The following is a 57,671-nucleotide window of genomic DNA, read 5'->3' on the forward strand; positions in this document are numbered from 1 at the left end:
CGTTTCCGCGGGACAACGTGAGCTGGACGCCATCGTCGTCGTTCTCCGTGGCGAGTACGTACGAGAGCGTGTTTTTCTTCGAGCCGAGCAGGTGGACACCGTCCCACCCGTTCATCCGGGCCTCGAGGCGCGAGATCTCGTTGCCCTTCGACAGAACGAGGGCCAACCCGATGTAGTCGTTGTCGTTCATCTCGTTCTTCTTGATGGTGTTCTCGTCGGACTTCCAGAGGAGGGTACCGATGGCGTTTCGCCAGGACCGGTTCTTGACGAGCGCGTTTCCATCCGCCTTCACGAACAGGAACCCGATGCCGTAATTGTCGGCCGGGTTGTTCCACTTGAGCGTGTTCCGGCTCGATTTGTGGAGGACGAAGCCGAGCCAGTTGTAACACGCGACGTTCGATTTCAGGTTACTCTTGTCGGACCGGTAGAGGTAGTACCCGGCGATCGCGTCGTCGACCCGGTTGTCGTAGATCGTCCCGCCTTTCGTGTGCATGAAGGCGATCCCGACGGTGCATCCCTCCACGTTGAGGTTCTTGACCGTCACGTTGGAGAGACGGTCCTTGGACTTGCCCTTCTTGCCGTCTTTCTTGCTATCGTCTTTCCCGTCCTTCTTGCCGTCTTTGTGGTGCTTTCCGTGGTGGTGTGGTCGAGCGAGGACGCCGATTCGACCCCACCTCCCTGGGCGCGGTCGCTCGCCGTTCACGCCGAGTGTGCCGTCAGTGAACGACTCGAGGTCGACCGCGTCCTCGAGTGAGCCATCGTCGAGCGACTCCAGATCGAACGAATCGTCGTCGAACGCGTCGACGTCGATCGAGGACGGGCCCATAGGCCCGTTCACACCTTCGTCGCAGTATATCGTGTGGCCCTGGCCGTCGAGTGTGACGTCACTCGCACGGATCTCGATGCAGGCGTGCGTGTGGTCGTGATGACCGCCGTGGTGACCGTGGTGACCACCGCAGCCGCAGTTGCCGTTGTTGTTATCGTCGTTATCGTTATTGCCGTTGTCGTCGTCCCAATCCAGATCGTCTTTCAGGACGTAGTGACCGGGCTCGTCGATGACGTAGCCGCAGTGGTCGATCACCGTGACGCCCTTCTTTTTCTTGTGCTCTTTCTCCTCGTCTTCGCCTGCGCTCACGGCGCCGGTGCCGAGCGCGGCGGCGCCAGTCGCAGCGGCGCTCCGAAGGTACCATCGTCGGCCAATTCGCGAATCGCCGGTGTCATCGTCTGACATGACGATTGAGGCAACCGTAACTGACTATATAGCTACGCAGTAGGTATAACAGAGCCGACTATTCGACGAACCGGTAAATACGCGAGTGACGGAGCGTACCGGATTCATTATCGTCAGCAACGTTGAAACGTGTATCTCGTACGTACGGCGGGCAGAATGGGCGGCTTACGGCCGATATCGGGGTGAATGGCCCGCCTACGACCCTCGTCGGTGTGGCCATTCGGCCGTATCCGGGGTGTACCGGCCGTTTGGGCGCCATTACCGGGGAAAATTAGCGACGATTCGGTCGATTCGTCCGGGAGATCGAGACCCGGCTGGATCCGGCTCGCTGACCACTCGCGTGCGAGACGCAGTCCCTTTCTGGTGTCCTCAGGGTCGTTCGTGCGCCCAGTACTCGTCGTCGACGGTAACTTCTTTCTTGAACAGCGCGACCTCGTCTTTGAGCCGGTCGATGCCGTCCTCGACGGTGCGAAACGCCGCTTGCCGATGGCCGGCGAGGACGACGACGAACACGATGTCTTCGCCCGCCGGGACGACGCCCGTTCGGTGGTGGCATTCGACCGCGAACACGCCGTCGCGCTCGGCGAGGTCGGTTTCGATCGCCGCCAGTTGCTCGTCGGCGAGTCCGTCGTACTTCTCGAACGCTAGGTACTCCGTTCGAACGTCGTCGGGATCGTCCTTCGCCCGCACGCGCCCGGTAAAGGTCGCAATCGCCCCTGCTCGATCGGCCTCGGGGGCGTCCGTGACCGTCTCGACGAGCGAAGCGAGCGTCTCGTACGGTTCACACTCGTGGAGTGCGTCGACGGTGGCCTCGATGTCGAGGTCACGTGGGTGCTCGACGATGGCGAGCGGATCGTCCACGGCCTCGGCCGGGCCGCCGATCACGACCTGTGGCTGGGTGAGTCGGTCGACGCCATCGACGATCGCGTAGTCGCAGTCGTTCGCGAGCCCGTCGAGTGCATCTCGAACGGACAGGCCAGTCCCCGTCGCCGCCCAGTCGCCGTCGGCCCCGAGCTCGTACGTGACGTCGCCGCCCTGGCGCTCCGGCCGGCTCGCTGCGCCGTCCGCGATCGTCGCGTCGTACCGGACGACACCGACCCGACCCGCCTGGCCGAGTCGATCGGCGACGCGATCGACCGCCTGGCTGCGGACGGCCGTCGGCGCGTCGCCGGTGATGCCGAGTACGTACATAGGTCTGTGGAGGCCGTCTCACTGTTTGTACCTGTCGTTGCCTGTGGTATCCGTCCACGTCGCTTTCGAAGGTGCCGTGGCAGTGGCTCACTGGGAAAAACTGGGTGAGAGGAGTAAGCCCCCTTCTGTTCGGCCCGGCATTTGGCTAAGCGTCCACACCGCCCGCGGCGATGCCGCGGCGTGCCGAACTACCAGCGGCGTGGACTTGCACCGGTGAGGATTCGCCGTTCCATCGATCCTCGGCCATCGGAAGCGCGGTTCTCGTGTCTGCGACACTCCGAACCGCGCCGTTCGGCGGCTCGTGCCGCCTCACATTCCGGCGATTCTCGGCTGATTGCCGAGAATCGCCCTCCCTCGGCGGGTCAACTCCCCTTCCTTTCGGTCGGGTTCGCTCGCCTCATCGGTCCGGCCGAGACGTGTCGTTTCTGTTCCAGAGCCGGCGGTCTCCCGCCCCGGACTTGCGTCCGGTCACCCGTTCGGCAGGTGGGGGGACTTTCCTCGCAGGCGTGGCCCGTCCCGGCGGGATGGACCACGTTGGCTGTGTAGCTCATCTCGGAGAGATGGGCCCGCTACTGACGCGCCAGGCCTCGCGGCGTGGTGCGACCGACGCGACGATCGTCGCGCTGTTGGCGTGACCGACGCTGGCTAACCAGGGCGTGGTCACGGTGCAGGGATGAGTCGTGGCTTCTGGGCGACCCACCCCCGTTCTCCGGGCATCCGGAGTCGTCGAGCGCCCTGTTGCCGGGGCACTCGTCGCGGCAGCCGGGCTCTCTCACCCGTTTCACGGTAGGAATCGCCCACATTTATGTCTCGCGGTCGTCACAGTCACGGGGCGTTCGAATGGAAGCGCTTTTGGGTGGTAATCCCCATGTACTCTTGTATGTCCCAGGGACAGGGTGTCGAACTCTCCTACGAGGACGGTGCTCGCGCGGTCGAACTCGCGCGCGAAGCCGTCGAGGCGTTCGTCCGACACGGGCAACGAGAACATCCGGGTAGCATGCGCGAGGCGTTCTACGAGCGAACGGGCGCGTTCGTCCGCCTCGAGTCGACCCGGGGCCGCGGTAGCCTCCGTGGCTGTGCCGGTGGCTACCGAACCGACGACCAGCTCGGCCACGTCATCGTCGATTCGGCGATCGGGGCCGCGAGCGAGAACTCCTGTGGCTCGGAGGTCACACCGACCGAACTCGACAATCTCACGGTCTCGGTCTGTGTGGTTCGGAACGTGATCCTGACCGACGACCCGCTGGCCGACATAGACCTCGGGGCCCACGGTGTCGCGATCGAGGGGCGCGGCCAGTCCGGCTGGCTCTACCCGACCGTCCCCGTCGAGAACGACTGGAGCGACCGCGAGTATCTGGACCGCACCTGCCGCAAGGCCGGCCTCCCGCCGACCGCCTGGCAGGACGACGACGTCGCCGTCACACTCTTCGAGGGACACGTCTTCCGCGAGCGCGCATCCGACGGCACGATCGAAGAACTGTAGTTCGACCCGAATACGCCGCTGTTTCTGGCTGCACCGCTGGTACCTACTTGATCCGAACTACGGGGAGTGCCAACGACCCCTCCGAGTGCGAGTGTTGCGTTCTATGCGTCCCCATCGCCGAACTTGACAGCCTCGGCGTCGGTCAGACACCGATCGGTGGCCTCGTCCAGCGTTGCCTCCCGCACGACCTCGCCGTCGCGGACGAGCGGTTCGAGGAGTGACTCGCCCTCGTCCGGCCCGTCGCCATCGGCGAGTGCGACGTGATGGCCGCCATCCGGCGTCCGGTAGACCTCCTTCACGCCGGAGAGCTTCCCGCGCTTGGAGACGGGTTCGCCGTCGATTGCAACGATGTCGAGGCTGAAGTCGAGCGGATCGGCGTTCGTGATCGCGCTCCCGACGCCGAAGCCGTCGGCGACGTCGCGCAGTTCGCGGAGCTGGGTGGGGCCGAGGCCGCCCGAGAGGAAGAGGTCGACGTCCTCGCGGCCGCGGGCGTCGAGTTCCCAGCGGACCTCGCGGACGATGTGGCGGAAGTCGCCGCGCCGGGAGCCGGTCGTGTCGAGGCGGACGCCGTCCAGGTCCTCGCCGAGTGTCTCGGCTGCGAGCAGCGTCTCCGCGACCTCGTCCCAGAAGGTGTCCGTCAGGGCGATTCGCGGGACGCGTTCGGGGACGGCCTCGTCGAACGCCCGCCAGGCGTCGGCCTGGTTCCCTTCGCCGAAGCAGAACATGAGCGCGTGGGGCATCGTCCCGCTCGCTTCGCGGTCGAGCAGGTCGCCCGCAGCGACGTGCGAGAAGCCGTCGAGGCCGGCCACGAGGGCGGCGCGTTCGACGACCGACGCCAGCGCGGGGTGGACGTGGCGGGCGCCGAACGAGAGGACGGTCGACTCCGGGGCGGCTCGTCGACACTCCAGGGCGGCCGTCGCGAACGCACTCGGCTGGGAGAGCAAGCCCAGCAGCGACGTCTCCAGTTCGGCGAACGCGCGGTAGTCACCCTCGATCCGCATGACTGGTCCACCGTCGAAGAGCTGGCCGTCGGCCAGCGCGTCGACGTCGACCGCGCGCTCCTCGAAGAGCCGCGCGACCTCGGCGACGCCGGTGAACACCTCGAACGAGCCCGTCGGGAACTGGTCGGCCGTTACCTCCGCGACGACGTGGGGGTTCTTCCCCGCGTGCGCGAGCGCCTCGTCCATCCGGCGGAAGTACGCGTCCGTGGCACGCCCATCCGCGATCGCGTCGGCTGGAATCGTGCCGAACGGTGTCGTCATAGCGGACCGTTCTCGCGCGGGCAATAAAGCGTATTCGTCCGCCGCTGGCGCCGTTCGTCCGTGAGCTACCGTCGGTGGCGGACTGCGACGGCGAGGAGCGTTCCGATCACGGCAGCCAGGACGCCGAACCCGGGAATCGGATCGCCCCCGGCGTCACCCCCGCCCGCTGCGCTGTCGTCACCCGATTCGCTTTCGCCGTCACTGGATTCGGACCCCTCGCCACCGAAGATGTTGTGGTCGATCGTGTGCGAGCCGTCGGGTGCCGTCCCCTCGCGGATCTCCGAGAGCTCCGCGGTCGAGGGGGCGCGGACGATCGTCACGGTGGAGCCGTCCTGCTCGATGGCGTAGGAGCCGGGATATGCTTCCTCGATCCGGAGCGTGTTCTGGACCCCGTCGACGGGTTCGGCGTCGTGAAGCGAGAGCAGATCGAGGTAGCCGTCACGGAACTCGCTGGCGTCGTCCGCGTCCGTCCACTCGGTTTGCCAGACGAAGCCGCTCTCCTCGACGGTCTCGGCGTCGGTCGTGTAGACGACCAGCTCCCCGCCAGCCCAGCCGTCCGAGATCGGCTGGTCGTACTGGATGTCACCGCTATACGTGAGGAATTCGTTCGAGGAGAGCACCGACGGTTCGCCGGTGACCGTCCCGTCGGCGAACATCGAGACGATCGTCCCTTCGCCCATCGTCAGGCGGGAGACCGTGTCGTTGATCGCGAGTGGTGACCACTTCTCGGTCGACCGATCCTCGATATCGAAGTCGATCGGTTCGCGGTCGGTGCCCGGGTGGATGATCTCCGAGGCGCTCGCCGGGATATCGTCCTCGTATCGTGCATCGACGGCCGCCCAGCCGCCCTCGTCGTAGACGTGCTCGACGAAGTCGGGCCCCTCGTCGTAGGGCATGAACATGGAGAAATACTGCCCCCAGGAGATCCCATCCTGATCCGGCTGGTCCGTCTCCGGCACGAGGCAGGTCCACTCGGCCTGACAGCGTTCCGCGTACTGTTGATCGACGAAGGAGGCATCGCCTTCGACCAGGCCGTTGACGGCTGCGTCTTTGTTCGTCGTCGACCGGTCGAAGTCTTCGAGGCCGAAGAGCTGGTCCTGCAGCGCGTGGACGAGCTCGTGTGCGAGCGTGTTTTCGTTCACTTCGACCGACTCGAGATCGTTCGAAACGAGGACGATCTGGTCGGTGCTCGGCTCGTAGTAGCCCGCGACGGAGCCCCCGTAGAGCTCCTTGTAGGCTTCGACGGCGTCGCGCTCTCGATCGACCATGAAGAGCGCCTCGTAGCGGACGTTCTCGAGCAGTTCGTCGCGTTCGGTGATGTTCCCGAAGAGGGCGCCGGTGTCGTTCTGGAACTCCTCGCGGGTGATGACGTCGACGTCGGGTGTCGTCTCGAACGTCCGCTCGCGAATCGTCTCGACGCGCGCCATCGATCGGTAGACGACCGCCTGGAGTTCGTCCTCGGGAACGTGGGCGCCGTCGCGGTCGTCGACGGGGAGGGAGTCGTCGTACCAGTAGCCGTCGACGTAGCCGATCGTCTCACTCGTCGTAGGATTTTCCGGTCGGTCGTCGGTCTGTGCGGCGATCGGTGGTGTCGCCGGCGCGGCCGTCTCGCTGGCGGCGGGCTGGAGCCCGTCAGGACTGGTGGCCGGCGACTCGTCGGTCACCGCCGTGGCCCCGGCCCCGGCGGCCGGCCCCACTGCAAGCGGGACGACCAGCATGACGGCGAGAAGCACGACGAAAACACGAGTGCGTGTCGGGAACATCGGTATCGATACACACGGTTCTGTCGGCGTCGGCTTAAGAATCTCGGTCGATCGACAGATCGCTAGACGACCGGCCAGCCGAGCAGGGAGTGCCAGACCGTTTAGATGGCGGCGAGGGAATGCGTAGACGTAACAGTCATTGAGTGGACACGCCTACACGCGCGTATGGAACTCGAACCGGACGAGACGGCGGTGATCGTCGTCGACATGCAGAACGACTTCGCCCACCCCGACGGCGCACTCTACGCGCCGGGCAGCGCCGACGTGATCGAACCGATCGCCTCGCTCGTCGAGCGAGCGGCGGACGCAGGCGCGTCGGTCGTCTTCACCCGGGACCTCCACCCGCCCGAACAGTTCGACGATGCGCACTACTACGACGAGTTCGATCAGTGGGGCGAGCACGTCGTCGAAGGCTCCTGGGGTGCCGAGTTCGTCGACGACCTCCCGACCGATCGGGTGGATCACGTCGTCGAGAAGCACACCTACGACGCCTTCCAGCGGACCGAACTCGAGAGCTGGCTCGCGGCTCGCGGCATCCGTGACCTGCTCTTCTGTGGCACGCTCGCGAACGTCTGCGTGCTCCACACGGCGGGGAGCGCCGGCCTGCGAGACTTCCGACCGATCCTCCTCGCGGACTGCATCGGCGCGATCGAGGACGAACACCACGAGTACGCCCTCGAGCACGCCGAGTGGCTCTTCGGGGAGGTCCACGGGAGCGACGAGTTCTCGTTCGCCTGAGGTCGCGGCTTCGATACTGGGCTGAACCGGAACCGTTATTCTCGGCTCTGGAGAGTCTCGAACAATGACCGGAGCCACGGATCGCGTCGTCGACGAGGGTGAATCACTGCCGTTCACGGTCTCGGACTGCGCCGATCGGCCCGGGTACGATCGGATCCTCCTCGTCCGGCCGACGCACTTCGACGTCACGTACGAAATCAACCCGTACATGGGCGGCGACGTGGATCGAGAGCGAGCGATGGCGCAGTGGCGGGCGCTCCGGGACGCCTACGACCGCTACGCCGATGTCGCGGTCCTCGATCCCGACGACAGCTGGCGGCGCCTCGACGCCAGCGGCGGGGAGACGGCCGCGACGGCGGAACCCGCCCGGCCGACTGCCCACCCTGATCTCGTCTTCGCCGCGAATCTCGGCGTTCCGACCGCCGACGGTGATGGGTTCGTCCTCGCGTCGATGGCGACAGACGAGCGCCAGGGCGAACCCGCGTACCTCGAAACCTGGGCCACGGACGCGGGCTACGAGGTCTTCGACGCACCCGCCGACACGTTCGAGGGGACCGGTGACGCGCTCTGGCACCCCGGAGCCCGCCTCCTCTGGGGCGGCTACGGCGTTCGAACCGACCGGGCGGTCTACGACGAACTGGCCGCCCGACTCGATACGCCCGTTCTCGCGCTGGAACTCACCGACGACCGCTACTATCACCTGGACGTCTGCCTGACGCCGCTCGACGCCGCGACCGCGTTGATCCAGCCAGAAGCGTTCACGGCAGACGGTCTGGCGCGGCTCGACGAGGTGTTCGAGACGCTCCTCGAAATCCCCGTCGCGGAGTCCCACGAAGGGATGGCGGGCAACGCCCACTGCGTCGACGGCAAACACGTCCTCCTCCCGGCCGACAATCCGGAGACGGCGTCGATTCTGGCCGACGCGGGGTACGAACCCGTCCCGATCGAGACGGGCGAGTTCGAGAAGGCCGGCGGCTCCGTGTTCTGTCTCTCGCTCGAAGCCGGCACGCCGCGGTGAAGAACTGACGAACTCGATCGTCGCCTAATTGATCGTCGTTCGAACCGCCGTCTCACTCCCTGAAAATCCGGTAGGAGCCCTGCCCGGTCGCGACCTCGTGGGTCTCGCCGTCCGGCGTCGTGCTTTCGACGGTGATCTCGCTGACGCCGACCGTCGAACCGACGCGAATCACGTCGGCCGTGGCCGACAGGTCGCCCGTCGCGGGTCGCAGGTAGTTCACGTTCAGGTTGATCGTCGCCACACCGGTCTGGACGGGTCGGTCGAACCGCGTCCGCAGGACGAGCCCGCCCACGGTGTCGACCATCGTGGCCGCGACGCCTCCGTGGATGTCCGCTCGCCGTTCGGCCTGTCCCCCGTTCGGGCGACTGTTCGTCAACTTCTCGTCGTAGGGGACCCGGAGCGTCATCTGCCCGTCTTCGACGTGTTCGACGGTCATGCCAAGCCAGGAGAGAAACTCGTGCTGCTCGTCGATGTGGGCCTGCAACGTCTCCCGCATCGCGTCGTACTCGTCGCTCATACTCTCCTGTCCGTCGGGCGCACTCTTGGATTCTGCGTTTGTCCGATTCGACACGTTGAACGGCGTTTCATTGCCACACCGGCGCCACTCCGTCACTGGTGTGCGATCGAGACGCGGACTCGATCGCCGATCGCGAACGCCCGATCCGGACAGATCAGCTTCGCCCCGAATCCGTCGTCACGAGCGCAGGAAAGTGAGAGGCCGGTCACCGGCTCCCCGTCGACGAGCACCGTGGCATCACCCCAGTGGATCGTCCGCCCGTCGGCCCGGCCGATTGCGTCTCCGTTCAGTCGGACCGACTGCGCCGACCACTCGCCCTCCGGAGCGGGCTCGGCCCCTTGAGGGGACTCGTTCGTCGGTCGGCTTTCGTCGGTCCCGTGGAGGACGCCGCCCGTCTCGTAGTGTGGCAGGCCGCCGTCTAGTACGCCACCGTCGTCGGCCGCGATTCCGACCCACTCGTCGCCGGGAGACGGGTGGCCGGGCGCGTCGAGGATCGCGCAGGTCTCGCCGGTGGCGACGACGGTCCCCGTCCCGTCCCAGGCGAGCGGCCGGACGGCGACGCCGAGGTCGATCGGGAGCGAGCCCGATGCGCGGTGGAGGTTCTGTTTCGCCGTCCGGAATCCCACGTGAAGGTGGGTGCCGACCCAGGGGGCGAAGAAGCCGGCGCGGACGAGCGTGCCGAGGTCGTCGCCGATCGCGACCCGGTCGCCAGCTTCGACCGCCGGAGCGACGTGGAGGATTCGGGCGACGAGCCCGCGGAGGGGCGCCGGTGTCTCGACGTCCACGAGAAGTAGGTGGTCGTGGTCGGGTGCGTAGGGTTTTGGTGGGGCGCGAACCGTCCGCGTCTCGCGGACAGTCCCGCCGACGGGCGACGGCGCGGCGGTCGCGAGCCCGGCGTCGGGGTCGCTGTCGCCGGGGTAGAGGTCGATCGCGCAGCCCGCATCGTGGGCCGGATAGGGCGAGTTGTAGAGGGAGAACCGGCGGTACTGGTCGAGTACGTCGTCGCCGAGGGTGACACGATGCGTTCCGTCACCTGCTCCGGCTCCCGCTGGACCCCACTGGTGCTCACTGCCACCACCGTCGGTCATCGGCCGGACCTGCGAGTCGCGTAGGTTTACCTCGTTCGGGTTCGAACCGTCGACTGTGACGGTCTACGTCTATCGCGGGCGCGGCGAGACCATCGCCGCCGATCGCGAGGCGAGTCGGCGACTACTCGACCACGCGGCCGACGGTGATCGGGCGGTTCGCGTCTGGACGCCGCACCGACAGGTCGCGTTCGGGCGGCGAGACGCCAATCGGGACGGGTTCGAACGGGCCCGGCGCCTCGCCGCGGAACGGGGGTTCCAGCCGGTCGAGCGACGCGTCGGTGGCCGGGCGGTCGCCTACGACGGCGAGACGGCACTGGCGTTCGCTCGCGCCGAACCCGTCACCGACATCCGGTCCGGCATTCAGGACCGCTACGCGTCACTGACCGGGACTATCGTCGACGGCCTCGACGCGGCGGGCGTCACCGTCGTCGAGGGAGAACCGCCGAACTCGTTCTGTCCCGGGACGCACTCACTTCGGCTCCCCGACGGCGGGAAAGTCGTCGGCCTCGCCCAGCGCGTCACCGCTGACGGGGCGCTCGGGGCCGGGATCTGCCTCGTCGACAACGCCGGCCCCATCGCCGACGTGTTGCAGGCTGTCTACGAGGCACTCGACGTCCCGTTCGATCGGCACACGGTCGGGTGCGCTGGCGCGGCCGTGGTCGGTGGCGATGCGCACGCGACCGTCCGCACAGCGCTCGAAGAGGCCTTGTCCGCCCCCAGTGGCGCCGAACAGGGCGACCGAGATGGGCCCGACGTACGGGTTCGAACCGTTTAGTCAGCACCGAGACTGGCTGTCCGTTACTATCTGGTTGGACTGTCAGGCCCACCCGCCTGTTACCTTCTTTCGCCGCTGTCTGGCACTCTCCATTATGGTTTGCCCACCGGATGTTACTGACTCCTGTCCGTCATCGAACTCCTATCTGGCTCTGATTTATTAAATCAATGTCTTTATATTTCGCCAGTGGTTTTTGGACACTATCTGGATCGCATGAACACGAGTGAGGCTCCCGGGTGGATTCGTGGTCGTCGACGGACTGCCGGACGGCCCGCCGGTCGCGGGGTGGTCCGATGAACGCACTTCTCGGCCCGGTAAAGAAGGTCCTCGGCCGCGTCGTGTCACAGTGGCTCGCCCCGGTCTTTCCCGTCCTCGTCGTGGCCGTGTTCGCGGGGCTTCTCGCAGCGCTGCTCGCCGAACCGACGGGCCTCGTCGAGTACGTCCCGTCAGTTTCGCCCCCGCTCGTCGGATGGTACCTGAAGCCGACCACCGTCGTGTTCATCGTGGTGGCACTGCTCGGGCTGCTCGTCGGCGGGAGTGTCCTGCTCGTCCGTCGCCACCGTGCGGAGATCGCGACCTACTGGAACACTTACTCGGCGTGGGCACAGGCGGTGATCGTGGGCTGTCTCGTCGCGACGCTTCTCGCCGGCGCGCTACTCGTCGCGACCCACTTCGATCGCGTCCCGGCCTACACCGTCGTGCTCGGCTTTCTCGTCACCTGGCCGCTCTCCGCCGGACTCGTGTTGTTGTTCGATCGGCGGAGCAACGGCGACCAGTCTTCTGCCCTCTCGTCGGTAAAGACCGGCTACGTCCACACCCGCGGACTGGAGAGTCGGACGCTGTCGCTGATCGTCGGCTTCCTCGGTGCGATGGTCGGCGGTCTCTCGCTGTGGGCCGTCTGGACGTGGTACGCCGGGACAGCGTCCGTCACGATCACGGCGGTGCTCACTGCCTTCCTCGGAATCGCAATCACGCTCGCCGTCTACAACCGCTACGAGACGACGACCGTCGAGCGAACGGACATCACTATCGTCGCCGTTCGAACGCCCGACGGTCGACCCATACGCGAACTGACCATCAAGAACGAGTCGAGTACGTCGGTGGACCTCGCCCAGTCGCGGATCCGGGATACCTCCTTCGAACTCTACCGACTCGGTGTGGCGGTCACCCTTCGCCCCGGTGCGGTCTGTACGTTCGAGATCCCCGATTCATTCACGCTCGAACCCAACGACGAATCGATCGACCTGCCGCTCGGTTACAGCCTCAAACGAGGTGGTGAGACGCCGACGTTGTTCACCAAATCGGGCGACATTTTCGCGCTCGAACTGGCCGACGACGCCGTCGATGGGTCGCTCTCGAAGCCGGAGGCCACTTCGGCAACGAATCCGTCCGAAACGGAACTGGTTCCCCAGGAGTAACGCCGCTCACTCACGGTCGACATTCCGGTCTACATTTAGACGGATATCGTGGATATCACATAAACGACTCTGTGGGAAAATACTAACTTACCTCACGAGTAATAGGAAGGTACGCGCGAAGCCGGATCTCGCCCACCAATGACCTATCAGGACGACCGTATCACGGCCAGTCTGCCCCTGCGCGACGTCAGGTGCACCGTCACGAGCGACGGCTGTTCCATCTCGCGGTTCGATCGCGACGGTGGCGAGGCGTCCGACGCGGGGTCGCCGACGCCACCGATCGGCACAGCGGTGACGAGCGGACTGGGCTCTGTCGCCAGACGCCAGCGCTCGATCCAGACGACGGATCCGGATCGGCTCGCTGGCCGGTTCGTTCGGCGGATCGTTCGCCGCTGGTCGACGCTCGCACTCACCGTTCGCCGGCGGCGAGTCGACGGCCGAACGTCCGATGGCGACGTGGCTGCGTTCGACGGCAGCAACCCGAGTGGTGATCCACCGACGACTGTCGACGACGGACTGACGTGGCTGGATCCGTCCGGACCGACAGTCGAACGCCCGTCGACGGGTGGCTGGATCGACGGGACGACTCCCGATGCCGGCGGATCGACAGACGCAGCTCGGATTCGATCGTCTGTGCCAGCCCGTCGTGACCGAACAGCCGTCGCCGCTACGGACAGCGAAGAGCCGGTGGCCGATACCACAGAGTGGCCAGTCAGGACCCTATCCAGCGAACGCAGCACGTCGATCGCCGCTATCGATCCATCGGGCGAGTTCGAGACGACGTCCGCAACCGACTCACCGAGCACGACATCCCCATCGGCGAGACGGACGTTCGTTCGACGGGAGGGGCACACAGGAGTCGATACCGACGACGCAGCGTGGGTTCAGGAGCGGCCCGAGTCCGGTGTCCCGTCCACTGGCCGCCCCCGCGATGACGAACGCCGAGAACTGCAGTCGGACATCGCCGAGAGAACGGCCGCAGGGCCACGAATGTACACTCCCGAACCGGCGACTCGTCCGGCACGATCGGCTTCCGTCCCGACGGCGGAGCGACCTGGAGAACCGATGGGGCCGACGACGGGTCGTCACGGGGCCGACGGGTCGGCACCGGCTGCCGGGACGAGTGCTCGACGTGAATCACGCGTCGGTGCACAACCGATGGACGGCGAGCCAGTTCGCCCCGAATCGATCGCTGGAGCACAGCCCTCCCCCGACAGTGCAGTCGAGCCGTCGACGACTCGCTCCAGTGGCACTCGACAACCTGTCGACCGGTCTCTCGGCGACACTCACCCGCCGTCCGTTCCCACCGGGACGGTGGCTTCGACCGGCACGGAGCCACCCCTCCCGCTTTCGACGGCCGAATCCGATTCGACGGCTGGCGTGACTCGACTCGTTCAGGCCACGGCCGGCCGGGCCGACTGGCGCCCCGCCACACGTATCGCAACTGGCCGGTCCGAACCCAGCAGTGCCGTCTCGGTTGGGTCGGGTCGGCTGGGCGATGCCGGTGTGGTGGCCCCACGACCGACGGTCCTCGCTGTGTCGGCTCCGACCGGTGATCAGGTCGGTGAGTCCACTCACGGCGCGATTCCGGTCGACAGTGCGCGCCGGTCGCCGAACGAATTGGACCGCTCGACTGGCCGATCGGACCGTGTGGGTGACGAAGCGATGGGACCGATCGCCCATCGGCCGGCTACTGCCGGTCCGACGGTGACAACCGGGGTGGCCGGCCCGTATTCGGAGTCAGCGGCCAGGCTATGCTTGTCGTCCCGAGAAGGCGACGCTCCAGCTCGATCGACCACCACTGGAGTCGAGGCGACCCGAACTCCAGGTCAGCAGGGATCACCGACTGCAGCACTGGCAGCCGGCGGGACGACGCCGAGTCCGACTGACGGCGTCGAACCCGGTGGCGTCGACGGGCGAACGCCCGGGACCGTCGGTGCTGCCGTGCAGCGACGGGCCAGGCTGTTTTCGATGCCGCGTTCCCCATCCGCTGGGACGGCTTCCGACGCCGACGTCCGGGCTGCGGTACAAATCGACCCTCGGTCGTCGCTGGATATCGTGTCCGGGTCGCCGCCGGATATCGAGTCGGTCACGTCGACACGCGTGAGGCGACCGGTGCCCGGAACTGGTGCGGACCGAGCCGGAAGCGAGCGGTCCGCTCCCGAGTCGCCCACGGTGACGACCGTGCAGCCCGAAAACGCTCGCCACGCCCGGTCGGCGGAGCCGTTCGATCGGACACGGCCGAACGATGGGGCGAGCCGCCCGCAGGTGTCGAGTGACGCCGACTCGTCGTCTGCGACGGTCGCCCGGCCGCAGTCTCGTGGTTCTTACACCGTTTCTTCGCCAACTGGTGTCGGTGGTGCCTCAACTGGCGCAGGTGAAACGTCGACCGGTACGTCGGCGTCGATCGGTTCGTCGGTCTCGGCCGCTGTGACGGCCTCGTCCGATGTCGTGGAACCGCCACGACAGGCGCTACACGCTGTGCGTCCCTCGTCGGCCGGTTCGACGCCGATCACACGCTGGCGGCCAGACGGGGAGAATTCGCCGACCGCTCACCTGACCCAGGGCGTGTCTGTGCGTGCTGCCGATGCAGTCGTTCGACCGTCCGAAGCTGTGCCCGCTCGACCGGCCGACGCTGTGGGACCGTTGCGGCGACAAAACGACGCGGAGCCGGTTCGTCGTGACCGGGAACGGCCGTCGCGCCGGACGGTGCGAGTCCACGCTGACGGAGCGACCGACGAGTGTGGTGTCTCGACTGCGACTTCGACCGGCTCCAGCCGAACGGATCGAACCGGGGTGCCACTCGGCGGGGAGGGGAACCCTGACTCGGACGGAGTCGGGTTCCTCGCAGCGTCGAGCGCCCGCGACACTCCCACTCTCCGTACCGAAGACGCCCACCGTTCGAGTCCCGATGCCGCCGCTGTTTCCACTGTCGACGACACCCCTCTTTCAGGTACTGAGGACGGTTCGACCCAGGCTGTCGTCGGTGTCGATAGTCCGTCGTCCCGTCGGCGTGCTGCTGGCCAAAGACAGGTGGCCACGCGTGCGGCTGCACGCGAGCACCGGGGCGAACGTACCTCGCGAAACGTCGGTGCGGATCGATCACCGGTCCCATCGCGTGCCGATTGGGTCGGGGTCACCGGTGGGACTGGACTCGTTGGGTCGGTCCCGGCCCGTGCCGCATCGGTCGGCACTGGGTCGACTGTAGGTGGGCCGACGTCGCCCGAAGCAAATGCCAGCGGGGCAGGCAGTCGGGAGCCCGGCGAGGGGCTCCGCACCCGTTCGTTGACCCGGCGCGTGATCGATCGGACACAACCGCTCAGCGCTGTCAGTTTCGGTGGTCCTGCCGTCGATTCGACCGAGGGGGACGGCGATGTCGCGGCGGGACGGACGCCCACCGTCGCAGACCGCACGACTTCGTCGTCGGCGACAGCCGTCACGGACTCAGGTCCGATGACTGACTCACCAGTCGACCGATGCGGTCAGACCACGACCGGTTCGTCGCCGCCCGTCACTCCCGGGTCAGCTGATGTGTCCGCTGCACAGGCGGCCGATCGTTCCAGCACCCAACCCGCGCCGACTCGGACAGCCCACGCAGCTGGACCGGCCGAAGACACGAAAACAGATAGATATAAAATAACAGGAAAGAAACGAATATCTAACGGTGAACTGGATAACAATATGAAATCAGCCACTCGCGATGCGACGTTCGTCTATCGCCACACACCGTCACCGGCAGGGCAGGACGCCGGGCAGTCGGATTCGACTGTCCCTGCTGGTGCTTCCCGCCCCGCAGCGACTGCGGGGCTCGGCAGTGCGCGGACGGACGCGCCACAGGTGGCCGATTCCAGTACCACTCGATCGCGAGACGGCAGTGTGGGCGCTGGGTATTCGTCCGCCCGTTCGGCGGCCGATAGCCAGCGACCGAACCACCGGGCGACGCCAGGCACCCGGTCGAGTTCGTCATCGGCCGATGTGTCTCGATCTCGCCCGGAGACGAACCGGCGGACGGCGGCAAGCCGATCCCGCTCGCGGCCTGCCGATGACGAACCGGATCGACCGCATCCGACGCCGGCGTCGGCGCTCGACGATCTGCCGCCACGGACGGACACGAGCAGCTCGAACGAAACCCACGCTGTCGGTGGTGCGAGTGAAGCGGGAACTGGTGGGATCGACGGCAGTCCCCGGGGTGTGGACCGGCAGCGTGGTGTCGACGCCCCGCTCGACGATGCGATGCGATTCGACGCCGACGTCGACCGCGTCGTCGAGCGCCTGTACCGGAAACTCGAACGCAAACAGCGGATCGAACGCGAACGGAGGGGACTGTAGATGTCACGAAGCGGAACGCTAGAGAAGGCACAGATCATGATCGTCAACGGGAAACAGGGGGGCGAGACGATCGAGTGCTCGTTCAACCCGAACTCGTACACGATAGAAAAGAGCGTCAACTACGGAGAGATGAAGGCGACGGGATCGGGGGCGTCGATCATGCAGTTCGTCGACGGAAACGCCGAACGCCTCTCGATGGAGCTGTTTTTCGATACGACCGACGAGCTCGAGGCGGACGGTGCGACGGTCGACGTTCGCGAGCGGTATACCAAACACATCGACACGCTGCTGTCGGTCGACGGCGAACTCCACGCGCCGCCCGTCTGCCGGTTCGTCTGGGGCGACGGAATCACCTTTACGGCGCTGCTCGAACGGGCGAACAAGCAGTTCACGAAGTTTCTGCCGAGCGGTGTTCCGATTCGGGCACGCGTCTCGGTCGTCTTCACGGAGTACAAGACGGCCGATTACCACAAGTCGGAGGTTTCGCCCGAGTCGACGGACAAGACCAAGGTCTGGACGGTGACGGAGGGCGATACGCTCTGGTTGATCGCCTCGGAGGAGTACGGCGACCCCTCCCACTGGCGGACGATCGCCGAGAAGAACGACATCGAGAACCCGCGGGCGATCGCGGCGGGTGAGCGACTCGAACTGCCGCCGCTGTAATCGAGCGACGTCACATGAGTACGATAGACAACCACCCACGATACTCGCCCCGCTTCACCGTCGACGTCGGCGGCCAGACGTTTCAGGAACCAGGCGGCCGAATCGTCGACCTCGTCGTCGAGACCTCTTTCGAGGGTGCCGATCGGTTTTCGTTCACCCTGAACTATCCGTTCGACGAGGAACTCGACGAATTCGCGGGGCTGAACTGGGACGCGTTTGCCATCGGGACGGACGTCGACATCTCGATGGGCTACGGAGCCGACGGCCAGCTCACGCCGCTACTGTCGGGCAAGATCCAGTCGGTTTCGGGGGAGTTCACGCTCGATCGCGGCCCGTCGGTACAGCTCTCGGGGTACGGACTGCTCTGGGAGCCGATGCAGGGGACGCGATCCGACTCGTGGTCGGAGACGACGGTGGGCGAAGCCGTCGAAGACGTCCTCTCGTCGTACGCGTTCTCCTCGATCGACGTCCAGCGTGCCGATATCAAGCGTGAGAAACTCATTCAGGACGGGAAGACCGACTACCGTTTCATCCAGGATCTGGCAGCGACTTACGGCTTCGAATTTTACGCGACGCGCGAGACGGTTCGGTTCGTCCCGCGATCGAGCGCCGTCGACGACGACCCGGTCGTCGAACTCTGGTACGGAGAGGCGCTGCACGACTTCTTCGGCGAGTGCACGCAGCAGAAACAGGACTACCGGGTCGAGGTCCGGTCGTGGGACGTCGGGAAGCGCGAGGAGATCACGGCGACCGCAGGCAGTGCGAGTGCGGCTCACAAAGAGGTGTTCAGAGTACCAGCCATGTCACGAGACGAGGCCAAACGCATCGCGACGACGAAGCACAACCAGTACGCAGACGGGATCGTCACCGGCCACGGCGAGGCAGATGGCATTCCCGAGATTCGGGCCGGGGAGACGATCGAACTGGCCGAACTCGGCTCCCGATTCTCCGGGCGATACCACGTGACCAAGGCGACCCATCGGATGGGTGCCTCGGGCTACCGGACGTCGTTCGAGGTCGTGGAGGTGCCGGCATGACGCGCGCAGGGGTTTTCGACGGCGAGACCTCCGATGGTGGCATTCAGGGCGTCGTCGTCGGCATCGTCACCGACAACGAGGACCCGAAGGACCTCGGTCGAGTCAAGCTCAAGTTTCCGTGGCGTGACGCCGACGACGAGAGCTACTGGGCGCGGATCGCGACGACGATGACCGGGGACGGCTACGGCTCGTACTTCCTCCCGGAGGTCGACGACGAGGTGCTCGTCGCGTTCGAGAACGGTGACATTCACACGCCGTTCGTCGTCGGTTCGCTCTGGAACGGCAAGCAAAAGCCACCGCAGACGAACACCGAGGGGAAAAACGAGGTTCGCGAGATCCGGTCACGGAGCGACCACGCCATCACCTTCGACGACGCCGACGAGGGATCGATCACGATCGAGACGAGCGGCGGGCACGAGATCCGCATCGACGATTCGAGCGGGTCGGAGACGATATCGATCAGCGACGAGACGGGCGATAACGCCATCACGCTCGACTCCTCGGGCGGCAGTGTCTCCATCGAGGCGGCGAAAGAACTCGACCTGAAAGCGCCTACAATCACGGTCAATGGGAAGAAGAAGCTGAAGCTCTCCGGCGGCACCGCCGTCGACGTCTCGAGCAAGAACAAGGTCTCGCTCTCGAGTAACGCGCAGGTCGCGATCTCGTCGTCCGGCCTGATGAAGATCGATTCGACGGGCCCGATGACGCTCAAAGGGGCCCTGATCCAGCTCAACTGAGGAGATATCTATGAAACCAGCAGCCAGACTCGGCGACCAGACCGCACACGGAACGCCACTGACCGGTACCGCCAGTCCGAACGTCCTGATCGGCAAAAAGCCCGCGTGGCGCGCGCTCGGCGACGTCCACACCTGTCCGTTGACGACGGGTGTGGTCCCTCACGTGGGCGGGCCCGTCGTCGCGGGGAGTACGTCCGTCCTGATCAACAAGCTCCCCGCCGCCCGGATGGGTGATACGATCGTCGAGAGCGGGCCGCCGAACACGATCGCGGCCGGCTGTCCCAGCGTCCTCATCGGCTAACCATGGCTGACGAATTCCTCGGCTCCGGCTGGCGGTACCCGGTTCGACCGGACCATCGTGGCGATCTCGCCCTCTCGTCCGGTGAGGACGACATTCAGGAGGCGATTCGGCTCATCCTGGGGACGGCGAAAGGTGAGCGCCTCATGCGTCCGGAGTTCGGCTGTGACATCCACGATCACGTCTACTCGTCGGCGTCGCCGGCGACGCTGAATCTGATCGAGAACTCCGTTCACGAGTCGCTGGTTCGCTGGGAGCCGCGGATCGACGTCGAGACCGTCTCGGCGCGGACCGACGCGGACGAGCCCAATCGGGTCCTGATCGAGATCGACTACCGGGTTCGGACGACGAACAGTCTCGCGAACATGGTCTACCCGTTCCACATCACCGAAGGCGATGGGTGAGCACGCGTGAGTCAGGGACCACGACTGGGTGATCGCGACCAGGAGGCAGTGTTCGAGACGTTACTCGAGCGTGCCGACGCCTATACGGAGGCGTGGGACCCACGGACGCCCGATGCCGGCCGGGCACTGGTGCGGATCTTCTCGCAGTTCGAGGCGGATCTCCGGACCAGGCTGGCAGAGGTACCCGAGAAACACCGACTCGCGTTCCTCGACGCACTCGATTTCGACCGGCGGCCGCCCCAGGCCGCACGCGTCCCCCTCACGTTTCGGGTATCGACCGATCTGGATCGGAACGTGGCGATTCCGGCGGGGACGCAGGCGGTCGCCGAGACGGGATCGGGGGAGCCGCAGGTGTTCGAACTGCCACAGGAGGGCGGCTTCGAGGCGACCGGCGCGAGGCTCGCCGACCTCGTCGCCGTCGACCCCTCGACGGATCGGATCGTCGCACACGACGAACTCGTCGACGGTGACGGGCCCGTTACGCTCTTCGACGGTGAAAATCGGCAGGCGCACGTCCTCTATCTCGGGAGCGACGCTGCGCTCACGCTCGATGCGGGCTCGTCGTTCACCCTCTCGCTGACGGCCGTGGACGACGCCGATCGGGTGTTCGACGCAGTCGAGTGGGAGTACTACGGCGTCGATCCCGACGGCGACGAGGGCTGGCACCCGCTCACCGAGTCCACGGAGGGCGAGTGGGCCGACGAGGACGTCGGTGTCGAACGCTTACAGGAGCGACTCCAGTCTCGATCGGCGACGAGTGACCGGTTCGAGGCGACCGACAGCCGCCACGCCGCTCGGACCTTTCGGTTGCCGGGGTCGACCGTCGAGCACACCGTCGCCGGAACCACGAGTCGGTGGATTCGCTGTCGCCGGCGTGAGGCGTCGCGATCGCTCTCGGCGACGATTCGATCGCTTGCGATCCACGTTGGCTGTCCCGACGGGCGCGAACCGGATCAGTTGCTGTCGAACGACGTGCCGCTGTCGCCGGCGGAGACGCTTCGGCCGTTCGGACGGATGCCCCATCCGCCGGCGACGTTCTACGTCTCGTGTGAAGAAGCGTTCACGAAACCCGGCGGTGTCGTCGAACTCGAGTTCGTCCCACCGTCAGCTGGTGACGACGCTACGTCGGCGACCGATGTGACCGAAGCCGACAACGACACCGGGCTGGTAGCCGGCGGTGTCGTCGTCGGACCGCCACACCTCTCCTGGGAGTACTGGAACGGCGACGGCTGGACGCGACTCACGTCGGTGACCGACGAGACGGACGCGCTGACGACGGGCGGACGCGTCAGTTTCGACGTGCCCGACGATATCGAGCCGACGACCGTCTCGGGCCACGAGAACGTCTGGATACGTAGCCGGCTCGTCAGCGGTTCGTACGGCCACCCGCAGTTCGACGTCACCGACGACGGCGAGCGCGGACGGCGTGTTTCCGACGCGGACGAGCCGGTCTTCGAGGAACTGGTGGTCCACTACGACCGCGGCGAGCGCCCGTTCGAGGCGGTGTTTCGACACAACAACGCCTCGTACAGCGAGGACCTCGCGTCCCGCGACGACTCGTTCGCCGCCTTCCGTGATCTGGCCGACGAGACGCAGACGGTCTACGTCGGCTTCGACGAACCGCTGCGAGACGGCCCGCTGTCGCTGTTCGTCCCGGTCGAGGACGCGCCGTACCCGCCCTCGTTCGACACTGCCGTCCAGTGGGAGTACTGTCCCGACCCGGCCAGTGGCGAGTGGGAACCGCTCGACGTCGTCGATCGGACCGCCGGTCTCACCGAGCGCGGGATGGTCACGTTCACGCTTCCGACGCCGACCCGGCCGCTGTCACTGTTCGGCCGGGAGCGCCACTGGATCCGCGCTCGCGTGACCAAAGACGAGTTCGACCTCGCGGCCGCGTCGATGGCGACCGCCTCGACGTCGCCGGCTTCCGACGAGGTAACGGCGACATTGGATCGGACGGCACCGCCGCCCGTTCTCGACGGCCTCTACAGCAACACGGGGTGGGCCTACAACACGACGACGATCGAAGACGAAATTCTCGGTTCGAGCGACGGCTCGCACGAGCAGTCCTTCGGGTGCTCGCACGCGCCGCTGATCGACGTCGACGTGTGGGTGGACGAACGCGCGACGCTTTCGGCCGGAGAGCGCCGGCGGTTGCGCGAGACACGCCCAGCCGACGTCGATCCCGAGTACGACGCACGGGGAGAGTGCAGCGCGTTCTGGGTTCGCTGGCAGGCCGTCGAGGACTTCCTCGATTCGGGGCCGATGGACCGTCACTACGTCCCCAATCGAACGCTCGGCGTGATCCAGTTTGGCGACGGTGACGCCGGTGCGATCCCGCCGAGTGGCACCGACAACGTCCGGGCGACGTTCACCACTGGCGGTGGCCGGGACGGGACCGTCGAGGCTGGTGCGGTGACGACGCTCAACAGTTCGATCGCCCTCGTCGAATCGGTCACGAATCCGATGGCGGCCGACGGTGGCGCCGACACCGAGTCGACGGCGACGCTCGTCTCCCGGGCGACGAACCGCCTCAAACATCGCGGGCGCGCCGTCACGCCGAGCGATTACGAGCAGGTGGCGATGGCGACGTTCCCGGAGCTCGCGGTCGTCTCGTGTGATCCGTCGCTCGATCGCCGGGCGGGCGAGTCCCGGGTGACGGTCCTGATCGTCCCGCAGACCGAGCGGGAGAAGCCGGTCCCCTCCGTCGCACTCAAACACCGCGTTCGCGAGGCACTCTACGACCGAGCGCCGGCGTCTGTCGCGGCTGACGACGGGGCCGATATCGTCGTTCGTGGACCGGGCTACTGCGAGGTGTCGGTCGAGGCGACGGTCCGGGCGACGGGCGTCAAGAGCGTCTCACAGCTCAAGCGAACGATCTCGTCACGACTCGACGCCTACCTGCACCCGCTGTCGGGCAACGACGGCCAGGGATGGCCGTTCGGCGAGTTACCGGAGCCACAGGTACTCGCCGACATCGTGGCCGACGTGGACGCTGTCGCGGACGTCCTCGCGTTCGACGTGACGCTCTCCGGGCCCGGCGACAGTCGGACCCTCTCGCGGCACGACGAGCACCGCCCGCTTCCCCGGGATACGCTTCCGTGCAGTGGGTCCCACGACCTGACGGTCACGATGGAGGTGGACCGATGAGCGACCGCTCGCTCGCTCACCGAGGGCGACGACTGTCGGCGTCGGTGGCCGATGACGTGCCGTCAGTACCGATTGCCACCGGCGTGCCGTCGGTGTCGATAGTCGCCGACGTATCGGCGTGTTGTCGACACCCGCCGGCACCGCACCGTACGAGTGCCGACACGGAGGTGGCAGTCACATGGGGATAGACGTGCCGACGCTCGACGATCAAACGTACGAGGACTTACTCGAGCAGGCGAAGAAACTGATCCCCGCGTACGAAGCGGAGTGGACGGATTTCAACCCGCACGATCCGGGGATCACGATCCTCGAAGTGCTCGCGTGGGTGACGGAGACTCACAGCTATCAGCTCGACCAGGTGACCGATGCCCACCGGGAGAAGTACCTTCGGCTCCTCGGGCACGAACGCCGACCGCAGACGGCTGCATCCGCGCCGTTGTCGATCGACCCGCCGGATTCGACTGTCGGGACGCGAATTCCGGCGGAAACCGGTCTCGCCGTCGCGGACGGCGCCGACGAGAGCTATCGGTTCGAGACCGACCACGACGTCGTGCTCTCGGGGGCCGAGATCGATCGCGTCGCCACCGTCGACGGCACGGGCGAGACGGACCACACCGAAGCGAATCGAACGAGTGGCATGTTCTATCGACCGTTCGGTGACGACATCTGCGCCGACGCCGCGCTGTTCCTCGGCTTCGACGGCGACCCGTTCGCTGGCACGGACGCGCTCACGCTCGTCGTCGACTATCACGACGACGACCTCCCGGATCCAGCCCCGGGCGACGCCCTCGCCGACGAGCCGTCCGTCTCGCCGACGGTCGAGATCTCGTGGGCGTACCGTGGTCCCGAGATGGACTCGTGGGAATCCCTGTCGATCGCCGTCGACGAGACCACCGCGATGTACGACGGTGGGGTGATCGAACTCACCCGCCCGACGGCGTCGCAACCAGCGTCGGGACGGGACCACGCACTCACCGACGCGTCGGACGACCGCGGCTGGCTCCGCTGTCGCGTCGAGACGCCGGGATACGAGTTTCCGCCACAGCTAGACGGTGTGCGAACGAACGTCGTCACCGCGAGCCACCGGGCGCGCGTCGCGGACGAACCGCTCCGACCGGTGACGGTTCCCGGCTCCGGTGGCACCGAGGAGACCCTCGGGCTCGACGGACAGACCTACGCGTTCCCCGACGAGAACCTGTTCGCCGCGACGGTCAGCGTCGATGGCGAGCGATTCACCGAGGTTTCCGACTTCGACGCCTCTGGCCCCGACGATCCACACTACGTCCTCGACCGATCCCGCGGTCGCGTGACGTTCGGTGACGGGCGTTCCGGACGGGTTCCCCCGGCGAACGCGACGATCTCGGCGTCGTACGTCTACGGCGGCGGCGAGGCGGGGAACGTGTCGCCGGGTGCGGTCTGGCGCTTCGCCGACCCGATGCCCGCCGCGCTCTCCGGGACGTCGCTCGCCACTGCCGAGGGTGACGTCTCCCCACTTTCCGGGGCCACGGGCGGGACGGACGCCGAGTCGATCGAAGCGGCCATGCGCCGGGCGCGGCGTGATCTCAGACGCCCCTATCGCGCCGTTACGGCCGACGACGTTCGCTCGGTGGCCGCGCGGACGCCCGGCTTGCGAATCGCCCGGACGGCCGTACTCGTCGGCGATCCGATCACCGTCGTCGTCGTTCCGTACGCGCCGCCCGACGTGGGCCGGCCGGTTCCCAGCGACGGGTTCGTCCGGGCCGTCCAGTCACACGTCGACGAGCGGACGCTGTTGACCGACCGCGTCTCCGTTCGGGGGCCGCGCTACGTCGGCCTGGAACTGTCCGTGACGGGCCGGACGCGTCCGGGATACACGGCGCGAAATCACGAGACCGCCGTCGCGGAAGCGGTCGAATCGTACGTCCACCCGCTCACGGGCGCCGACGGGGACGGCTGGCCGTTCGGACAGCCGTTACAGGGGACGCGTCTCGTCGAGCGACTCACCGATCTGGAGGCGATCGATCACGTCTCGGATCTCTCGATCACCGCCCACGGAGGGACGATGGTCGACGAACACACGGTCGAGATCGGTGACGCGGCGCTGTTCGCCGTCGACTCGGTGACGGTCGACTTACACGGGGCGGGTGGGGTGAACTGAGATGGAGTACTCGTACTCGACGGCGACGAGTGAGGCCGACTGGAACGAGTGGGTGAAACGCAACGCCGCCGTCGTCGACGGCGGCCTGTCGATCGCGCGAACGACCTCGATCCGCGAGGCTGATCTCGGCGTGTCGGTCGTCGATCACGCTGTCGATCCGACCGGCGTCCTCTACACCGTCCACGACTCGGGGGCGCTGTATCGCTACGATCCCGCGACGGACCTGCATCAGCGACTGATAGAGGGCTCGGAGCCCTCGATCGATCGACCATGTGCGGTGTGTGCGAGCGAGAATCGCGTCTACGTTGCCGACGCCGCCGACGGCTCGATCGCCACGCTCTCGCCGCGATTGCAGCGGGAACTCGGTCAGCTTCCCTGCGAGGCGGCAGACCCACGCACACTCCGGTACGCGGACGGCGTCGTCTACGTCGTCGACGGTGACGATCGGCTCGTGACTGTCGGCGGCGAGGCAGAACTGACCGTCGACTGGTGGCTGCAGTCGCCGATCGACCTCGCTGTCTGTGCCGGCCGGATGTACGTCCTCGACGAGACGAGTGAGGGACGGACGGTTCGTGCGTTCGACGCCGAGGAAGAGCGTCGTGAGGGGCTGTATCCCCTCTCGACTGGTGCGTTCGTCACCGAGGACGCCTCGTTCACGCCGACGGCGATCGCCGTTCCGTCAGGGAGCCTCGTCGTCGCCGGAACGTTCGACGACCGGGATGGACACGGGCTCTTCGAGTGGGACCCCGACCAAGAACGGTTCACGCTCCGTCACGAACTCGCGCGACCGTGTGTCGACCTCGTCGGCCAGCCGACCGACGAGCACAGCCGGCGGGTCTTCTACGCGCTCCTGGGCGAGGAGCGGGCGAGTTACGCGCTCCAGGAGGTTGGCGAGTACGCTCGGCACCCGAAACGCGATCGTCACGTTGGCGTGGCGTTTCATCGTTTCGACGCCGGCAGAGATGCCGTCGAGTGGCACCGAATCGCACTCGATATCGCCCGTGCCTCGGCGAGCACGCAGGTCAGACTCCGGTACGTCGCGACCGACGAGGCGGCGATCGGCTCGTTCGACGCCGAGGGCCTCGCCACTGAGGGCCTCGATCCGAGTGCGATCGAGGCGCTCCGGGAGAGCGGCGTCGACTCGCTGTGGGCACTCGCGACGGCAGCGCCTACCGAGCTCGCCGAGCGATCCGACCGGTTCGACGTCTCGACGATCCGGTCGTGGTGTGAGGCCGCAGGCGAGACGCTCGCCGACCACGCCGACGCCCGCTGGACGCTCGTCGAGACGATCGATCCCGAGGAGACGCTGTTGCGGGACGCGACGGGCCGGTACCTCTACGTGGCCGTCGAACTCGTCGGGACGCCGACGGCGGCACCGCTGGTCGATTCAGTGACGGCGTACTGTCCACGACAGTCGTATCTCCGACACCTGCCCGAGGTGTACCAGGAAGACGACCGGTCGGCGACCTTCCTGGAACGGTTTCTCTCGGTCTTCGAGACCTCGTTCGTCGAGATCGAGCGCGAGATCGAGGGGTTCAGCCGGTACATGGATCCGGGCGGGGTGCCGAGCGAGTCGCTCGAGTGGCTCGAGACCTGGTTGGCCGCGGACGACTATCGATCCTGGCCGGAGAGCGCGCGACGGGAACTCCTCGCCAGGGCGCCCGAACTCTACCGGAAGCGGGGGACGAAGGCCGGCCTGCGCGCGATGCTCGAACTCTATCTCTCTCACACCACCGACGAGGAGTGGTCCGGCCCCGAGCGGGCGACGGCGGAGCGATCTGACCGTTCTCGGCTGTCGGACGCGACTGGAACCGAGAGCGACGCCTCCTCACTCTCGTCGGGTCGTGACATCGACCAGCGACTGTTCTTCCTCGAACCGGGTGACTTAGACTGCATCGAGAACGAGGCAGCGAAAGCTCAGTTCGCATCCCTGTTGCCAGGGCCGCGGTCGTTCGCACTCTGTTGTGGCCCGTTCGACTCGGCGGAACAACGGGAGGCCGTCGAACACATCGTCGAGACGGAGACACCGGCCCACGTCACCGCGCAGGTCCTCCCCATCGAAGACGAGTTCACGCTCGGCGTCGACACGTTCCTCGGCGTCAACAGCGCGCTCCGGCCGCGGGCATTCGCCATGGGCGAGGCCGCACTCGGCGAGGACACCGTCCTCGGTCCGGGGCGGACGACCGAGTGACGAGAAATCGGCCAGCCGGCGATGTGACTCGCGGATTCGATCGAACCAGTCCGGTACCAGCGTTCGGCCGCTCGTGATTATTCGAACACGTTCCACCCGCTCGGCGCCGATCCGAGCCCGCGGACCCGACACTCTCGCGTCCCATCGTCGCGTTCCCTGAGCTCGACGACGCCGTCGAACTGTCCGCGGATCGTGTTGACGGTCGTCGCGTCGTGTGTGTCGTCGGTGAGCGTGTAGACCCCGAGCCCGTCCGTTTCGCTCACTCGGTTCGTAAACACGTGGAGGAATCTGAAGACGGTCGACTCGTCGACGTACTGCAACAGTGTCGAGATGGAGACCAGGCCGTACCGAATGTCGGAGACGCCGCGGCTGTGAAACCGTTTGGACAGTTTGGCTGTTCCGATGCTGATTCCGGTGAGATCGCCCGGGGAGGAGGCCGACTCCGTCATGGCTTCGATCACCGACCCGCCGCCGGTGCCTGAGCAGTCGATGACGCCGATCCGGTCCCGGTTCATCGCGTCGATGTGTCGGTCGAGGTCCTCGAACACCCGGCGTGCGCTGTTTGTCGTGATACAGAGGATCCCTTCGTCGACGTCGTAGCCGGCCGCGACTAACTGCAGTGCGACGTGACGCTTCCCGGAATGCGACGAGCCGATGACGGCGACGTTCGTCCCGGGACGGAGTTCGTCGATCGTGTCGTCGGGCAAGATGCCGCCGATTTCGTAGCTGTCAGTCATGCGTTCTCCTCGTTTCCGTCCCACTCGGCTCCGTCCACGTCCTCCGCGTGGGCGGACGCGTCGTCCGAGAGGTCTCGAACGGCACTGACGAAGTCGATCTCGGAGCCCATGTCCCCGAGTCCGTCGTCCACCGCCGTCTGTTTGGCGTCGATCCGGTCGAGTAGATCCTGATACTCGTCGCTGTCCGCCAGCTCCGCCTCGGACTTCTCGGCCTCTAGGGCACCTCGCCGCGCCATCAGGGAGTGGTACTCCTGAAACTCGTCGTCGACGGACGCTCGATCGAGGAGCGTCTCGACCGTGTCGAGTAAATTGCTTCGCTCCGGTGGTTTGGTGATGTACGCGTCGAAGCCCATCTCGACGACGTCGAAATCGGGCTCGACGGCGGTGACCATCGCCACGCGACAGTCGATTCCACGGGCTCGAATCTCCTGTAAGACCTCCTCACCGGAGTGTTCCGGCATCATGCGATCTAAGAGGACGACGTCGATCGACTCGTCGATCACGTCGAGTGCTTCGGCACCGTCGTGGGCACGGACGATCTCGTAGTCGTCGGCGAGCCAGAGTTCGTAACTCTCCGCGACGGCCGGCTCGTCCTCGACGATGGCGACGACCGGGGGGTCTGTGTCGGTCATGGGAGCACCTCACATTGTGTGGTTGGGTGTATCATCCTTGTGCCTCGGTGGTCGCTCGCGGCAGCTCAAGAACGAAGCAGGCGCCGCCCGACTCGGCGTCTTCCACCCAGGCCTCGCCGCCGTACTTGTCGACCATCACGTCGACGAAGAAGAGACCGAAGCCCGATCCCGTCTCCTTGGCGTGTGAGGTCTCGCCGCGGCGAAACACGGACTCCTTGCGGTCGTCGTCGATTCCGCCCCCGTCGTCGGTGATGCGTATCGTGACCTCGTCGTCGACCGCGGCCGTCACGTCGATCGTGAGGTCGTCGGTGTCGTTGTGCTCGATCGCGTTCAGCAGAACGTTCCCGAGAACCTCCGAGAGCAACTCGTCGGCCCGTGCCTCGATTCCCGGAGCGACGTCGCGTTCGAATTCGATCCTGGGGTTGGCGGTCTGCAGTTCCGAGAGTTTTCGATCGAGGATCGCGGAGACGTCGACCGAGTCGAGCTGGAGACTGTCTTCGGGCGTCGTGAGCGTCTCGACGACGCGCTGGACGCGCTGGGTGACCTCGGTCGTCGTCGTACACCAGTCGACGATCGTACGAGCGTACTGGCCCAGATCGCCGTCGAGCTCCGCGGCCAGGATTTCGCCGCGGGCTTTGATGACCGTCATCCCGTTCAACACGTCGTGGCGCAGGATTGAGTTGAAGAACTCCATCTGTTCGCGCTGGCGTTCGAGTTCCGTCACGTCCATCGCGGCGCCGATGACGTTCGTCACCGCCCCGTTTTCCACGACCGGCCTGTACTCGGCCAGGAAGTGGTTGGTCCCGATCTGAGTCGTGTGCGAGACAGCTTCGCCGTCGAACGCTCGCTCGATCGCCGCGACGATGCTCGGTTGCTTTGCGAAGATGTCGAACACCGACTCGCCGACGACTTCGTCCCTCTCGAGGCCGAGCTCGGCGAGGCCTTTGCCACGGGACTCGAGGAACGTCCTGTCGGCGTCGATCTGGTAAAAGACGAGCGGGAGAGAGTCGAGCACCAGTGAGAGCTTCCGCTTTTGCTCGGTGACGTCCGATGAGATGATCGCGATGCCGTCCTCGTACGGATAGGCCTGGATGTCGACCCAGAACCCTCGGGATTCCACGTGATACTCGCACGAGGCCGGCTCGTCCGTTTCCATCACGGTTCGGAACGTCTCCTCGAGAACGGTCCCGCGTATTTCGGGGAACGCGTCCCAGACGGTCTGTCCGATGAGTTGCTCGGCTGGGGTGTCGAACCGGTCTGCGATCACGTCGTTGCAGTACGTCATCGTCCAGTTCCGGTCGAACGTGTAGTAGGCTTCGGGGAGGCGATCGACGAGTTCCCGGTACTGGTGCTCCTGGCGTACCAGCGCCTGTTCCTGTGCTTTCTTGCTCGTGATGTCGGTGGCCATTCCGACGAGATGTGCGTTCCCCTGCGCCGATCGAACCTCGCCACGCGCGAGGACCCACGTCTCTTCGCCGTTTTCGTGCTGGACCCGGTGTTCGGTCTGAAAGACGTCGCCACGCTCGATCGCCTGTTCGATATCCCGTTCGACCGTGGGAAGATCGTCCGGATGGATGCGCTCGGCGAGGTCGTCGAACGTCTCCGGCTCGACGCCGAACAGTTCCTCCGCGGAGTTGGTCCAGGCCATTTCCCCGCTCTCCAGGTCTAGTTCCCAGACACCCGTATTCGTGCCCTCCAGTGCGACCGCCAGTCGGTTCGTCAATTCGTCGTCTCTCGTTCCTTCGTCGATCGAGGCCGACCTGAGTCGTACCGTCGCCCGAATCGATTCGATCTCCTTCGACTCGAACGGCGCCAGTTCGACCTCGGCTGAACGGGGGCCCCCGGCAGTTTCGTCCAGTTCACCCCGAACGGTCCGGGAATCGCCGCGCCGGGCCACTTCGAGAGCTGCGGTGACCGCGTCCCGATCGAGTGTGAGGGTTTCATTTACGTGTTCGATGACTCTCTTCCCTTCGAGCTCCCCTGGCTCGCGCTGGAACAGGGTAGCGTACGCCGGATTGACGGCCTCGTAGCGACCCGTCTTCGGATCGAGAACCGCGACCGCGTCGTCCAGTTCGTCGAAGAACGCTCGATAGATCGCAGGATCTGCCATGGGGGTCTCTTGCTGTAGGATGACTATCTGGGGATTTGTAGCTAGTGGCCCGAAACCGGTCGCAGGTTCCTGCACATTGTGGCGACTATCTCGACGACGGAGTCGCTGCCAGCGACGACGCACCCCGTCCACTCGTGAGAGATGGCAGTGGACTTATTGTAATGTAGGTATAACAATGCGCATGGAATCATATCGCCGGCCGCGTGATCCTCAGGAACAACGAGCCGAGTCGGGGCCGATGGCGTCCGACCTGACACGCCGGAACGTCCTCGCGGTGACGGGATCGGCGCTCTTCACTGCCGTTGCGGGCTGTACGACAGATGGCGAATCCGACGGCGACGATAACGAGGAAGCGCTGGATAGCCGCGTCGACGAGCGAGTCGACGGCGAGTGGCTGCTACACCGGGCCACCCCGGAAAACACTGCGGCGACGGACGGCTCCGGACCCGATGGTGAGCCGTCGATCGCGTGGGAGCGAGCGGTCGGTGCCAAATCGGGTATCGATCCACTCGTCGTCGATAGCCTCGTCTTCGCGTATCCGCCCGACGGACGCGACGTCGGGACGCTCGAAGCCGCCACTGGCGAACCCACGGCCGCCGGCCCGCTCGCGAGCGGCGAGTTGGCGATGGGGTCCGACGGCGAGACGGTGGTCGCCTATCGCGAGCGAGACGACGGTGACGAACTCGTCGGCCGCGACCTCGAAACGGGCGAGGAAACGTGGACCACCGATGCGACGGACCTGTCGACCCCTCTCCTTACGATGCGCGACGGGGTCGCCTACCAGGGCGGCTCCACGCAGCCGTACGGGCAGGCGTTCGACGTGGACGACGGTGACGACCGCTGGGAGTCCGAGTCGTCGCTCCCGATCGATTTCGCCGTCGACGACGAGATCGTTGCATACGCGTCCGACGAGATACTCGCCGCACTCGAGGCGGACTCTGGCGACCAGCGGTGGGTCGAGGAATTCGACGCGGCGCTGTCGACACCGCCCCTGATCGAGGATCACGTCGTCTCCGCGACGGCCGATGGATCCGTCCTCGCCGTCGACTCGTCGGGAGATCTCGACTGGCGGAAACAGGTCGCGGACGGTGCCGTGACAGCGCTCGCCGCAGCCGAGGGACGGTTGTTCGTCGGAACCGAATCGGGCGTCGTCGCCCTCGACGCCGACAGCGGCGACGAGGTCACCCGATCGACGATTTCCGATGCGGTGCGGGCCCTCGCGGTCGGCGCCGACAACTGCTATGCGATCACCACCGAGACCGATGGCGACGACCCCGAAAACCGGTTGGTCGCCCTCGAGAGCGGTTCGCTGGAGTCGGCGTGGTCGGTCGAGGTACCAGGCGCCGTTCGTTCACGCCCGGTGATCCTCGATGGAATGGTGCTCGTGCGAGTCCTGCCGTCGGCGGCCGTCGACGAGAGCGACTTCGACGAAACACTCCTCGCGTTCGCGTAACCAACTGGTCGCCGGTCGACGTCGTGCGTGGTAGGACGAGAATAGCGAGACGAATTTGGAGACAGCGGTGATCGAGAGACGGTCTACGCCACAGTGTCACCGAGTGAGTGGTTCGGAGAAGACGCGGCTCTATGCGAACGAAGTGAGCGAGAGCCGCGGGAAGATGAGTGGTATTACCGCGATCCGAACGAAGGCGTTCACCGCGAGTGAACGGAGTGAACGAGCGGGCCGACGACTGACCCAGAGACGTCGCGAAGCGACGTCGGCGGGGAAGGAGGAGTGCTTTTGATCGACCTTTTACCGAGCGTCGGCGCGCCGTGCGGCGAAGCCGCCGGCGCGAAATGAGCGTAGCGTAAAAGGTCGTTTTACATCATGCCGCCCATACCGCCGCCCATGCCACCCATGCCGCCGCCCATTCCGCCTGGGCCGCCGGCCGGCATGTCGTCGCCCTCGTCGTCGTCAGCGACGGCGAGGTCGCCCGCGGCGATGACGTCGTCGATGCGAAGCAGCATGACTGCGGCCTCGGTCGCGGAGTCGATGGCCTGAGTCTTGACGCGCTTTGGCTCGTAGACGCCGTCGGCTTCCATGTCGACGGTGTCGCCGGTGTAGGCGTCGAGCCCGGCGCCGGTCTTGCCGGCGTCGTGGTCGGAGCGCAGTTCGACCAGCGAGTCGATGGGGTCGAGGCCGGCGTTCTCGGCGAGGGTGCGTGGGATGACCTCTAACGCGTCGGCGAAGGCCTCGACGGCGAGCTGTTCGCGGCCGCCGACGGAGTCGGCGTAGTCGCGCAGGGCGAGCGAGAGCTCGACTTCGGGTGCGCCGCCGCCGGCGAGCACCTTGCCGTCCTCGATGGTGGTGCGGACGACGCCGATGGCGTCCTCGATGGCGCGGTCGACCTCGTCGATGACGTGTTCGGTGCCACCGCGGAGAATGAGGGTGACGGCCTGGGCGTCCTCGACGTCTTCGACGAAGACGTGTTCGTCACCGGCGATCTCCTTCTGGGAGACGGAGCCGGCGAAGCCGAGGTCGTCTTCGGTGATGTCGTCGACGGAGGAGACGGGCGTCGCGCCGGTCGAGCGGGCGATCTGCTGGGCGTCGGAGTTCTTGACGCGGCGGACGGCCAGGATGCCCTCCTGGGCGAGGTAGTGCTGGGCCATGTCGTCGATGCCGGAGTCGACGAAGACGGCGTCGGCGCCGACGTCGGCGAGCTGATCGACCATCTCCTCGAGCTGGGCCTCTTCCTGCTCGATAAACTGCTGGAGCTGGTCGGGGTCGGTGACGTTGACCTCGGCGTCGATCTCGGTCTCTTTGACCTCGAGTGCGCCGTCGATGACGGCGACGTTGGCGTCCTCGACGAAGTACGGCATGTTGTCGGAGACGCGGCTCTTGTTGACGAGGACGCCCTCGACGAGTTCGGAGTTCTCGATGGCGCCGCCGACGACCTTCTCGACGGAGATGTTGTCCGTGTCGATGCCGTCGTCGTCGGCGACAGTGCGGACGGCGTCGACGACGAGCTCCGAGAGCAGGTCGCGGGCGTTCTCGGCGCCCTTGCCGGTCATCGCGGTGGCGGAGATCTGCTGGAGGATCTCTTTGTCGTCGGCGTCGACGTCGATCGCGACGTCGTCGAGGGCCTCCGTGGCCTTCTGGGCAGCCTGTCGGTAGCCCTGCGCGACGGTGGTCGCGTGGATGTCCTGGTCGAGGAGCTCTTCGGCGCGCTTGAGCAGTTCACCGGCGACGACGACGGCGGAGGTAGTACCGTCGCCGACTTCGCTCTCCTGGGTCTCGGCGACGTCGACGATCATGTCGGCGGCCGGGTGGTCGATCTCCATCTCCGTCAGGAGGGTGACACCGTCGTTGGTAACGATGACGGAGCCACTGGAGTCGACGAGCATCTTGTCCATGCCCTTCGGGCCGAGCGTGGTGCGGACGGACTCCGCGACGGCCTTGCCGGCCTGGATGTTCATCGACTGTGCGTCTTTACCCGATGTGCGCTGACTGTCGTCCGAGAGGACGATGAGGGGCTGGTTGCCCATTTGCTGAGCCATAGTCACTCGAAGGATTGTTTGTGATTCTATATAGGCTTTTCGCTCCCTGTCGTCTGACTGCCGCCCGTGTGTGGGATTCGGAGACTGTGTGGTCGTCTAGCACGCGGGGTTTAAGTACGGTTTTCGCTGGGGGGACAACTGTCTGGTACGTGGGTCGCTGCTGTTGATCAGCTGCGTTTCGCCCGGAGAACCGGGTCTGGATGCGGTCGCCAGAACATCAGTCAGCCGTTGTCCCTCGGCCATCAAGCCTGTGCCGGCGATCAGGCTTGTTCTTCCGTGCCCGAGCCCGGGAAGCGATGGTACTCGAGCCCCTGTCGTTTGAGTTCGTTGTGCTTCTCTTCTAAGAACGAGTAGACCGCGCCGTGGGGCGCACCGTCGAGAAGCATCTCCGCGGCGGTGCGGACGACGTCGACCTGTTCCGGCGTCCCGATGATCGCGAGCGTCGAGCCGTAGATGACGACGGAGGCGCCCGAGAGCTCCTCCATGAGCTCGCGGGTGCGGCCGTTCTCGCCGATCAGTCGGCCCTTCTGTCGCTTCATGTCGTTCGCGTTGCGGGACGCCGTGTCGATGTCGACGATGTCGAACATCATCAGTTCGTCGTCGAGCAGCGCCAGGGCGTCCTCGGGGGCGAACCCGCGCCCGATCGCCCGGACGATGTCCGGTCCCTTCAGGCCGAGCACGGGATCGCCGACGGTCTCGACCGCGACCGACCCGTTCTCGGAGTCGATGTCGAGCCTGACCTCGGCGGCCGACTCGATCTCCCGCATCGTCTCCCCGCCGCTGCCGATGAGGACGCCGATGCGGTCCTGCGGAATCTTCACGTGCTGCATGATCGGGCCTATTCGGTGCGCGGGGTTAAGCCCTTGGACCGAACTGGCCTGCATTGGTCTCTGTCGCCCCGCGGCGGACGGCGAGATAGCCACCGAACGCGCCCAGGAGAATCGGATAGAGCAGCCCTGCCAGCAGCAGCGCTTCGGTGAATTCGACGCTTGCGGACGTCCCTTCGTCACCGGTGAACTCGAACACTTGCGTCCCGATTGCAACCGTGAGCAGATAGCCGACGGTCACCGTCGCGCCGATCTTCGCCCCGTCCTCCGGCGACGCGGTCGCCGGGAGCACCCGCGCTGCGAGCAGGTAACCCGCGCCGATCAGGACGACGACCGGGACGAGGCGCCAGAGGATTTCGGGGATCACGGCCTCTTCCATGAGCGCACCGAACATATCGAACGACATCGATCCGAACACCGTGTCCACGCCGAGATCGACGAAGTGAGCGCCAAAGTACACCCATCCGAGCACTGTCAGCAGTCCCGGTTCGTCTCCCTGTGAATCGACCTCGCCGGTCTCGTCGGTCACACTATCGTCGAGCACTCCCTCGGCTACCACGAGGCCGCTGAGCAGAACGAACCCCACGACGAACGCGCCGATTCCGATGACCAGTGCTTGTTGCCACGGAACGTCGTCGAAGAACGATTCTCGATCGTCGCCCGTTGTGGTGCGTGCCTCCGTTGATTCTGGTGCTGTCATTTCGCCAGCGTTCACAGTCCCGGTAGGTAACGTTGACGGCTCCGTGACCGGTCTACAGTACTGGCCGGGGCAGCGTGCCTGCGTCGATTTCGACGGTCCGTACCCGTGGCTACCCCCGATCGGCTTGGTGGGGGGAGGGCGGCCGATGCCGCGGGACGCCGACCCGTTCGAGCGCTCGCGCACGCTCTCCCGGGCGGAGCCGATACGGCCCGAGTTCGTCCGCGAGTGACCCGAGCGCCTCGCGCCGGCGCTGGTGATCTGCCAGGAAGTCCGCGATTCGGTCGATCGCGAGCTCCTTCAGTTCGCCGCTCAACAGCTCGCCGGCACGGTACGCGCGCTCGATTCGCTCGAGTTCAGCGTCGTCCGGTTCGAACAGGTAGCGCAGGTACTGGAACGGGACGTCGACGCTGGGGTCGCCACCCAGTTCCCGGTGTTTCTCGACCGTCGATTGCCCGCCCGTGTAGGCGTGTTCGCGAATCGTTTTCGCGACCGTTTCGCGGTCGTCGGTCAACTCGATCGACGGGGCGTCGTCCGAGGAACTCAGCTTCCCCGGGCCGTCGAGGGCTGGAAGGAAGCGACCGAGGAGCGCGCCCGGCTTCTGGACGGGCAGTGACTCCCTCGCCGCGAGGTCGCGGCAGATCCTGACGTGGGGATCTTGATCGACGGCGATGGGGACCAGCGTCGGTTGCTGTCCCTCGACAAGTTGCGGGAGCAGGAGGTGCGTGGCCTGGACGGCCGGATAGAACGAGAGTCCCACGTTGTCCTGCTCGCCGTAGACCGCATCGACGGTCGCCGGCGTCAGCCGCTCGGCCAGCGAGACGGCGATGGGATAGATCACGTCGGCGTCGGCCGTGTCGAGGACGATCCGTGTTCGCTCGGGATCGAAGCCGACGGCGAGGACGTCCCGGAGGTTGTCTCGGGTGAACTCGCCGATCTCGTCGAACGTCAGGTCTCTGGAGAGGAGCTTCTCGTCGTCCGAAAACGGGAGGTACACCGTCGCTCCCGTCTCGTCCTGGAAGCGCTTCGCGAGGTACAGCGGGAGGACGTGACCGAGGTGGAGCGGGCCCGAGGGACCGACGCCGGTGACGATCGAGTGGGCTTGGCCTGCCTCCGCGGCGTCGAGATACTGATCGACGTCGCGACCGGCGTACATCGTCCGCCGCCGGATCGCTGGATGGTAGGGGAGCCGCTCGATCTGTTCGTCGGAGAGCGGCTCGGCGCCGAACTCCGAAACGAGGCGGTCGTACTCGGTGTCGGTGACGGTGTTGCCATCGAGTCGTGCAGACGAGGGTCGTTCGGGCGAATGTTCGGTGGCCGATGCGGCTGGGTCGGACGAGTGTCCGCCGGTCGCTGTGGCTGGATCGGTCGGGTGTTCACTGGTCGGTTCCGCTGTGTCGGGTGTGTCAGATGAATCGTGTCGTGCCATTGTGCGTCGCTGCGGGGTGAACTGCGGGCTGTCGGATAGCTATCCGGGAGCGGTGGAGAGAACGAAGGGAGCCGCCGACACCACGACGCCGGGTTAGGCCGCGACGCCGTTGCCATCGACACTGTCCGCTCTCGATGGGTGACGCCAGCACCAGCCGAGAGCGGGATGCATACGGATACATCGTCGCTGTGGTTACCTAACGGTTTCGCCCGGGCCGCTGCTTCGTCCGACACACTGTCCCGGTCGCAAACCAGGGTGCGCCCAATTTTTCGTATCCTAATCGGGCCGCCGTTCTCTGTGTCGAATAGTTACTAGACGTTCGATGCGTCCCGGGATCTAAATGCTGGTTCTTAAGACCACCCAGTGGGACCATCCAGTAATGAGACGACGCACGTTCGTCGGCACGATCGGCGGCGGGACGCTCGCAGGGGTCGCTGGCTGCCTCACACGCGACGGCAGTGAGTCGCCGAGTTCGGGGGACGAACTGTCGGGTTCCCCGGAGTCGGGAACGATCACGGTCGCCACGTACGACTCGATGATCGACGGGACCGATCCGGCGGGAACCTGGCTGAAGGAGGCGTTCGAGGAGGCCCACTCAGACGCCACCCTCGAGTGGACGACGGCGGAGAACGGACTCAATCACTACATCCAGCGTGAAGCCCAGGATGCCTCGCTCGAGGCAGACGTCTATCTGGGGGTCAACGTCGACGACCTGGCCCGCATCGACGACCAACTCGGCGACGGCGGGCTCTTTCTCGAACTCGCCGACGACCGACTCGACCGGACCGATCGTATCCGCGACGGCCTGGCGATGGGTGACCCGCACGGCCGGGTTCGTCCGTTCGACACCGGGTACATCAGCCTGGTCTACGACGAGACCGTCGTCGATGCACCCGAGACGTTCGACGACCTGCTTGACCCCGCCTACGAGGGGACGCTCCTCGCCCAGAACGCCCAGACGTCGGACCCGGGCCAGGCGTTCTTGCTGTGGACGATCGATGCGTACGGCGAGGACGACTATCTCGAGTACTGGAACGATCTCGCGGCCAACGACGTCCGTATCCTCGACGACTGGACCGAATCGTACTACGGAGCGTACATGGAAGAAGAGCGGCCGATGGTGGTCTCGTACTCGACCGACCAGGTGTTCGCGGCCGCCGAGGGCTACGACATGAGCCGCCACCAGATCGCGTTCCCCGAGGGGCAGGGGTACGCCAACCCCGAGGGTGTCGGCGTCTTCGACCGGGCGTCGAACGCGGCGCTCGCGCACACGTTCGTCGACTTCCTGCTCTCGAGCGACGCCCAGGCCGAGATCGCCCAGCGCAACGTCCAGTTCCCGGCCGTTGCTGCCGAACACGTCGATCTGGCCGATGACTTCGACCAGTACGCCCACGAACCGCCGGAGGCCGTGACGATCGGCTACGACCGACTCCGGGGCAACCTCGACGGCTGGGTCGAGGAGTGGGCGCGCGACCGGACCGGGCTGTAGGGCCGTGTCAGACGACGAGCCCCGTCACGACCGGCCGTCCGACACCGCAACCGGCAGGGCCGTGGCCGACCGGACTGGAGTCGAGATGGCTCGAACCGAGGCCGTGACTGCCTGGATCGAGCGTCACGCACTGACGTTCCTCGCCCTCGCCACCGCGGCGACCCTCGTGGTGATGCTGTACGTCCCGGTCGCGATCGTCTTCGCGGAGGCCGTCGTCGATCGTGGCTCGATCGCTTTCGGGTCGTTCGCCGACGTCCTTACCGACCCGTTCTTCGTCGGCGAGCTGGCGACGATCGCCGCCGATCCGCTGGCGATCCCGGACCATCTCGCGGGGATCTGGGGGTGGCTTACGGCAATTTCGATCTCCGCGACCGTCGTGACCGTCCCGGGAATCGGCATCTCGATCCCGTGGCTCGCCGTCGACACGCCGAGCCTCCGTCTGGGCCTGTTCGGCTTTACGGCCTACCAGGCGGCCCTCTCGACACTCGCCAGCCTCGCACTCGGACTTCCGGCTGCGGCCGTCCTCGCGAAATACGACTTCTGGGGCCGCCGAACGATCCGATCGCTGACGATCCTCCCGTTCGTCCTCCCTGGCATTCTCGTCGCGGTCGGCTTCTACGCCACGTTCGGCCGGGCGGGAACGATCAACTCCCTTCTCGGCGTCGTTGGCCTCGGCCCGTATCCGTTCATCGAGTGGAACCCGCTCGCGATCGTGATCGTGGCCCACGCCTTCTACAACGCGCCGCTGATCGCCCGAGTGACGGTCGCCGCCTGGGAGTCCGTCGACGTCCGGAGCGTCGAGACCGCCCGCAGTCTGGGGGCGAGTCGGCGCCGTGCATTCGTCGACGTCGTCTTCCCGCAACTGCGCCCGGCGATCCTCGCCGGTGCCCTCCTGACGTTCATCTTCACGTTCATGACGTTCCCGATCGTCCTCGCGCTCGGCGGGCTGGAACTCGCGACCGTCGAGGTCTGGATCTACGACCGGGTCAGTACCCTCGCCTTCACCGAAGCCGCGACGCTCGCCATCCTCGAGACCGTCATCTCGCTCGGCCTGACCTACGCGTACCTCCGCTACGAGTCCGCCCAGTCGGGGCTCTCGGCGACCGGCTCTCCGCCCCCACGCGAACGCCTGTTCCCGGACCTGCGGAGCGTCTGTTCGCCACGCCGACTGGCGATCGTCGGCTACGGCCTCCTCGCGCTGGTCGTCTTCGTCGGCCCGCTCGCGAGCCTCGTTCTCGGGAGCGTCACCGACGGGAGCGGGTTCACCCTCCGTCACTACGCGTTCCTGCTCGACCGCCAACTCGAGGGCGAGTCGTTCCAGACGTTGCCGTTTCGCGCCATCGTAAACTCGTTGCTCTTCGGGCTCGCGACGCTCCTCGTGGCCGTCCCGATGGGTGTCGTCGTCTCCGTGGTGACGACGCGGGCCGGCCGGAGCGGAACGGTCGTCGATACGCTCGCCATGCTTCCCCTCGCGGTCAGCGGCATCGTCTTCGGGATCGGCCTCCTGCAGGGGCTCGTCTTCGGAATCTCGCTCCCCGGTGGGTGGCGCCTGCAGGTGACCGGGACCGTGGCGATCGTCGCCGCCCACGCCGTCGCCGCGTACCCGTTCGTCACGCGAACCGTCTCGCCACAACTCGACGACCTCGACCCGGCGCTGGTCGAATCCGCTCGGGCCCTCGGGGCCTCGCGGGGTCGGGCACTGCTCGACGTCGAACTCCCGCTCGTCGCCTCTGCCATCGTCGCCGGGGCCGCCTTCGCGTTCGCCATCTCGATCGGCGAATTCTCTTCGACGGTGATTTTGGCGACCGGGAGCGACGCCTACACCATGCCAGTGGCCGTCGAGCGCTACCTCGGCCGGCGATCCGGCCCCGCCCTCGCCATGGGAACGGTGCTCCTCGCCGTCACCGCAGCCAGCTTCGTCGTCGTCGATCGCGTCGGCGGGAGGTTCGAGTGATGACCGATCTCCGCCTCGACGGCGTCTCGAAGCGCTACGACGGGGGAGGGGGAACGTCACCCGACGCGGCCGACGAATCGGGAACGCTCGCCCTGCGCGACGCCGACCTGACGATCCGCGACGGCGAGTTCTTCACGCTCGTCGGTCCCTCCGGCTGCGGGAAGACGACCACGTTACGGACGATCGCCGGCTTCGAGGCGCCCACGCACGGGCGTGTCTCGTTCGACGGGGACGACGTCACTGGCGTTGCCCCCGAACGGCGGGACGTCGGCGTCGTCTTCCAGAGCTACGCGCTCTTTCCGCACATGACCGTCGCCGAGAACGTCGGCTACGGCCTGCGATTTCGCGATCCGCCTGCAGGCACCTCCCGCGACGACCGAATCGAGCACCTGCTCGACCTCGTCGATCTCGCCGGGATGGGCGAGCGCGACCCGGCACAGCTCTCCGGCGGACAACAACAGCGTGTGGCCCTCGCCCGTGCGCTCGCGCCGGAACCCTCCTTGCTCCTGCTCGACGAACCGATGAGCGCACTGGACGCTCGCCTCCGGGAGTCGCTACGCCGACAGGTGAAACGAATCCAGACCCAGCTCGACATCACGACCGTCTACGTCACCCACGATCAGTCGGAGGCGCTGGCCATCTCGGACCGCCTCGCCGTCATGAACGCCGGCCGGGTCGAACAGGTTGGCCCGCCACGAGAGATCTACCGGGAACCGGCGACGCGCTTCGTCGCCGAGTTCGTCGGCGACAACAACGTCTTCGAGGGCACCGTCGACGAGACGACCGACGATCGGTCACGCGTCACCGTCGACGGGTGGACGTTTTCCCTCCCGACACTCCCCGACACCGCCGACCGGGTCACGTTCTGTGTCCGGCCGGACGCCCTCTCGCGGGCCGTCGAGCACAATCGCTTCACCGTCGCCGTCGAAACGACCGAATTCCTCGGCGAGCGCGTCCGGTGTAACGGTCGATGGAACGGCCGGCCGATCGTGTTGCACGTCGACGACACTATCGACGAACGGTCGCCGGACGGCGACCTCACCGTCGGGTTCGAGCCGTCGGCTGCACACGTCGTCGACGTCGAATAAGAGTCCACTGTCGCGAACGCCGGCTCGCGTACCGTCTCGCTACTCCCGCGATGGATCCGGTTCGGGGTCGGTCACGAACGCGAGCAGGTCGTCGTCGCTGACGTCGACGCCCTGGCGCCGGAAGAACGAGGCCACGTTCGTACAGTCGCGCTCTAAGAACTCGCGGCTGTTGGGGTGGTGGACCGTCACCGCCTGTCCGAGGTCGATGACGATCAGTTGCCCGTCGTGAAAGACGACGTTGTACTCGCTCAGGTCGCCGTGGACGATCCCCGCCGCGTAGAGGCGGCGCATGTACTCCCGGAGTACCTCGTAGGCCGTCTGTGGGTTCTCGATCGTGACCTCGCCGAGTCGCCTCGCTCGCCCTGCCTCGTCGCCGATGTACTCCATCACGAGGACGTTTCGCTCGGTCGCGATCGGTTCCGGGACGCGGACACCCGCGCGCTCGGCCCGTCGCAGGTTGGCGAACTCCTTTTTCACCCAGGCGAGCACGACGTCTTTCTTCTTGCCGCCCAGCCCCTCGAACCGGGGGTCGCCCTCCAGATACGACCGCATCTGGCGGAAACTCGAGGCGTTGATGCGGTAGACCTTCACTGCGACCTCGGTGTCGTCGGGACCCAGCGCCTGATAGACGTTGGCCTCCTTGCCCGTCGAGATGGGGCCGCCGAAGGCTTCGACGTGGCCGTCCTGGACGAGTTTGTACAGCGCGGCGAACGTCGCGTCGTCGAACACCGACTGTTCGACCTTGAACTGGTCGGCGTCGGTCAGGCGCTCGCGGAACTGGCTGAATTTCCGGTCGCGTTTGCGGGCGATCCGGTCGGCCTCCGTCTCCGAGACGTCGATCTCTTCCCACTCGTCGCCGGGAACTTCGACGGAGTCCGTGTCGACCAGTCCGTACTCGTCTCCCATTCGATCGTCCTAACCGCCCGACGGGCTAAAAGGCTCGGCATTGGCTGGTGGTGGGTCCCCATTCACATCAGGGCGTCAGGCGTTCGACCGACCGCCAGCTGATGCCCTCGGCTGGATCGTCTGGGTGTGCTGGCTCGTCCGTGACGAGCGCGACCACCATCGTCTTGCGAACGCCGTGGGCCAGCCGGACGTCGAGCGAGAGGTCACGCGGCTCGAAGTCGTGGGTGCTCGGCACGACCCGGATCAGGTGCTCGGAGTGGCCGAGGTCGTCGACCGTGTCGACGGTCGCGTACGTTCGAAAGTCGGCGCCGAACTTGTAGCCGGTCTTCGGGACGACGCCGCGTTCCCGAAGCGCGGTGTAGACGCGAAGCCGGCGATCGAACCGGTCGCCTTCGACAGCTCTGCCCCGCTCGCGAACGGCACCCGGATCCAGGTCGAGCACGCCGACCGACGCGAGGTGGGCCGCTTCGAGCAGCGAGCACTGGATGGTCGGTGTCTCACCGTCGTACTCGCGGCCCTCCAGTGGCTGGCCGTAGAAGGTTCGTTCGTAGAGTGCCGTCGGTGGGTTCCAGATCACGACGCGGTCTTCGAGCAGGTCGGCGCCGACGCCGGTTTCCGACGGGTCCATCCCATCGGTACCGAGTGGGACGAGTCCCGGATCGGTCACCCGGACGCTGTCGCCCGTCACCGTCGGCGTGGCCACCTCGAGGTAGGTAATCTCGCTCTCTTCGTCGACGACGGCGAGGACGCCGGGTTCGAGCGCCGTCGCTGGGACGTCCGTTCGCTCGCCGAGGACGCGGAGGGCGTATTCGAGTTCGCCGTCGTTCGGCCCCTTGCCGCGCGGGTAGACGGCGAAGTCGGTGTCGTCGTCGACGCCGTCGAACGCGTCGGGGTCGATCCAGGGCTCACGTGCCGGCGAGAGGTACAGTCCCCGGGCACGGAGGTCGGCGTAGACGAGGTAGCGGACGGCGAAGTCCACCCCCGGCTCGCGGGCCGTAAAGCCCCGAAAGCCGACTCGCTCGCCGTCGACGCGGACCCCGTCTATGTTGTCCGTGTAGAGCAGGTGGGCCGCTTCGACGGGGGAGAGGGCGATCTCGTTGCCCGAGAGCGGGTAGCCGTAGCCACGGGCGTCGTGAAACCGCTGGCGAGCGTCGCCGCCGAGTCGAACGACGTCGCTGTCCAGTTCGCCCTCGAGTGCCATGGGCGTCGTTGAACGCGCTGGCACAAAGGGGCTACGAATCGACGATTTCGGGCCGTCAGAGCGTGTGTCGGTCGGCGGGTATCTAGACCTGTCGCTTTCTCCTCCGGGTACCAAATATCTGTCGTTTGACACGGTGGTCGGTCGGTTCTGGGGGACGACCGAATTACGCCGAACGGGTCGAGCGGACTGGCGCTGTCTCACCGGATGAAACGGTGTATCGACCCGTAACATGAGGTGACTGTCGTGGAAACCGGACGCCAATGTTCGGATCGACACCACGGTGCGAGGGTGGGCCGTCGACGTCTAGAAGGCGGCTCCGTCTCCTCGGGGTACTGCTCGTGGGCACGCTGGTGCTGGTCGGTGGGATCGGCGGCGCCACGATTGGGGACGGGGCCGCGCTCGATGGGCTCGCGACGGACGACGGGTCCCCCACCCCGGCCCACTCTGGCGACTCGACGACAGTCTACGGGACCTGTGAGACGACGGTTACGGACGGATCGTCCGTTCAGGATGCGGTGAACGACTCGAGCCCCGGCGAGACGATCTGCGTGGAGGCCGGTGAGTACGCCGAGTCCGTCACGATCGACGTCGAGGGCCTCTCGCTGGTCGCCGCAGACCCTGTGGATCCGCCGATTCTCAACGGGAGCAGCCTCGAGGAGGGGACGAACGGATTCTCCGTCGATGGCGCCAACGACGTGACCGTATCCGGATTCGAGGTTCGCGAATTCGCCGGGAACGGCGTGCACGCCATCGAGAGCGACGGACTCGAGGTGACGGACGCTGCGGTACTCGACAACGATCTCGTCGGTGTCCTCGTCAACGGATCGGCCGGCGCAACTGTGCGTGGGATCAACGCCACGAACAACGGCTGGGCGGACGACGTTCCGGGAATCCGCCTCTACGAGTCGCCCAACGCACTCGTCGAGAACAACACGGCGAACAGCAACGCGCGGCAGGGAATCAACGTCTGGGAGCACTCGGACGGTGCCGTCGTCCGGAACAACACGGCGAACGACAACGATCGCAGCGGGATCTACGTCCAGGACGCCGACGACGCCGTCATCGAGGATAATACGGCCAATTCCAACGGACTTCGAGCGGTTCACCTGGAGGCGATCAACGTTACGTCGATCCAGAACACCACCGTTCGCAACACCGTCGGCGTCTCGAACACTCAGAGCGGCATCCTCGTTCAGGGGGCCGACGGCACCCTTCTCGAGGGGAACACACTGGAGGACAACGCGCTCGGGTACGACGAGGAATCTCACGGCATCTACGTCACCGATTCGAGCGACGTCGTCGTCATCGAGAACGAGGTCACCGAAACGCACACGACGGGGAACTATTTCCACGACGAGTCCGGGGTGGGCGTGTTCGTCGAGAACTCTCCCGACCCACGAATCGAGTCCAACGTCGTCGACGCCAATCGGCGGACCGGAATCCAGATTCACGAATCGGCGCGGGCTCACGTCGAGGCAAACGCCCTGGACGACAACAACATCGACCACGACGAGCCGCTCGACTCCGGTATCACCCTCAGCGGCTCGCCGAACAGCACCGTCGTCGGCAACGTGGTCGAGCGTCACGCGAGCGCGATGCGAATCGGCTCGAACGAGACCCTCGTCGAAGCGAACACCGTCCGGGACAACGACGACGGTATCAACGTCATCTCGACCGAGACGGGCGTCACGGTCAGGGACAACCTCGTCGAGGAGAACGTCGGTTCGGATGCGGGCGATGGTCGCGGCATCAGCGTCTTCGGAGTGAGCGACGTGCTCGTCGAGAACAACACAGTGAGAGCGAACACGCTTGGAATCAGCGCGTCGACGAGCGGTGACCCGATTACGAACGTCACCGTCCGAGAGAACACGGTAAGCAATCACGAGGAGTTCGATACCGGACTGACGCACCAGGCCAACGGCATCGCGCTCGGAAGCGTCGTCGGCGCGACCGTCGCGGATAACGTCGTCACCGACAGCGACCGGGAGGGAATCAGGCTCCGGGACGACGTCGACGAGATCGCCGTGGCGAACAACTCCGTCACCGGACACGACGTCGACCTCGGAATCGAGGGCGTAACGAACGCGACCATCGTCGAGAACACCTTCGCGTCCGGGCTGGTGCTCTACGGTGACGACATCGATGAACCCGAACTCGACCACTTCGATCACCAGATTTCGGACAACACGGTCGGCGGCGACCCATTGTACTACGCCGTCGGCGAAGACGGCGGATCGGTCGAGGGGAGTTACGGCCAGATTGTCCTGATCGACACGACCGACGTGACCGTCGACGATCACGCGTTCTACGGCCCGGCGGTCGGCGTGCAGGTCGCGCTGAGCGACGGCGTGGCGGTGACGAACACGACCGTCTACGGTGGTGCCAACGGCATTATCGGAACGAACGCGACGGGGTTGACCGTGACCGACAGCGCGGTCGTCGGCTCGGGCGACGGTATCTCGCTGCACGGCGACGCGAGCGGAACGACCGTCCTCGGGAGCACCGTCTCGACGACCGACCGCGGAATCTTCGTCGCGGAGACTACCGAGGACGTGACGGTATCTCAGAGCGCCTTCCGTGACAACGAGATCGGTCTCGAATCGGACGTATACGATCAGGCACACAACGCGAGCGCGACTGACAACTGGTGGGGCGACGAGACGGGGCCGAGCGGCGACCGTACCGACCCAGTTACCGGTGTGACGGCCGATGGATCGGGAGACGAAATTGCCACGCCGGTCAACTACGAGAACGTCGCCTTCGACCCGTGGGAGCCGGACGCCCCGGGCACGTTCTTCGGCGTCGAGATTGACGTCTACAACAGTCTCTACGGCGAGGAAGGTGACACGCTCGAAGTGAACGTGACGGTGACCAACCACGGTGACGAAGCGGGCACGCAGACGCTCGCACTCTTCGATCCGGCGTGGACCGCGCTCGACGAGAAAGCGGTTACACTCGACGCCGGAGAGTCGACCGACGTTGCGCTCTACTGGGAGACCCAGATCGGGGATGCAGACACCGAGGAACTCTTCGCCGCGAGCGAGGACTCGATGGATGGCGCCGACTGGGTCTGGCTCGATCCTGCACCCGGCGGATTCGACGTCGCGATCGATTCGACGAACGCACCGGTAACGGAAGGTGACCCACTCGACGTCCAGGTGACCGTCGAGAACACCGGCGGCGAGGAGTCTACCCAGACGATCGAACTCGAACGGTTCGACGGCCCCGTGGTCGATTCGACCGAGGTGACTCTCGGTGCGCTGAGCTCCGAGCAGCTCACGCTCACCTGGGAGACCGAGGCGGGTGATGCGGGCGACGGCGAGGTGACGGTCCTGAGCGAAGACGATTCGGTGAGTGAAGCGGTCAGTATCGATGAGCCCGAGACGACCGGAACGGTCGCCGGCACCGTCGTCGACGGGGAGACTGGCGATCCGATCGAGGGCGTCTGGGTGGCACTCAACACTGGCAGTGAGAATGTGGACTCGACGACGACCGACGCCGATGGCACGTACGAACTCTCGGCCGAATCAGGCACCTACGACGTCATCGCCGCCGTCGAATACTACGACCCTCACACCGAACCGGCCGTCGAGATACCTGTCGGTGAGACCGTATCTCAGGATTTCGAGCTGTTCCCGACCGACAGTTCCGGAACGCTCGCTGGCACCGTCACCGACGCCGCCGATGGCGACCCGATCGAGGCGGCGACCGTCGAACTCCTCGACGGCGACGGCGAGGTGCTCGAAACGGCCACGACCGACGACAGTGGCGCCTACGAACTCAGCCATAGCCCTGGCACGTACGACGTCCGGTTCGGCGCCGCCACGTACGAATTCCTGACGGTCGAGACCGTCGAAATCGAATCCGACGCTGGTACCGAGGAGAGCGTTGCACTCGATCGGGAGACGATCGGCGCGCGCTTCTCGATCGCCATCACGGACGTGACCGACCCCGTCTTCGTCGGCGAACCGCTGGCGATCGAGGCCGCGGTCGAGAACACCGGCGACGAGCAAGGTACCCAATCGATCGAACTGCACGCAGGCGGCGACGTTCTCGAAGCAACGACCGTGACACTTGGCCCCGAGGAATCGACATCTGTCTCGCTCGAGTGGGTGCCCGACTCGGCCGACGTCGGCGTCCACGACGTCTCGGTCTGGAGCGAGGACGACGTCGACCACGCCTCCGCCGAGGTGCTTCCCGAGGGCGCCGGCTACGTGGTCGGGGCCTCGCTCGATGTCTACGATGGCGACGAGTCGGTCCTCGAGCAGGTATCGATCGATGCCGCCGTCGACGGTGACGACGTCTCACTCCGGCTGGTCTCGGACGATTCCGAGCCGACCGACGATCCATCTGACGCGATCGCGGCCGAACGTGATCTCTCGTCAGTCGGCGTCGATCCCGGAAGCACCTGGTTCGAGATCGAGGTCCAGCTCGAGAACGTCGAGCCCGACGCGCTCGGTGGCACGGCCGAACTCGAGGAGTGGTGGACCGAGTCGAACGCCGACGGGACGACCAACGTTACCGTCCGGGCGACGACGCTCGGGACGGAGGTCCTGATCGACTGTGATACCTACGACGAGGCCGACGACTGCGAACCGCCGCTCGAGGCGTGGCCCGATCCCGAGTCGGCCGCGACGCACTCACTCCAGTCGACCGTCGACCTCACGCTGAGCGACCTGTCGGCGCTCGCCGAGGGTGATGCAACGGCTGGGGCGCAGGTGATCACCGACGCACAACGGTTCGGATTCGACGAGGCGGACGGGGAGCGACTCACCGTCGACCTCGGGGCCCCGGCCCGCGGCGTCGACGACCAGCCGAACGAGGGCATCTTCGTCGGGACGGTCCCAGACGGCCTGTTAGACGCCTGGGGCGTCGAGACGACGGACGAAATCGCCGTCGAGTACGGCGACGACCCCGTCGATTCGACCGTCACCGAGACCGCCGACGGCTATCGGGTCGATGTCGACCTCACGCACGGGGACGGCCCGATCACGATTCGTCCGGACGTCGACGAACCGGCGACGTTCGAGGTGTCGGTCCAATCGACGAGCGACCCCGTTCCCGAAGGGGCGACGATCATCGTCGACGCGATCGTCGAGAACGTCGGCGACGAGACGGGCTCCGAGATGGTCCAGCTGACACACCCAGCGCAGGGGCTCCTCTACGAGGTTCCGGTCGTCGATCTCGAACCGGGCGAGACGCGACTCCTCGAGTTCCAGTGGTGGACCGAGGAGGGAGACGTCGGGACGCACGACCTCTCGGTCGTCACCGACAGCCACACGGCCGAGACGACAGTCGAGGTCGAGGAACTCGGACTGGGCGTTTCGGTGTTCCCCGAACCGGCGACCGAGAACACGCCGATCATCTTTCAGACGACGTACGCGGACGATCCCGTCTGGGACTTCGACGACGGCGCGACAGCGTTGGGTTCGAAGGTGTATCACTCCTTCGAGGACGCCGGCACGTACGACGTGACGCTCACGGACGGCGAGACCACCGAGACCGTCGCGGTCGAGATCACCGAGCCCGAGATGACGATCGTCCAGCTGGACCCCGTCTACGGTGGCCAGCCGCTGCAGGGAGTCCCGTGGGAAGAAACCTTCCAGGCGGGCGTCTTTTCCGACGAATCGGTCGAGCAGGTCACCTTCGAACTCGACGGGGAGACGATCGTTCGTGACGGTTCGACGGGAGCCTACGCCGCGACGTTCGACCTGGGCGAACTCGACGACGACGCCGAACTGACGATCACCGCCGAAGATCAGTTCGGGGCAACGACCGAGGCGACCCGCATGGTTCGGGTCACCGACGCGCCAGAGTGGATCCAGTGGATTATCGACGGTGACGGCGACGTCGTCGTCGACCGGGAGGCCGGCACGATCGAGGCGCGGCACACGCCCGTCGACGTCGAGCAGGAGCTCGGCATCGAGGGAGTCCCGGTGCTCCCCGACGTCGACCTCCAGTCGTTCGAACTCTCTGCCGACGCCATCGCGGCGTACACGGCCGACCCGGTCGGCGCGGACGTCGAGGGCGACGGCACCCTCGGCGCCACCCTCCTCGGACAGGGGATCGGCGGCGAGATCGATGCCGACGGAACCGTCGACTCGACGCTCTCACTCGAAACGGCGACGATCGCCGCCTCGGCGTCCAGAACGGGGATCGAAGGCCCGACCGTCTTCGGCGGTGCCGTCGAGGGCCAGGAGGACAACCAACTGGAGGACGTCATCGTCCCCTGGACGATCGATCCGAGCGTCGAGTTCGAGGGCCACTTCGGTGAGGACTTCTCGTTCGAAGAGGGAACCGTCCAGTCCGGCACCGACATCACCATTCTGCACGCGGCCGAACTCTTCGGCTGTGGGGTCTTCGCCGAGGGCGGCGGCGGGATGACGGCCTCGTTCGACGTCGGTCCGGAGACGGACCTGAATCCCGGCGGCTCGCTCTCGGTCGACGGCGAAATCGTCCTGGATTGTTACTACGAGTTCGAGTTCGAACTCGGCCCCTTCGAAGGAGACGTCGGAAGCGGTGGGCTCGGTCTCCAGGCGACTGGCGCACACCCAGGACCCGTCACGGTTAGCCCGCCGTCGGCAGACGGACCGAACCCGTTGCCTGGCGTTCCCACTGTTGACGACGAGTTGGGCGGGGGTGACGTCGACGCGGCCGCTCTCGCGACCGACGTCGAGACGACCGATGCCGACGGGACCGACTTCGACCGACTGACCGATCGGCCGTTCGAGGACACGCAGCCAGCGATCGAGACCGTCGGCGACGAACTGATCGTCGTCTACAGCGCGCAGAACGAGTCCAAAGCCGCCACGGACGGCCGAGACCTTCGCGTCCGGACGCACAACCTCACGACCGGCACGTGGTCGGCCGCCGCGGACGTGACCGACGACGACGCGACCGACGAAACGCCCGCACTCGCGGCGAGCCAAGACGGGACCGCCGTCGTCTGGTCGACGCTCGAAGACGCCCCGCCGATCGAGGCGGTGGAGACGCCCGCCGATCTCTTCGGTCACTACGAGATTGCCGTCGCTATCGACGACGGTGCTGGCTGGAGTGAACCCGATCAGCTCACCGTGAGCGAGCGGCGACAGCACAGTCCGTCCATCGTGGCGATCGACGGTGGCTGGCTGGTCGCCTGGACATCGACCGCGGCGGACGGCTCCGATTCGAACGTCCGTTACACGGTTCTGGACGATGAGGGCGAACGCGAGACGATCGAAACGATCGAGAACGCGTCTCATCCCGCCGTCGGCACAGATGGAGGCGGCGCCACACTCGCCTACGCGGCCGTCGACGACGCTGGTAACGAGACGGTCGTTACCGCACACGTCGACGGCGAGGGACTCGTCGAATCTCACCGCCACGCGACGAATAACGTGGTCGCGGTGACGACCGCCGACGGCCGTACTGTCTGGGCAAACGCCAGTAGGAGTAACGTGCGCGTCTTCGACGCCGACGGCGAGGGTAGCCCCACCGAACTGGCGTTCGAAGATGAACTCGTAAACGTCGACGAACTCGAACTCGACGCACACGAGGACGACGCCGTACTCACCTACCGCGCTCGCTTCGACGGGGGATCGACGGTCGATCTCGGCTACCGCCTCGACCGCGGCGACGGGTGGATCGCCGACCACGCGTACGCGGAACTAGCCGACGAGAACCTGACCGCCTGGCACGCGGACGTGGCTGTCGGTGAGAGCACCGACGCGTTCTACTCGACGTTCGCCGTGCAGGAACTCGACCGGTCGGCCGTCAACGACGTGTTCGTCACCGAACGCGCGTTCGCCCCGGCGTACGCGATCGAGGCGACCGCGTCAGCGGCGTCCGCCGGCGACGAGTCGACGATCGCCTACGACCTCCGGAACGTAGGCGACCGGCCGTCCACCGGTGACGTGACCGTCGTCATCGAGAACGAGACCGACGTCGTGGAGGTGCCGATCGACACGCCCCTCGAACCGGGAGTCACGGAGTCCGGGGAGATCGACGCGATCGTCGACGCGAGCGGGACGTTCGACGTTTCGGTCGCCATCGACGACGGTGACGCCACGAACGGTGTGGCTGATACAGCCGACACCCTCGGCGACGCATCGACATCGGAAACAGCGGACGAGACGACCGTCGTCGCCGCGACGCCGCGCCTGTCGGTCGACTCGGTCGACTCGTCGATGATCGACGGCGGTGACGGAAACGTGATCCTGGTCGAAGCCGTGATCGACAACGCCGGCGGCGCCACGGCGGTCGACGTCCCGATCGCGTTCGACGACGGAACGGAGGCGCTCGAGACCGTCGACCTCGGCGCGATCGAACACGGTGAGAACGCGACCGCGACGATCACCGTAGACCCTGATGCGATCGACACCTCGGTCGCCGACAGTGTCTCGATCGGAACGGGCCAGTCGATCGACGAGTCCGCCGTGGCCAACGGCGCCCGTCCGACCTGGTTCGTCCAACCGGATCTGGACGTTGCCGGAGTCGAGTACCTTGACGTCGGGGGAGACCAGGTTGCGGAGGTGCTGATCGCCAACCGCGGGTTCGCGTCGGCGAATACGACCGTCACCGTCACGGACGAAGCCGGTGACGTTGTCGGTAACGCGACTCGATTCGTCGCGGAAGCGACGCTCGAGGAACCCGCCTTCGAGACCGTCGACGTCCCGCTCGAGGGAGTGGCCGAGGGAGCGGCGATTACCGTGGTCGCAGATACGACGATACCGGACGCCGATCCGTCGACGACGGGACTGACCGACGAGGTCGGTCCGTTCGCCGACGTCTCCCGTCCGTCGTTCGCGGTCGACATACACGCCGACGAGACTGTCGGTCCGAACGACGAACTGGCCGTCACGCTCGACGTTGCGAACCCAGGATATCGGTCCGATACACAGCCGATCACGTTGTTGGTCGACGGCGCGGAACTGGAGACTCGAACGGTCGCGCTCGATCGTGGCGAAAAACGGACGGAAACGTTCGCCGTCGAACCGGTCGCGGGGGCCGAGACGATCGACCTCCTCGTCGAGAGCCTGACGCCACAGGACGCTAAAACGGTGACCGTCGACGGCGACGATCCGTCCCCGCCGCCCGCGCTTCCACCCGTCCCCTCGCCGGATCCCGCCTCGTTCACCGCCGTCGACCTCGACGTCCCATCGTCCGTCGACGCCGGCGATTCGGTCACCGTCTCGACGACCGTCGAGAACGTCGGCGAGGAGACTGGTACCGCGACACTTGCGCTCTCCGTCGACGGCGAGGTCGTGTCCGAGGAACCGATCACCCTCGACGGCGGTGGATCGATCACGAGTACGTTCGAGCTGTCGACCGCCTCCCTGGACCCGGGATCGATCGAAATTGCGGTGGCGATCGACGGCTCGTCGAGTTCGACAACACTGGAGATCGTCGACGAAGCCGATTCGGCCGGTGGCCCGTCCGACGATCCCGCCGAAACGCCGGCACCGAGCGAGGACGAGTCGGACGACCCTGCAGCTGATGCGCCCGGAGACGATGCGGACGATTCCATCCCCGGCTTCGGCGTCGAAGTCGGCTTGATCGCGCTCCTCCTCGTCACCGCCGCCCGCATGAAACGACGGTCGGGGACGACGTGGCTGTCTGACGGCGCGCGTCGCCTCCGTTCGGGATGCCGATTCGACCGAAATCGCTCCGACGCGAACGGCGACGATTCCCCGCCGGCGGCGTCGCGAGTCAACCGTCGCGAACCATCGGCGGCCGATCGTCCGACGAACCGTCGCCGATGGCTTCGCCTGTGTGCCGGCGTTGGCGTCGTTGGCACGGCCGGCTGTCTCGGGGACGACGATTCGGGTGGTGACGGAAACGACGGGTCCACCGGGCCCGACGGTGGCCCCGGCGGGGTGAGTGACGATGACGCATCAGGGGGCGAATCCATCGAGCTCGGGCCCGAAGACGGCTGGTCGGAGCCCCACGGCGATGTCGAAGTCCCCGACCAGCCTGGGACGGCGATTCTCCAGGTCGGTGGCGAACGCGTCGAACTGACCGGCATCGGGTACGCCGGCGAGGAGCCCGGCGTGACCGGCACCACGGGCGCCGAACAGTTCGAGGCGGACGGCACGTTCATGGGTGGTGCGTTCCAGGGCTCGGAGATACAGGTCGCCGTCACGCGGATGATCGGGTACGAAGACACGTCCGGTACCTGGGCGGCGTCCGACTCGATTTCGTTCGCCCGCGGCGGCGTTCGGCTCGGCAACGTCATCTACCGCCTGTACGAGGATGGAAGACTCGCCGACTCGGAACTCGCAGGCGACATTCCCGGGCGGCGATTCGTCGACGAATCGTTCGTCCGAATCAGCCCTGACGGCGTACTCACCGCCGTCGAGACGATCGAGAGCCACGAGGACGAGTCGCTCGACGGCCAGTTTGCGTTCGGTGCGCGACTTCAAGACGGCTGGAATCAACGGTAATCGACGAACCTCGATAAGTGCCCGAGACGCCGCTCACTCCGCCTTTTCTCCCCGATCTGCCGCTCGTCCCGCCAGCAGGTAAGCGGCGCCCCCGATACTCGCAATCGCGCCGAGGATTCCGGGACCCGGGAGCCCGTCGTCATCGTCCGCTCCGTCGGCCCTGCCATCGCTCCCGGAAGAGGGGGTATCGGTGCCGCTCGTATCGCCGGTACCCGCTTCCCCGTCCCCGTTCGCTTCGGGTCTGGTCCCCACCGCGGCCGCTTCGGCCCACGCGTCGTGATGACCCGACGTCCCGAGCATCACTCGGGAGTCCTCGCTCGAGCCCGACACGCCGGCGTCGATCGCGTGGACCCGGCCGTCCTGTCCATCGGTGCTGGCGACGTAAACGATCCCGTCGACGACGGTCGGTGCCGTCATGTCGGGGTGGAGCCCGTGATCGAGATCGTCGTCCCGGACCTGCCACGCTTCCTCGCCGCTCGCCGCATCCAGAGCGAACACTCGGGCGCCCCTGCTACTCACGAAGACGCGGCCGCTGGCGACCGTCGCGGCGCCGATCCGGCCGCCGGTGTCGTATCGCCACTCCCGGTCGCCGCTCGTCGCGTCGATCGCGTAGAGGTGGTCGTCGTGGCTCCCAACGTAGACGACGCCATCAGCGACCGTCGGCGTCGATGTACCGTCGCCGTCCGTATCGAACCGCCACTCCTCCTCGCCGCTCGCCGCGTCGACGGCGTGCAGCGAGCCGTCGATGGCCCCGACGTAGACGATTCCGTCGGCGACTGTCGGGGCGGCCTCGACCGGCGCGCCGACGTCGTACGTCCACTCCTCGTCGCCGTCGGTATCGACCGAAACCAGCACGCCATCGCGGCCGGCGGCGTAGACCCGGCCATCGACGACGACCGGACTTTCACCGAGCTCGTGCTCGTCGTACGTCCAGCGACTCTCGCCGGTCCAGAGATTCGTCGCGTGGAGGTACGGCGGCCCGTCGTGGTTGGTCGTGTACGCCGTTCCGTCCGCGACCGTCGGGGCGCTCACGCGGGTGGTGACCGAGCCGCCGACGTCGGCCTCCCAGATCCGCTGACTCCGCGCGTCAACCGCTTGCAGATCGTAGGCCATGAGTTCCTGGTTGTTCGGCGCGACGGTGACGATATCGTCGACGACGTTCGGCGCTCGGTTCGTCGTCGCATTCGTGTAAATCGTCTCCACTTCGTCGCCGGTCGTGGCGTCGATGACACGCACGTGCGTGCAGGTCGTTCCCGCGTAGACGCGCCCGTCGACGACCGTCAGTGGCGCCTCGAACGTCGCCGGAGGCGGGCTACAGTCGACCGCTTCGTCGCCGTACGTCCAGACGACGGTGCCACCGTTTGCGCCCTCGGCGCTCGCGGCGCCGACGCCGCCCAGCCCCGCGACGGCGACGCCAGTGATCGCCCCCGTTCGAAGCAGCGTCCGTCGGGCGATAGGTTTCGCCTCGCTCTCGGGTGTCCGCGGGCGATCCGACCGGCTCGTAGCGGGATCGTCGTTCGTGGCGGCGGTGTCGTCCGTCGATCGGCTTCGAAATAGTGGTGTATCAGCCATTGTTGTCTCTCGTGGAAAGATACTGTCAGGTCCGTCGGCTCCGTCGACTCGCCCGACCGAACCTGTTCTCTGTCCACGTCTACACGCCCGTTCAAACGAGACCGCCCTCATGTTACGGGTCGCCATACTGTTTCACCGCGTGAGACGACGGTTAGTCGCGAGTCGCCGACGTCTCGCGCCACCCGGGATGGCGTTCGACGACTTCTTCAGGGGCGCAGGCCAGCAGTGCTCTGGCCCGCTCGTCCCATTCGTCGATGGCGTCATCCTCGTCGGCCGTTTCGACGAGCGCCGCCAGCGTTTCCATGGCGAAGTGGTAGGCCTCGACCGATTCGAAGTACTCGAGCGCGTTCAGGTAGCACTCGCGAGCCGCGTCCCCCTCGCCTTCCTCGGCCGCGAGCTGCCCCAGGAACCGGTCTGCCTGCGCGACCCAGAAGGCCGCCTGTACGTCGGTTGCCCCCTCGCGAACCTCGCGTGCGATCGATCTAGCCCGCTCGTTGTCGTCGCGGTCGCGGGCGAGTTTGGCCATTCCCAGGCGTATCTCCAGCCCGATCAGGCTCTCTTCGTCCTCGACGGCCTCGAGCGCGGCGTCGAATCGCTCGCCGGCTCGATCGATCTCGTCGGACAGGCGTGCGATCTCGCCCAGGCAGTGGTGGCTGCCGGCGATCTGGTGGGACAGACCGACCTCGGTCGCGATTTCTAGGGCCCGCTCGCCGTACTCGCGCGCCCGGTCGACGTCTCCCTGTCTACCAGCGATCAGACCGAGGTTGGTCAGCGACTGGACCATGTCGCTCCGGTCGGCGAGTTCCTCTTTGATCTCGACGGACTGATTGTAGTACTCGGTCGCTGTCGCGACGTTGCCCTGGCGGGCGTTGATCTGGCCGATGTTGTGCAGACACTTCGCCGTCCGGTGTCGGTCGCCGATCTCTCTGGCGAGTTCGAGCGCCTGCTCCTGGTAGGCGAGCGCGTCGGGGAAGTCGCCTCGCTGTCCCGCGATCGTCCCGAGGGTGGTCGTCGTCGTTATCACCAGCGACGTATCGCCGATCTCTCGCTTGATTTCGAGGCTCTCCTCTAAGAGCTCGATCGCCGCGTCGAAGTTATCCAGGTGCTGTTGGAGTCCGCCGAGGTTGTGAAGGGCCTTCGCGACGCCAGGACGGTCGCCAACGCGCCGACTCCCTTCTAAGCTTCGCTCGTAGAACTCGATCGCTCGATCGTACCGTTCGCGCCGGAACGCCACCACGCCGAGGTTGTTGAGACAGTTCGCGACGGCGTGTCGGTCGCCGATCGACCGCATGATCTCCAGGTGCTGTTCGAACAGTTCGGCCGCCCGGTCGTTGGCTCCCCGGTGCCAGGCGACGTTGCCCATCGAGTTCAGCACCTCCGCTTCGCCGCGTCGATCGCCCAGTTCCCGACGAATCTCGAGACTCGATTCGAAGTACTCGAGGGCCCGGTCGTAGTCGCCGCGGTCGGAGGCGATGGCGCCGATCAGGTGCAGCGTTCTGGCCTCCTGGCCGGGACGCGACTGCGCTCGGAACGCCTCCAGTGCTGCGTCGTAGTGCGGTTCGGCCTCGTCGTAGTCGCCCCGGTCGGCCAGCGCTCGGCCGAGACAGCGGTGGGCTCGCGCGCACAACGTCGGCCGGTCTTTGCCCTCGAGAAGCGATAGACACGCACGACAGCTGTCGATGG

General features: G+C 66.3%; 36 protein-coding genes and 1 other RNA gene (2 of these 37 only partly in view). 19 read left to right on the forward strand and 18 right to left on the reverse strand.

Annotated features, from left to right (window positions below; all coding sequences use genetic code 11):
• The 3 genes from HALRU_RS00550 to rnpB all read right to left on the reverse strand — a co-directional run.
• On the reverse strand, nucleotides 1-1,231 hold the 5' portion of the coding sequence (locus HALRU_RS00550; RefSeq protein WP_015299472.1) for a NosD domain-containing protein. It extends 605 nt beyond the left edge of the window; 1,231 of the gene's 1,836 nt are visible here — the first part of the coding sequence; the start codon lies at nucleotides 1,229-1,231; its stop codon lies beyond the left edge, outside the window.
• A 369-nt stretch (nucleotides 1,232-1,600) separates the two neighbouring features.
• Nucleotides 1,601-2,422, reverse strand: coding sequence for a molybdopterin synthase (locus tag HALRU_RS00555; RefSeq protein WP_015299473.1), 822 nt, complete (start codon nucleotides 2,420-2,422; stop codon nucleotides 1,601-1,603).
• Between the two features lie 106 nt (nucleotides 2,423-2,528).
• Nucleotides 2,529-2,976, reverse strand: an RNA gene (rnpB, locus tag HALRU_RS00560) — RNase P RNA component.
• 326 nt (nucleotides 2,977-3,302) lie between these two features.
• Between rnpB and HALRU_RS00565 the strand changes: the two genes are divergently transcribed.
• The gene (locus HALRU_RS00565; protein WP_007701501.1) at nucleotides 3,303-3,905 is read left to right on the forward strand and encodes a TIGR00296 family protein; all 603 of its coding nucleotides are present in this window, start codon (nucleotides 3,303-3,305) and stop codon (nucleotides 3,903-3,905) included.
• 101 nt (nucleotides 3,906-4,006) lie between these two features.
• Here HALRU_RS00565 and HALRU_RS00570 read toward each other — a convergent pair whose 3' ends face one another.
• Both HALRU_RS00570 and HALRU_RS00575 read right to left on the reverse strand, forming a co-directional pair.
• Nucleotides 4,007-5,167, reverse strand: a complete 1,161-nt coding sequence (locus HALRU_RS00570; RefSeq protein WP_015299474.1) for a nicotinate phosphoribosyltransferase — start codon at nucleotides 5,165-5,167, stop codon at nucleotides 4,007-4,009.
• A gap of 65 nt (nucleotides 5,168-5,232) precedes the next feature.
• Nucleotides 5,233-6,900, reverse strand: a complete 1,668-nt coding sequence (locus HALRU_RS00575; RefSeq protein ID WP_148680371.1) for an Hvo_1808 family surface protein — start codon at nucleotides 6,898-6,900, stop codon at nucleotides 5,233-5,235.
• Between the two features lie 195 nt (nucleotides 6,901-7,095).
• Here HALRU_RS00575 and HALRU_RS00580 point away from each other — a divergent pair, with 195 nt between their 5' ends.
• Together HALRU_RS00580 and HALRU_RS00585 are read left to right on the forward strand one after the other, a co-directional pair.
• Complete coding sequence (locus tag HALRU_RS00580) at nucleotides 7,096-7,668, forward strand: cysteine hydrolase family protein (protein WP_015299476.1); 573 nt, start codon at nucleotides 7,096-7,098, stop codon at nucleotides 7,666-7,668.
• Between the two features lie 64 nt (nucleotides 7,669-7,732).
• Nucleotides 7,733-8,686: a dimethylarginine dimethylaminohydrolase family protein gene (locus HALRU_RS00585; protein WP_015299477.1), complete on the forward strand. Its 954-nt coding sequence runs from the start codon at nucleotides 7,733-7,735 to the stop codon at nucleotides 8,684-8,686.
• Between the two features lie 52 nt (nucleotides 8,687-8,738).
• Here HALRU_RS00585 and HALRU_RS00590 read toward each other — a convergent pair whose 3' ends face one another.
• A complete protein-coding gene (locus HALRU_RS00590; protein ID WP_015299478.1) occupies nucleotides 8,739-9,203 on the reverse strand; it encodes a PaaI family thioesterase in 465 nt (154 codons plus the stop codon).
• Nucleotides 9,204-9,295: 92 nt separating this feature from the next.
• Nucleotides 9,296-10,291 carry a hypothetical protein gene (locus HALRU_RS00595; protein WP_015299479.1) on the reverse strand — a complete coding sequence of 332 codons (996 nt, stop codon included), beginning with the start codon at nucleotides 10,289-10,291 and terminating at the stop codon, nucleotides 9,296-9,298.
• 55 nt (nucleotides 10,292-10,346) lie between these two features.
• Here HALRU_RS00595 and HALRU_RS00600 point away from each other — a divergent pair, with 55 nt between their 5' ends.
• From HALRU_RS00600 to HALRU_RS00650, 11 genes are all read left to right on the forward strand, one after another.
• The gene (locus tag HALRU_RS00600) at nucleotides 10,347-11,066 is read left to right on the forward strand and encodes a lipoyl protein ligase domain-containing protein (protein WP_015299480.1); all 720 of its coding nucleotides are present in this window, start codon (nucleotides 10,347-10,349) and stop codon (nucleotides 11,064-11,066) included.
• A gap of 293 nt (nucleotides 11,067-11,359) precedes the next feature.
• Nucleotides 11,360-12,484 (forward strand): hypothetical protein, encoded by a 1,125-nt coding sequence (locus tag HALRU_RS00605; RefSeq protein ID WP_015299481.1) that lies wholly within the window; start codon nucleotides 11,360-11,362, stop codon nucleotides 12,482-12,484.
• Between the two features lie 3,681 nt (nucleotides 12,485-16,165).
• Nucleotides 16,166-16,813 carry a hypothetical protein gene (locus HALRU_RS15895; protein WP_245547756.1) on the forward strand — a complete coding sequence of 216 codons (648 nt, stop codon included), beginning with the start codon at nucleotides 16,166-16,168 and terminating at the stop codon, nucleotides 16,811-16,813.
• Complete coding sequence (locus HALRU_RS00615) at nucleotides 16,814-17,476, forward strand: CIS tube protein (RefSeq protein WP_015299483.1); 663 nt, start codon at nucleotides 16,814-16,816, stop codon at nucleotides 17,474-17,476.
• Nucleotides 17,477-17,490: 14 nt separating this feature from the next.
• Nucleotides 17,491-18,513: a phage late control D family protein gene (locus HALRU_RS00620; protein ID WP_015299484.1), complete on the forward strand. Its 1,023-nt coding sequence runs from the start codon at nucleotides 17,491-17,493 to the stop codon at nucleotides 18,511-18,513.
• Nucleotides 18,510-19,250 carry a phage baseplate assembly protein V gene (locus HALRU_RS00625; protein ID WP_015299485.1) on the forward strand — a complete coding sequence of 247 codons (741 nt, stop codon included), beginning with the start codon at nucleotides 18,510-18,512 and terminating at the stop codon, nucleotides 19,248-19,250. The genes HALRU_RS00620 and HALRU_RS00625 overlap by 4 nt, the downstream gene beginning before the upstream one ends.
• A 10-nt stretch (nucleotides 19,251-19,260) precedes the next feature.
• A complete protein-coding gene (locus HALRU_RS00630) occupies nucleotides 19,261-19,551 on the forward strand; it encodes a PAAR domain-containing protein (RefSeq protein WP_007701622.1) in 291 nt (96 codons plus the stop codon).
• Between the two features lie 2 nt (nucleotides 19,552-19,553).
• On the forward strand, nucleotides 19,554-19,952 hold the full coding sequence (locus HALRU_RS00635; protein ID WP_015299486.1) for a GPW/gp25 family protein: 399 nt from the start codon (nucleotides 19,554-19,556) through the stop codon (nucleotides 19,950-19,952).
• A gap of 6 nt (nucleotides 19,953-19,958) precedes the next feature.
• Nucleotides 19,959-23,102 carry a baseplate J/gp47 family protein gene (locus HALRU_RS00640; protein ID WP_015299487.1) on the forward strand — a complete coding sequence of 1,048 codons (3,144 nt, stop codon included), beginning with the start codon at nucleotides 19,959-19,961 and terminating at the stop codon, nucleotides 23,100-23,102.
• Nucleotides 23,103-23,280: 178 nt separating this feature from the next.
• Nucleotides 23,281-25,239, forward strand: coding sequence for a putative baseplate assembly protein (locus HALRU_RS00645; RefSeq protein WP_015299488.1), 1,959 nt, complete (start codon nucleotides 23,281-23,283; stop codon nucleotides 25,237-25,239).
• A 1-nt stretch (nucleotide 25,240) separates the two neighbouring features.
• Entirely contained in the window at nucleotides 25,241-27,430 is a 2,190-nt protein-coding gene (locus HALRU_RS00650; RefSeq protein ID WP_015299489.1) for a phage tail protein, read from the forward strand.
• Nucleotides 27,431-27,507: 77 nt separating this feature from the next.
• Here the strand turns inward: HALRU_RS00650 and HALRU_RS00655 are convergent, their stop codons facing one another.
• Genes HALRU_RS00655 through HALRU_RS00665 form a run of 3 tightly spaced genes read right to left on the reverse strand, consistent with a single transcriptional unit; the run spans nucleotide 27,508 to nucleotide 30,909 of the window.
• Nucleotides 27,508-28,167, reverse strand: coding sequence for an RAD55 family ATPase (locus HALRU_RS00655; RefSeq protein ID WP_015299490.1), 660 nt, complete (start codon nucleotides 28,165-28,167; stop codon nucleotides 27,508-27,510).
• Nucleotides 28,164-28,799, reverse strand: coding sequence for a HalX domain-containing protein (locus HALRU_RS00660; RefSeq protein ID WP_015299491.1), 636 nt, complete (start codon nucleotides 28,797-28,799; stop codon nucleotides 28,164-28,166). Before HALRU_RS00660 ends, HALRU_RS00655 begins: the two co-directional genes overlap by 4 nt.
• Before the next feature lie 31 nt (nucleotides 28,800-28,830).
• Nucleotides 28,831-30,909: a PAS domain-containing sensor histidine kinase gene (locus HALRU_RS00665; RefSeq protein ID WP_015299492.1), complete on the reverse strand. Its 2,079-nt coding sequence runs from the start codon at nucleotides 30,907-30,909 to the stop codon at nucleotides 28,831-28,833.
• A 181-nt stretch (nucleotides 30,910-31,090) separates the two neighbouring features.
• Between HALRU_RS00665 and HALRU_RS00670 the strand changes: the two genes are divergently transcribed.
• Nucleotides 31,091-32,362 (forward strand): outer membrane protein assembly factor BamB family protein, encoded by a 1,272-nt coding sequence (locus HALRU_RS00670; RefSeq protein ID WP_171814972.1) that lies wholly within the window; start codon nucleotides 31,091-31,093, stop codon nucleotides 32,360-32,362.
• Nucleotides 32,363-32,727: 365 nt separating this feature from the next.
• Here HALRU_RS00670 and thsA read toward each other — a convergent pair whose 3' ends face one another.
• The 4 genes from thsA to HALRU_RS00690 form a co-directional block, all read right to left on the reverse strand.
• On the reverse strand, nucleotides 32,728-34,392 hold the full coding sequence (gene thsA / locus HALRU_RS00675; protein WP_148680577.1) for a thermosome subunit alpha: 1,665 nt from the start codon (nucleotides 34,390-34,392) through the stop codon (nucleotides 32,728-32,730).
• Nucleotides 34,393-34,664: 272 nt separating this feature from the next.
• Nucleotides 34,665-35,234: a KH domain-containing protein gene (locus HALRU_RS00680; RefSeq protein WP_007701646.1), complete on the reverse strand. Its 570-nt coding sequence runs from the start codon at nucleotides 35,232-35,234 to the stop codon at nucleotides 34,665-34,667.
• Between the two features lie 25 nt (nucleotides 35,235-35,259).
• Nucleotides 35,260-35,931, reverse strand: coding sequence for a hypothetical protein (locus HALRU_RS00685; RefSeq protein ID WP_015299495.1), 672 nt, complete (start codon nucleotides 35,929-35,931; stop codon nucleotides 35,260-35,262).
• 109 nt (nucleotides 35,932-36,040) lie between these two features.
• The gene (locus HALRU_RS00690) at nucleotides 36,041-37,357 is read right to left on the reverse strand and encodes a tryptophan--tRNA ligase (protein ID WP_015299496.1); all 1,317 of its coding nucleotides are present in this window, start codon (nucleotides 37,355-37,357) and stop codon (nucleotides 36,041-36,043) included.
• Nucleotides 37,358-37,736: 379 nt separating this feature from the next.
• Here HALRU_RS00690 and HALRU_RS00695 point away from each other — a divergent pair, with 379 nt between their 5' ends.
• From HALRU_RS00695 to HALRU_RS00705, 3 genes are all read left to right on the forward strand, one after another.
• Entirely contained in the window at nucleotides 37,737-38,846 is a 1,110-nt protein-coding gene (locus tag HALRU_RS00695) for a thiamine ABC transporter substrate-binding protein (protein ID WP_015299497.1), read from the forward strand.
• An 85-nt stretch (nucleotides 38,847-38,931) separates the two neighbouring features.
• A complete protein-coding gene (locus HALRU_RS00700) occupies nucleotides 38,932-40,800 on the forward strand; it encodes an ABC transporter permease (protein WP_015299498.1) in 1,869 nt (622 codons plus the stop codon).
• On the forward strand, nucleotides 40,800-41,888 hold the full coding sequence (locus tag HALRU_RS00705; RefSeq protein WP_015299499.1) for an ABC transporter ATP-binding protein: 1,089 nt from the start codon (nucleotides 40,800-40,802) through the stop codon (nucleotides 41,886-41,888). The genes HALRU_RS00700 and HALRU_RS00705 overlap by 1 nt, the downstream gene beginning before the upstream one ends.
• A gap of 39 nt (nucleotides 41,889-41,927) precedes the next feature.
• On the opposite strand, the gene rio1 is transcribed toward HALRU_RS00705, so the two are convergent.
• Nucleotides 41,928-42,794 (reverse strand): serine/threonine-protein kinase Rio1, encoded by an 867-nt coding sequence (rio1, locus tag HALRU_RS00710; protein WP_015299500.1) that lies wholly within the window; start codon nucleotides 42,792-42,794, stop codon nucleotides 41,928-41,930.
• A gap of 67 nt (nucleotides 42,795-42,861) precedes the next feature.
• Nucleotides 42,862-43,995 (reverse strand): tRNA-intron lyase, encoded by a 1,134-nt coding sequence (gene endA, locus HALRU_RS00715; RefSeq protein ID WP_015299501.1) that lies wholly within the window; start codon nucleotides 43,993-43,995, stop codon nucleotides 42,862-42,864.
• Between the two features lie 260 nt (nucleotides 43,996-44,255).
• Between endA and HALRU_RS00720 the strand changes: the two genes are divergently transcribed.
• On the forward strand, nucleotides 44,256-54,416 hold the full coding sequence (locus HALRU_RS00720) for a right-handed parallel beta-helix repeat-containing protein (RefSeq protein WP_015299502.1): 10,161 nt from the start codon (nucleotides 44,256-44,258) through the stop codon (nucleotides 54,414-54,416).
• A 33-nt stretch (nucleotides 54,417-54,449) separates the two neighbouring features.
• On the opposite strand, the gene HALRU_RS00725 is transcribed toward HALRU_RS00720, so the two are convergent.
• Both HALRU_RS00725 and HALRU_RS00730 read right to left on the reverse strand, forming a co-directional pair.
• Nucleotides 54,450-55,988 (reverse strand): PQQ-binding-like beta-propeller repeat protein, encoded by a 1,539-nt coding sequence (locus HALRU_RS00725; RefSeq protein ID WP_015299503.1) that lies wholly within the window; start codon nucleotides 55,986-55,988, stop codon nucleotides 54,450-54,452.
• Between the two features lie 151 nt (nucleotides 55,989-56,139).
• On the reverse strand, nucleotides 56,140-57,671 hold the final stretch of the coding sequence (locus HALRU_RS00730) for a tetratricopeptide repeat protein (protein WP_015299504.1). The gene runs 2,368 nt beyond the window's last position; the window shows 1,532 of its 3,900 coding nt (coding positions 2,369-3,900); its start codon lies off the right edge, out of view; the stop codon is at nucleotides 56,140-56,142.

The organism is Halovivax ruber XH-70 (assembly GCF_000328525.1).
Lineage (GTDB): Archaea > Halobacteriota > Halobacteria > Halobacteriales > Natrialbaceae > Halovivax > Halovivax ruber.

Bases quoted from the DNA above. Each gene is read 5' to 3' on its own strand.
- HALRU_RS00630 (WP_007701622.1), top strand. From the start codon at position 19,261: ATGAAACCAGCAGCCAGACTCGGCGACCAGACCGCACACGGAACGCCA.
- HALRU_RS00570 (WP_015299474.1), bottom strand. From the start codon at position 5,167: ATGACGACACCGTTCGGCACGATTCCAGCCGACGCGATCGCGGATGGG.
- HALRU_RS00690 (WP_015299496.1), bottom strand. From the start codon at position 37,357: ATGGCACGACACGATTCATCTGACACACCCGACACAGCGGAACCGACC.
- HALRU_RS00645 (WP_015299488.1), top strand. From the start codon at position 23,281: ATGGGGATAGACGTGCCGACGCTCGACGATCAAACGTACGAGGACTTA.
- HALRU_RS00665 (WP_015299492.1), bottom strand. From the start codon at position 30,909: ATGGCAGATCCTGCGATCTATCGAGCGTTCTTCGACGAACTGGACGAC.
- rio1 (WP_015299500.1), bottom strand. From the start codon at position 42,794: ATGGGAGACGAGTACGGACTGGTCGACACGGACTCCGTCGAAGTTCCC.
- HALRU_RS00620 (WP_015299484.1), top strand. From the start codon at position 17,491: ATGAGTACGATAGACAACCACCCACGATACTCGCCCCGCTTCACCGTC.
- HALRU_RS00555 (WP_015299473.1), bottom strand. From the start codon at position 2,422: ATGTACGTACTCGGCATCACCGGCGACGCGCCGACGGCCGTCCGCAGC.
- HALRU_RS00695 (WP_015299497.1), top strand. From the start codon at position 37,737: ATGAGACGACGCACGTTCGTCGGCACGATCGGCGGCGGGACGCTCGCA.
- HALRU_RS00650 (WP_015299489.1), top strand. From the start codon at position 25,241: ATGGAGTACTCGTACTCGACGGCGACGAGTGAGGCCGACTGGAACGAG.
- HALRU_RS00635 (WP_015299486.1), top strand. From the start codon at position 19,554: ATGGCTGACGAATTCCTCGGCTCCGGCTGGCGGTACCCGGTTCGACCG.
- HALRU_RS00720 (WP_015299502.1), top strand. From the start codon at position 44,256: ATGTTCGGATCGACACCACGGTGCGAGGGTGGGCCGTCGACGTCTAGA.
- HALRU_RS00590 (WP_015299478.1), bottom strand. From the start codon at position 9,203: ATGAGCGACGAGTACGACGCGATGCGGGAGACGTTGCAGGCCCACATC.
- HALRU_RS00685 (WP_015299495.1), bottom strand. From the start codon at position 35,931: ATGACAGCACCAGAATCAACGGAGGCACGCACCACAACGGGCGACGAT.
- thsA (WP_148680577.1), bottom strand. From the start codon at position 34,392: ATGGGCAACCAGCCCCTCATCGTCCTCTCGGACGACAGTCAGCGCACA.
- HALRU_RS00585 (WP_015299477.1), top strand. From the start codon at position 7,733: ATGACCGGAGCCACGGATCGCGTCGTCGACGAGGGTGAATCACTGCCG.
- HALRU_RS00725 (WP_015299503.1), bottom strand. From the start codon at position 55,988: ATGGCTGATACACCACTATTTCGAAGCCGATCGACGGACGACACCGCC.
- endA (WP_015299501.1), bottom strand. From the start codon at position 43,995: ATGGCACTCGAGGGCGAACTGGACAGCGACGTCGTTCGACTCGGCGGC.
- HALRU_RS00605 (WP_015299481.1), top strand. From the start codon at position 11,360: ATGAACGCACTTCTCGGCCCGGTAAAGAAGGTCCTCGGCCGCGTCGTG.
- HALRU_RS00680 (WP_007701646.1), bottom strand. From the start codon at position 35,234: ATGCAGCACGTGAAGATTCCGCAGGACCGCATCGGCGTCCTCATCGGC.
- HALRU_RS00700 (WP_015299498.1), top strand. From the start codon at position 38,932: ATGGCTCGAACCGAGGCCGTGACTGCCTGGATCGAGCGTCACGCACTG.
- HALRU_RS00595 (WP_015299479.1), bottom strand. From the start codon at position 10,291: ATGACCGACGGTGGTGGCAGTGAGCACCAGTGGGGTCCAGCGGGAGCC.
- HALRU_RS15895 (WP_245547756.1), top strand. From the start codon at position 16,166: ATGAAATCAGCCACTCGCGATGCGACGTTCGTCTATCGCCACACACCG.
- HALRU_RS00615 (WP_015299483.1), top strand. From the start codon at position 16,814: ATGTCACGAAGCGGAACGCTAGAGAAGGCACAGATCATGATCGTCAAC.
- HALRU_RS00705 (WP_015299499.1), top strand. From the start codon at position 40,800: ATGACCGATCTCCGCCTCGACGGCGTCTCGAAGCGCTACGACGGGGGA.
- HALRU_RS00625 (WP_015299485.1), top strand. From the start codon at position 18,510: ATGACGCGCGCAGGGGTTTTCGACGGCGAGACCTCCGATGGTGGCATT.
- HALRU_RS00660 (WP_015299491.1), bottom strand. From the start codon at position 28,799: ATGACCGACACAGACCCCCCGGTCGTCGCCATCGTCGAGGACGAGCCG.
- HALRU_RS00670 (WP_171814972.1), top strand. From the start codon at position 31,091: ATGGAATCATATCGCCGGCCGCGTGATCCTCAGGAACAACGAGCCGAG.
- HALRU_RS00655 (WP_015299490.1), bottom strand. From the start codon at position 28,167: ATGACTGACAGCTACGAAATCGGCGGCATCTTGCCCGACGACACGATC.
- HALRU_RS00580 (WP_015299476.1), top strand. From the start codon at position 7,096: ATGGAACTCGAACCGGACGAGACGGCGGTGATCGTCGTCGACATGCAG.
- HALRU_RS00565 (WP_007701501.1), top strand. From the start codon at position 3,303: ATGTCCCAGGGACAGGGTGTCGAACTCTCCTACGAGGACGGTGCTCGC.